50 protein-coding genes, 1 pseudogene and 1 riboswitch (2 of these 52 running past the window's edge) are annotated in these 57671 nt (G+C 62.9%); of the genes and pseudogenes, 15 read left to right on the forward strand and 36 right to left on the reverse strand.

Translation table 11 applies throughout. The features are described 5' to 3' along the window. Together AC5JCN_RS04430 and AC5JCN_RS04435 are read left to right on the forward strand one after the other, a co-directional pair. Positions 1–813: the 3' portion of an aldehyde dehydrogenase family protein gene (locus AC5JCN_RS04430; RefSeq protein ID WP_495753816.1), read on the forward strand. It extends 729 nt beyond the left edge of the window; 813 of the gene's 1542 nt are visible here — the last part of the coding sequence; its start codon lies off the left edge, out of view; it ends in the stop codon at positions 811–813. A 318-nt stretch (positions 814–1131) separates the two neighbouring features. Continuing rightward, a complete protein-coding gene (locus AC5JCN_RS04435) occupies positions 1132–2859 on the forward strand; it encodes an FAD-dependent oxidoreductase (protein WP_495753817.1) in 1728 nt (575 codons plus the stop codon). Positions 2860–2978: 119 nt separating this feature from the next. Here AC5JCN_RS04435 and AC5JCN_RS04440 read toward each other — a convergent pair whose 3' ends face one another. After that, complete coding sequence (locus AC5JCN_RS04440; RefSeq protein WP_495753818.1) at positions 2979–3422, reverse strand: DUF1931 family protein; 444 nt, start codon at positions 3420–3422, stop codon at positions 2979–2981. A 220-nt stretch (positions 3423–3642) separates the two neighbouring features. Further along, positions 3643–4122: a thioredoxin TrxC gene (gene trxC / locus AC5JCN_RS04445; RefSeq protein WP_495753819.1), complete on the reverse strand. Its 480-nt coding sequence runs from the start codon at positions 4120–4122 to the stop codon at positions 3643–3645. Positions 4123–4736: 614 nt separating this feature from the next. Here trxC and AC5JCN_RS04450 point away from each other — a divergent pair. Together AC5JCN_RS04450 and AC5JCN_RS04455 are read left to right on the forward strand one after the other, a co-directional pair. After that, positions 4737–8498, forward strand: a complete 3762-nt coding sequence (locus tag AC5JCN_RS04450; protein ID WP_495753820.1) for a response regulator — start codon at positions 4737–4739, stop codon at positions 8496–8498. Between the two features lie 241 nt (positions 8499–8739). Further along, complete coding sequence (locus tag AC5JCN_RS04455) at positions 8740–9462, forward strand: TMEM175 family protein (RefSeq protein ID WP_495753821.1); 723 nt, start codon at positions 8740–8742, stop codon at positions 9460–9462. A 191-nt stretch (positions 9463–9653) separates the two neighbouring features. Here the strand turns inward: AC5JCN_RS04455 and AC5JCN_RS04460 are convergent, their stop codons facing one another. The 18 genes from AC5JCN_RS04460 to AC5JCN_RS04545 all read right to left on the reverse strand — a co-directional run bounded on the left by AC5JCN_RS04460 (position 9654) and on the right by AC5JCN_RS04545 (position 28545). Further along, a complete protein-coding gene (locus AC5JCN_RS04460) occupies positions 9654–10337 on the reverse strand; it encodes a DUF5335 family protein (protein WP_495753822.1) in 684 nt (227 codons plus the stop codon). Positions 10338–10340: 3 nt separating this feature from the next. Continuing rightward, on the reverse strand, positions 10341–11240 hold the full coding sequence (locus tag AC5JCN_RS04465; RefSeq protein WP_495753823.1) for a DnaJ C-terminal domain-containing protein: 900 nt from the start codon (positions 11238–11240) through the stop codon (positions 10341–10343). Positions 11241–11318: 78 nt separating this feature from the next. Further along, positions 11319–11846 (reverse strand): nucleotide exchange factor GrpE, encoded by a 528-nt coding sequence (locus AC5JCN_RS04470; protein WP_495753824.1) that lies wholly within the window; start codon positions 11844–11846, stop codon positions 11319–11321. 26 nt (positions 11847–11872) lie between these two features. Beyond that, entirely contained in the window at positions 11873–14461 is a 2589-nt protein-coding gene (gene clpB, locus AC5JCN_RS04475; RefSeq protein WP_495753825.1) for an ATP-dependent chaperone ClpB, read from the reverse strand. 42 nt (positions 14462–14503) lie between these two features. Next, complete coding sequence (dnaK, locus tag AC5JCN_RS04480) at positions 14504–16411, reverse strand: molecular chaperone DnaK (protein ID WP_495753826.1); 1908 nt, start codon at positions 16409–16411, stop codon at positions 14504–14506. Positions 16412–16519: 108 nt separating this feature from the next. Continuing rightward, entirely contained in the window at positions 16520–17173 is a 654-nt protein-coding gene (locus tag AC5JCN_RS04485) for a BON domain-containing protein (protein ID WP_495753827.1), read from the reverse strand. Positions 17174–17185: 12 nt separating this feature from the next. Continuing rightward, entirely contained in the window at positions 17186–17596 is a 411-nt protein-coding gene (locus tag AC5JCN_RS04490; RefSeq protein ID WP_495753828.1) for a PRC-barrel domain-containing protein, read from the reverse strand. 104 nt (positions 17597–17700) lie between these two features. Beyond that, the gene (locus tag AC5JCN_RS04495; protein WP_495753829.1) at positions 17701–18177 is read right to left on the reverse strand and encodes a DsbA family protein; all 477 of its coding nucleotides are present in this window, start codon (positions 18175–18177) and stop codon (positions 17701–17703) included. 28 nt (positions 18178–18205) lie between these two features. After that, positions 18206–18733 carry a redoxin domain-containing protein gene (locus AC5JCN_RS04500; RefSeq protein WP_495753830.1) on the reverse strand — a complete coding sequence of 176 codons (528 nt, stop codon included), beginning with the start codon at positions 18731–18733 and terminating at the stop codon, positions 18206–18208. 321 nt (positions 18734–19054) lie between these two features. Then, complete coding sequence (locus AC5JCN_RS04505; RefSeq protein WP_495753831.1) at positions 19055–19663, reverse strand: HdeD family acid-resistance protein; 609 nt, start codon at positions 19661–19663, stop codon at positions 19055–19057. Positions 19664–19906: 243 nt separating this feature from the next. Further along, positions 19907–20575 carry a hypothetical protein gene (locus AC5JCN_RS04510; RefSeq protein ID WP_495753832.1) on the reverse strand — a complete coding sequence of 223 codons (669 nt, stop codon included), beginning with the start codon at positions 20573–20575 and terminating at the stop codon, positions 19907–19909. Positions 20576–20579: 4 nt separating this feature from the next. Then, the gene (locus tag AC5JCN_RS04515; protein WP_495753833.1) at positions 20580–21296 is read right to left on the reverse strand and encodes a Crp/Fnr family transcriptional regulator; all 717 of its coding nucleotides are present in this window, start codon (positions 21294–21296) and stop codon (positions 20580–20582) included. Between the two features lie 200 nt (positions 21297–21496). After that, positions 21497–22651: an EAL domain-containing protein gene (locus AC5JCN_RS04520; RefSeq protein WP_495753834.1), complete on the reverse strand. Its 1155-nt coding sequence runs from the start codon at positions 22649–22651 to the stop codon at positions 21497–21499. Positions 22652–22749: 98 nt separating this feature from the next. After that, positions 22750–22971 carry a hypothetical protein gene (locus AC5JCN_RS04525; protein WP_495753835.1) on the reverse strand — a complete coding sequence of 74 codons (222 nt, stop codon included), beginning with the start codon at positions 22969–22971 and terminating at the stop codon, positions 22750–22752. Between the two features lie 99 nt (positions 22972–23070). Next, on the reverse strand, positions 23071–23259 hold the full coding sequence (locus AC5JCN_RS04530; RefSeq protein WP_495753836.1) for a Flp family type IVb pilin: 189 nt from the start codon (positions 23257–23259) through the stop codon (positions 23071–23073). A 280-nt stretch (positions 23260–23539) separates the two neighbouring features. Next, positions 23540–25417 (reverse strand): PAS domain-containing protein, encoded by a 1878-nt coding sequence (locus AC5JCN_RS04535; protein ID WP_495753837.1) that lies wholly within the window; start codon positions 25415–25417, stop codon positions 23540–23542. Positions 25418–25708: 291 nt separating this feature from the next. Beyond that, complete coding sequence (locus AC5JCN_RS04540; RefSeq protein WP_495753838.1) at positions 25709–27493, reverse strand: putative bifunctional diguanylate cyclase/phosphodiesterase; 1785 nt, start codon at positions 27491–27493, stop codon at positions 25709–25711. A 65-nt stretch (positions 27494–27558) separates the two neighbouring features. Beyond that, complete coding sequence (locus tag AC5JCN_RS04545) at positions 27559–28545, reverse strand: GlxA family transcriptional regulator (RefSeq protein WP_495753839.1); 987 nt, start codon at positions 28543–28545, stop codon at positions 27559–27561. A 990-nt stretch (positions 28546–29535) separates the two neighbouring features. Between AC5JCN_RS04545 and AC5JCN_RS04550 the strand changes: the two genes are divergently transcribed. Beyond that, positions 29536–31905, forward strand: a complete 2370-nt coding sequence (locus tag AC5JCN_RS04550; protein WP_495753840.1) for an MHYT domain-containing protein — start codon at positions 29536–29538, stop codon at positions 31903–31905. A gap of 456 nt (positions 31906–32361) precedes the next feature. On the opposite strand, the gene AC5JCN_RS04555 is transcribed toward AC5JCN_RS04550, so the two are convergent. Next, positions 32362–32931 carry a recombinase family protein gene (locus tag AC5JCN_RS04555; RefSeq protein WP_495753841.1) on the reverse strand — a complete coding sequence of 190 codons (570 nt, stop codon included), beginning with the start codon at positions 32929–32931 and terminating at the stop codon, positions 32362–32364. Between the two features lie 273 nt (positions 32932–33204). Here AC5JCN_RS04555 and AC5JCN_RS04560 point away from each other — a divergent pair, with 273 nt between their 5' ends. Then, positions 33205–33675, forward strand: coding sequence for a Ros/MucR family transcriptional regulator (locus tag AC5JCN_RS04560; protein WP_495753842.1), 471 nt, complete (start codon positions 33205–33207; stop codon positions 33673–33675). 275 nt (positions 33676–33950) lie between these two features. Here the strand turns inward: AC5JCN_RS04560 and AC5JCN_RS04565 are convergent, their stop codons facing one another. The 10 genes from AC5JCN_RS04565 to AC5JCN_RS04610 all read right to left on the reverse strand — a co-directional run bounded on the left by AC5JCN_RS04565 (position 33951) and on the right by AC5JCN_RS04610 (position 40384). Then, positions 33951–34169 (reverse strand): hypothetical protein, encoded by a 219-nt coding sequence (locus tag AC5JCN_RS04565; protein WP_495753843.1) that lies wholly within the window; start codon positions 34167–34169, stop codon positions 33951–33953. A 41-nt stretch (positions 34170–34210) separates the two neighbouring features. Then, positions 34211–34313: riboswitch (SAM-I-IV-variant riboswitch) on the reverse strand. 37 nt (positions 34314–34350) lie between these two features. Next, on the reverse strand, positions 34351–34710 hold the full coding sequence (locus tag AC5JCN_RS04570; protein WP_495753844.1) for a hypothetical protein: 360 nt from the start codon (positions 34708–34710) through the stop codon (positions 34351–34353). Beyond that, positions 34710–34985 (reverse strand): HGGxSTG domain-containing protein, encoded by a 276-nt coding sequence (locus AC5JCN_RS04575; RefSeq protein ID WP_495753845.1) that lies wholly within the window; start codon positions 34983–34985, stop codon positions 34710–34712. The genes AC5JCN_RS04570 and AC5JCN_RS04575 overlap by 1 nt, the downstream gene beginning before the upstream one ends. 50 nt (positions 34986–35035) lie before the next feature. Beyond that, positions 35036–35230: a hypothetical protein gene (locus AC5JCN_RS04580; protein ID WP_495753846.1), complete on the reverse strand. Its 195-nt coding sequence runs from the start codon at positions 35228–35230 to the stop codon at positions 35036–35038. A 38-nt stretch (positions 35231–35268) separates the two neighbouring features. Then, entirely contained in the window at positions 35269–35937 is a 669-nt protein-coding gene (locus AC5JCN_RS04585; protein ID WP_495753847.1) for a hypothetical protein, read from the reverse strand. Next, entirely contained in the window at positions 35924–36265 is a 342-nt protein-coding gene (locus AC5JCN_RS04590; RefSeq protein ID WP_495753848.1) for a hypothetical protein, read from the reverse strand. The genes AC5JCN_RS04585 and AC5JCN_RS04590 overlap by 14 nt, the downstream gene beginning before the upstream one ends. A 33-nt stretch (positions 36266–36298) precedes the next feature. Further along, the gene (locus AC5JCN_RS04595) at positions 36299–37402 is read right to left on the reverse strand and encodes a hypothetical protein (RefSeq protein WP_495753849.1); all 1104 of its coding nucleotides are present in this window, start codon (positions 37400–37402) and stop codon (positions 36299–36301) included. A 63-nt stretch (positions 37403–37465) separates the two neighbouring features. After that, positions 37466–38578: an AAA family ATPase gene (locus tag AC5JCN_RS04600; protein ID WP_495753850.1), complete on the reverse strand. Its 1113-nt coding sequence runs from the start codon at positions 38576–38578 to the stop codon at positions 37466–37468. Further along, entirely contained in the window at positions 38575–39423 is an 849-nt protein-coding gene (locus AC5JCN_RS04605; RefSeq protein ID WP_495753851.1) for a hypothetical protein, read from the reverse strand. The genes AC5JCN_RS04600 and AC5JCN_RS04605 overlap by 4 nt, the downstream gene beginning before the upstream one ends. Before the next feature lie 262 nt (positions 39424–39685). Beyond that, positions 39686–40384, reverse strand: a complete 699-nt coding sequence (locus AC5JCN_RS04610; RefSeq protein WP_495753852.1) for a hypothetical protein — start codon at positions 40382–40384, stop codon at positions 39686–39688. 308 nt (positions 40385–40692) lie between these two features. Here AC5JCN_RS04610 and AC5JCN_RS04615 point away from each other — a divergent pair, with 308 nt between their 5' ends. Continuing rightward, the gene (locus tag AC5JCN_RS04615; protein WP_495753853.1) at positions 40693–42663 is read left to right on the forward strand and encodes a hypothetical protein; all 1971 of its coding nucleotides are present in this window, start codon (positions 40693–40695) and stop codon (positions 42661–42663) included. Positions 42664–42962: 299 nt separating this feature from the next. Here AC5JCN_RS04615 and AC5JCN_RS04620 read toward each other — a convergent pair whose 3' ends face one another. Together AC5JCN_RS04620 and AC5JCN_RS04625 are read right to left on the reverse strand one after the other, a co-directional pair. Further along, positions 42963–43868: an ion channel gene (locus tag AC5JCN_RS04620; protein ID WP_495753854.1), complete on the reverse strand. Its 906-nt coding sequence runs from the start codon at positions 43866–43868 to the stop codon at positions 42963–42965. A gap of 372 nt (positions 43869–44240) precedes the next feature. Then, positions 44241–45128, reverse strand: a complete 888-nt coding sequence (locus tag AC5JCN_RS04625) for an SDR family oxidoreductase (protein WP_495753855.1) — start codon at positions 45126–45128, stop codon at positions 44241–44243. A gap of 98 nt (positions 45129–45226) precedes the next feature. Between AC5JCN_RS04625 and AC5JCN_RS04630 the strand changes: the two genes are divergently transcribed. After that, complete coding sequence (locus AC5JCN_RS04630; RefSeq protein ID WP_495753856.1) at positions 45227–46066, forward strand: helix-turn-helix transcriptional regulator; 840 nt, start codon at positions 45227–45229, stop codon at positions 46064–46066. Positions 46067–46206: 140 nt separating this feature from the next. Here the strand turns inward: AC5JCN_RS04630 and AC5JCN_RS04635 are convergent. Further along, a pseudogene (locus AC5JCN_RS04635) lies at positions 46207–46628 on the reverse strand (winged helix-turn-helix transcriptional regulator). 97 nt (positions 46629–46725) lie between these two features. On the opposite strand from AC5JCN_RS04635, the gene AC5JCN_RS04640 reads away from it, so the two are divergent. The 6 genes from AC5JCN_RS04640 to AC5JCN_RS04665 all read left to right on the forward strand — a co-directional run bounded on the left by AC5JCN_RS04640 (position 46726) and on the right by AC5JCN_RS04665 (position 53688). Continuing rightward, positions 46726–47445 carry an SDR family NAD(P)-dependent oxidoreductase gene (locus tag AC5JCN_RS04640; protein ID WP_495753857.1) on the forward strand — a complete coding sequence of 240 codons (720 nt, stop codon included), beginning with the start codon at positions 46726–46728 and terminating at the stop codon, positions 47443–47445. Between the two features lie 726 nt (positions 47446–48171). After that, complete coding sequence (locus tag AC5JCN_RS04645; RefSeq protein WP_495753858.1) at positions 48172–49773, forward strand: choline dehydrogenase; 1602 nt, start codon at positions 48172–48174, stop codon at positions 49771–49773. Between the two features lie 11 nt (positions 49774–49784). Further along, positions 49785–50984, forward strand: a complete 1200-nt coding sequence (locus tag AC5JCN_RS04650; protein ID WP_495753859.1) for a glycoside hydrolase family protein — start codon at positions 49785–49787, stop codon at positions 50982–50984. Between the two features lie 56 nt (positions 50985–51040). Next, positions 51041–52231 carry a CaiB/BaiF CoA transferase family protein gene (locus AC5JCN_RS04655; protein WP_495753860.1) on the forward strand — a complete coding sequence of 397 codons (1191 nt, stop codon included), beginning with the start codon at positions 51041–51043 and terminating at the stop codon, positions 52229–52231. A gap of 30 nt (positions 52232–52261) precedes the next feature. Continuing rightward, complete coding sequence (locus tag AC5JCN_RS04660; RefSeq protein WP_495753861.1) at positions 52262–52720, forward strand: MaoC/PaaZ C-terminal domain-containing protein; 459 nt, start codon at positions 52262–52264, stop codon at positions 52718–52720. 26 nt (positions 52721–52746) lie between these two features. Beyond that, positions 52747–53688, forward strand: coding sequence for a dihydrodipicolinate synthase family protein (locus AC5JCN_RS04665; protein ID WP_495753862.1), 942 nt, complete (start codon positions 52747–52749; stop codon positions 53686–53688). 11 nt (positions 53689–53699) lie between these two features. On the opposite strand, the gene AC5JCN_RS04670 is transcribed toward AC5JCN_RS04665, so the two are convergent. Both AC5JCN_RS04670 and AC5JCN_RS04675 read right to left on the reverse strand, forming a co-directional pair. Then, positions 53700–54800: a LacI family DNA-binding transcriptional regulator gene (locus AC5JCN_RS04670; RefSeq protein WP_495753863.1), complete on the reverse strand. Its 1101-nt coding sequence runs from the start codon at positions 54798–54800 to the stop codon at positions 53700–53702. 149 nt (positions 54801–54949) lie between these two features. After that, positions 54950–56695 carry an FAD-binding protein gene (locus tag AC5JCN_RS04675; protein ID WP_495753864.1) on the reverse strand — a complete coding sequence of 582 codons (1746 nt, stop codon included), beginning with the start codon at positions 56693–56695 and terminating at the stop codon, positions 54950–54952. Positions 56696–57130: 435 nt separating this feature from the next. Between AC5JCN_RS04675 and AC5JCN_RS04680 the strand changes: the two genes are divergently transcribed. Continuing rightward, positions 57131–57671, forward strand: the 5' end (the start) of a protein-coding gene (locus tag AC5JCN_RS04680) for a recombinase family protein (RefSeq protein ID WP_495753865.1). The gene runs 1157 nt beyond the window's last position; the window shows 541 of its 1698 coding nt (coding positions 1–541); its start codon is at positions 57131–57133; the stop codon falls past the right edge of the window.

A 57671-nucleotide genomic window follows, 5' to 3' on the forward strand; every position in this document is an offset into this window, starting at 1 on the left:
TCGTTCACGGGATCGACAGCCGTCGGGCGCCGGATCGCGGAACTCGCGGCCAAGGCGTCAATCCTCAAGAAGGTCGACCTCGAGCTCGGGGGAAACGGACCGTTCGTCGTTCTCGACGACGCTGACATCCCGAACGCCGTGGAGGCCGCCACATTCGGCAAATTCCTGCACCAGGGCCAGATCTGCATCGCGATCAACCGGATCATCGTCGATCAATCCGTCCACGACGCCTTCCTCGACAGATTCGTAGAGCGGGTCAGGTCGCTAAAGGTCGGCGACCCCGGCGAGCCCGACACGATGATCGGGCCGATCATCAACCAGTCCCAGCTCGATCATCTCGTCGCACGCATTCGCAAAGCGCTCGAGACCGGCGCACGCCTGCTTGCCGGGGGCGACCCGCAGGGGCTGGTTCTGCCGCCACATGTCTTCGCCGACGTGACCAACGACATGGACCTGGCACGGCATGAGATATTCGGTCCGGTGGCCCCGGTGATCCGCGCAGCAAACGCCGACGACGCGCTGCGCATCGCCAACGACACCGGGTACGGGCTCGCCGGCGCCGTGTTCACCGGCGACCTCGACCGCGGGGCGCAATTTGCACAGCAGATGCAGGTTGGAATGGCGCATGTGAACGACCAATCGATCGTCGATCTGCCTAATTCTCCGTTCGGAGGCGAAAAAAACTCGGGCATCGGCCGGTTCAATGGCACCTGGGTGATCGAAGCGTTCACGACAGACCAGTGGGTCACCGTGCAGCACACGCCGCGCCGCTATCCTTGGCATGCCCACGACGTGCAGGGGCCCTGGTCATGAAAGTCCCGGCAGTCTCCTTCGCGGCGACATGGGATCTGCGTCACTGCTGACGGTTGTCAGTGACGCGCTTCTGCCGGGCGCGTATTCGTGTGTCCTCGGGCTTCGACAAGGCGCCGGTCTGGGGATCCACGCGAGCGCATCATCTGGGGCGAGACCGCATTAACGCCTCGCTGCGGGCCGCGTGTTGGGAAACATCGTTCAGGGCGGGCATCGCAGGTCGGACTGTGCGGTTCCACCATCTGCGCCCGCCAGCCGCTCCCGAAGCCATGAAATCCGGGTGACTGAACTCCTGTGCGAAGAACAGGTGAGGATTCGCGAATGCCGAACGTCGATCCGCGCGATGAGAACATGTTTCCGAAATTCTTGCAGTCGGAGATGGACCGGCTTCGTCGCTATGGCCACCAACAGCATTTCACCGACGGGCAGCCGCTTTTCGTCACGGGAGAAATCGCGCCCGGCCTGTTCGTGATCGAGACCGGGCGAGTCCAGGTGACCCGGCGCGACCCGCTGGGACATCTCGCCCCGATCGTGGAAGAGACTGCCGGCGATTTCGTCGCCGAGGTGGAACAGCTGTCCGGTCGACCGGCGCTGGTCGACGTTCACGCCGTCGAAGACGTCGAGGCCATTCTTATTCCGGGTCAGAACCTACGCAGCGTCATGATCGCGGAGCCCGAGCTTGGGGACCGCATCATGCGCGCGTTGATCTTGCGCCGCACCGCCCTGATCGAAGTGGGCGCGGGCGGACCGGTCCTTATCGGGCCCGAGGATGCTCCCGACCTCGTCCGCCTGCAGGGCTTCCTGACCCGGAACGCCTATCCGTATCAGGTGCAAGATCCTGCGAAAGACCGCGACGCTGCGGATCTGCTCGCCGGATACGCGGCGAAGCCGAGCGACCTTCCCCTTGTGGTGTGCCCCAAGGGAAACATCTTGAAGAACCCAACCGAGGCAGAGCTTGCCCGTGCGCTCGGAATGGTGAGGACAGACGTTCAGGATAGGATCTACGATGTCGCGATCGTGGGCGCCGGCCCGGCGGGTCTGGCCACTGCGGTCTATGCAGCGTCCGAGGGTCTTTCGGTCGCGGTGTTCGACTCACACGCTTTTGGCGGGCAGGCCGGCGCAAGTGCGCGGATCGAGAACTACCTCGGGTTCCCGATCGGCATATCCGGTCAGGACCTCACGGGGCGGGCCTATGTGCAGGCGCAGAAGTTCGGCGCCGAGATGGCTATCCCTACCGAGATCTCACGCCTGGACTGCCGCCAGAAACCATTCGTCGTGGAATTCGGCCCGACGGGACGCACCAGGGCTTCGGCCGTGGTAATCGCATCCGGCGCGCGTTACCGGCGGCTCGACGTCCCCAATCTGGGCAAGTTTGAAGGCCGGGGCGTGTGGTATTGGGCGTCCCCGATCGAGGCGCGGCTCTGCCGTCAGGAGGAAATCGCCCTCGTGGGAGGAGGCAACTCCGCGGGCCAGGCCGCCGTGTTCCTGCACGATTACGCGGCCAAGATCTGGTTGCTCGTGCGCGGGCCAAGCCTTTCCGAAAATATGTCGCAGTACCTCGTCGATCGCATTAATGCGACCAGCAACATCGAGGTCCTGACCAACACGAATGTCATTGCACTCTCGGGCTCGCCGCAAGGACAGTTGCAGCGTATCCGGTGGCGCAATCAGCTTTCACAGGAGGAAACCGAAAAACCGATCCGGCATTTGTTTCTTTTTATCGGCGCCGATCCGGCGACGGGGTGGCTGCACGATTGCGTGTCTCTCGACGCAAAAGGCTTTGTTCAGACCGGTGCCTGCGTGCCGCAAGAGGCCCCCTCCGAGGACAACCGGGCCCAGCCGCTGCCTCTGCAATCGAACATCCCCGGCATCTTCGCTGTAGGCGACGTACGGTCCTGTTCTGTCAAGCGCGTCGGAGCTGCCATCGGCGAAGGAGCCGCAGCCGTAGCCCAGTTGCATACCTACCTTTCGGGCCTCCGGAAGGCCGCAGCCGTTGACGCCTTATCTGCGCCGGAGCGTCTCCCGCAGTCGAAGCCCGCGGCGATGTAGGTGAGGAGGGCGGGAATCGGCCCTCGCCAGCAGCCACAGACATGGCACCCATTTCCGGTATGCCGCGCGAGCCGAGGTCAGTTTCGCGAAGCGTGAACGGCAAAGTGACTCCCAGGCCGCTAGAGGAGCAGGTCGAAAAGTCGATAAGCCCGATCCCAATCCCTGGTCGTCGGGTTCTTGAGATCCTGATCAATGATCTTGAAGGCGTCCGCGAGAGCGAGGCATAGTCCTCCGGCTATTTCCGGGAAACGTGCCTGCGTTTCGTCGCCGATCGCCAGATCGATTGGTGGTAACCCAGTCATCCCGACAAGGTAGTCCGTGAGCTGCAGATCCGCGTTGATGAGCCGGAACCGGTGGATCGTCTCTTGAAGCCCCTTCGTGACCGGAAGATCCCAGGGCTCGACCACGTCACGGTTGTTGGCTTTGGCGTTCGCCTCGCCGCGAAGAACAAGGTCCTTGATCTTCCGGTGGACGAAATCCTCGAGCCGTCCAAGATCGCTCTTGTCGAGATCGAGATGTCCCGCCTGGCGAAACAACTTTTCCAGCCTATGAACGGTCGCCATGGCGCACCTCACCTGGTGGACAGGTCAACATAGACGCTCCCTGCCCGGGCCTGCCTTGACGCTCGTCAGGACAGCCCGCCGGCAGTCGGCTGATAACCGCGCCACCAGCGATTTCTGGCAAAGCGCATCGGCTTTCAGTCAATCGACAGGCGAAGTGGAATAGTTTTCTTCGACCTTTACCAAGGCATCTCCGGCAAGCGAGGGGACGGCGGCGTTTGCCTCAGGCCTTCTTCAGCGCCTGCTCGACCCAGTCGACGATTGCCGACGTCGGCATCGCGCCTGAGGTTCGAGCGATCTCTCGCCCTCTGCGGATCATGATCATGCTCGGAATGCTGCGAATGCCGTAGCGCTCGGCAATGGCGGGTTCCGCCTCGGTGTCGAGTTTTCCAAGCCGCACCCGCGGTTCGAGCCGCGGCGCCGCCTTCTCGAAACTGGGAGTCATCAGCTGGCACGGACCGCACCATGCCGCCCAGAAGTCGATCACGACCGGCAGGCCGCTCTTGACCGCGTGCGACTCGAAGGTCGCGCCATTGAGATCGACGGCTCTGCCACCGAAGAGAGGATTATGACACCTGCCGCATTTCGGGTTGCTTTCGAGTTTTGCGCGAGGCACGCGGTTCACCGATGCATCGATCGGGCAAGCGACGAGCAGGATCTCGGCAGACGCTTCCTGCCGGCTCTCGGTGGTCGATTCGGACATCGGTGTCTCCTTGACGCGGCGCGGCGGGCGGGGTGCGGCCGGAGCGGCGCGCCAGCATCGGCGTAACTGAACGGCGCACTTCGCGCTTCGATGACATCGGTCAGGAGATGCTCAAGCAGCGACACGCCGGAATGGGCGCTCGAGTTCTCCGATCGCTATGCCGATCACTGTGAACTCAACCGCTCATCCTCTCGGGGCCGGACGGATACCGCGGTTGCGACCAGCCGACGGTCCCCCTCGGCCAAAGACCTGCGATACTTATAATACGCCAGCGCCGGTCCGGCATTGACGGGCGTCAGCAACGAGCGCAACAGCCCGGGTCGAGAATTGCATGCGCAGGGTGCTTGTTCTTGTTGAACGGCCGATCCATACGAACAATGCGCCGTTCCGGATCGATTTTGGTCATCCGCGCGGATTAGATGCGGTATTTTTTCGAGCGTGTTTGGCCCACACGGAGCGTTTTCGGACGGTTTCTCGTCAACCCTCAGAAGGTTATACAATTGGTTCGAATTAGGATCTGTGCACGGCTAGAAAAATTGCTCACCCACTGATGTGAATGCGTCTGCAAATCTTAAACGTAGGTTCGTTGGACGTGACTGCCGAGGCTTGAGCACATGTCTGACAGTGAAGGATCAATTGTTTCGCAGACGGGGAAGCCAGCAGGGTTCCTCGATGGCGGTGGTGAAATGGGCGCGCTGATGCGAGCCAAAGACTGGGCCGCCACTCCGCTGGGCCGGCCAGAGCAGTGGTCACCCAGTATTAAGACAGCCATCAGCATCTGCTTGAACTCGTATTTCCCGATACTTCTCTGGCTTGGGCCGGAACTCCGGCTTGTCTACAACGACGCCTACATCCCTTTTCTCGGCAACGCCAAGCATCCGGGAATGCTGGGCGAACCCGGCCGGGCAGCCTGGGGCGAGATCTGGGAGACGATCGGGCCCATGCACCAGCGGGTCCAAGCCGGGAGCGCCACTTGGGTAGAGCACCGGCAGATGTTCTTCTCCCGTCAATTGCCTCGCGAGGAGGTCTACGTCACGTTCGGATACAGCCCGATCTTGGGGCCGGATCTCCACTCGATCGATGGCGTGTTCTGCGCCTGCTACGAGACAACGAAGGAAGTCATTCGGGAAAGACGGCTCACCACTCTTGGCGAATTCGGCGCACGCAGTTTGGCCAAGCAGAGTGTGGATGAAGCCGCCAGGAATGCTCTCGATATCCTCGCGAGAAACCCTCTCGATATTGCCTTTGCTGCGATTTACCTGGTCGATGGCGACCAGACAGCCCGGTTGTCCGGGGTTATCAACCCGTCAAGAGATGCTCAAATTTTCCCCGCTCTGCACGATCTGAACGACTCCGGTCCATGGCCCTTTGGCCGGGTGATCGAAACCAACGACGTCGTGGAGCTTGCCGATCTCCAGAACCAGGTCGGGCGACTTCATTCCTCGATCTGGCAGGAGCCCCTGCAGACCGGCCTTTTGTTTCCGCTGAACGTGGTGGCCGAACCGCACTTTGTCGGTGTCCTGATCGTCGGAGTCAGCCCGCGTCTTGTACTCGATGCGGACTACCGGACCTTTTTCAGCCTCGTCGCGGGGCATATCTCGACGACCATCAGCGATGCCCGGGCCTTCGTCGTTGAGCGCCGGAGGGCCGACGAACTGGCCGAGATCGATCGCGCCAAGACGGTCTTCTTCTCGAACATAAGCCATGAGTTTCGGACACCCCTCACCCTCATGCTCGGGCCCCTCGAGGTGATGCTGGCCAAGGCGCCGGGTAAGCTGGATGAGCAAACCAGGTCGCTCGCAACCACCGCGCACCACAACTGCCTTCGTCTGCTCAGGCTCGTGAACACGCTGCTTTCGTTTTCGCGGACCGAGGCAGGCCGGACCCGCGCCAAGTATGGCCCAGCGGACTTGGCCGGCCTGACGGCGCAACTCGCATCCAGCTTCGCATTTGCGTGTGAACAGGCCGGACTCCAGCTCGACATCGACTGCACACCGCTGCCGGAGCCCGTATTCGTAGATCCCAACATGTGGGAGATGATTGTCTTTAACCTGATCTCGAATGCGCTCAAGTACACGTTCACGGGCGGGATCGGCGTGGAGATCAGGACGGCAGGCGGCAAAGCGGAACTTCGCATCGTCGACAGCGGGGTCGGGATCCCCGAGAAGGATCTGCCCCTGATCCTGGAGCGGTTCCACCGAGTGGAAGGTCAGAGGAGCCCGTTCATCGAGGGCAGCGGCATTGGCCTTGCGGTCGTCGCCGAACTCACGAAGCTGCACGGCGGAAGCATCGCCGTCGAGAGCACCGAAGGGCAGGGCACGACATTCACCATCGCCGTACCGTTCGGCACCTCGCATCTTCCCGCGGAGCGCGTCTCCAACACAGAGCTTAACTCGTCCAGACCGGATTGGGCAGCCACGGCATTCGTTGCGGAGGCGGAAAGGTGGCTGAACCCCAATCGCGGCACGGGTACATCCTCAACCGGAGACAGGCCGGAGGCAGCGCAGAATGCGAGAAGCGCACGGATCATCGTGGCAGACGACAACGAGGACATGCGGAGCTACCTCACAACACTGCTGTCAACGCAGTGGGAGGTCGAAGCAGTAGCCGATGGGCTGGAAGCGCTGGCCGCGGCTAGGCGCGTGAGACCGGATCTCGTCCTGGCGGATGTCATGATGCCCCTGATGAACGGGCACGAGCTAGTTTCGGCGTTGCGGGCCGATGCGGACCTACGAAGCGTACCGATCATCGTCCTTTCGGCGCGTGCAGGCGAAGGAGCCGTCATCGAAGGCCTGGAATCGGGGGCCGATGACTATCTCGTCAAACCATTCGCGGCCGTCGAACTGATCGCGCGGGTCAAGACGCACCTAATACTGTCTCGCCAGCGCAACGAAGAAATTATGGTTTTGAACACTCTGCGCAGGCTGAGTGACCGCCTCATCGCCAGTTCGGATCTCTCTGTAACGCTGCATGAATTACTCGATGCTGTCATGGAGATACTTAGCGCCGACTTCGGTGACATCCAGCTCCTTGATCAGAATTCCGGGACGCTGTCAATCGAGGCCCATCGAAATCTGCCGCCGGAATTCTTATCGTACTTTCGAACAGTTGACGCGAGTGATACCTCGGCCTGCGGTATCGCTTTGCGCGAGAAGCGTCAGGTCATCATTGAGGACATTGAGAGCTGCGCCGATTACGCTCCTCACCGTCAGATCGCGGCAAGGACAGGATTTCGCGCGGTCATCTCCATACCTTTGTGCGAGCGCGGCAGCGGCAACCCAGTTGGAATGCTGTCGGCCATGTTCAGGCAGCCCTTTCGGCGGGCGTCGAGTCGTGCCCTGCAGATCGTGGGTCTTTATGCCGACCAGGCCAGTGACGTGATTGGCATCCGACTTTCGGAGCAGCGCCTGCGGGAGAGCGAGGAACGTTTCCGTGAATTCGGCAATCACTCGCGCGACGTGCTCTGGATCCTCGAGGAAGCAACGTCCAGGCTGGTGTACCTGAGCCCTGCCTTCAGCCGCGTCTGGGGTAGGGTCCTCACCCGCTCGCCCATGCTGGTCGATCTGCTCGCCGGCATCTTTTCGGAGGACCGGAAGCAGGTGGACGATACGCTGAGGGGCGTACGGGCGGGCGAAAACATCGTGGAGGAGCATCGCATCGAGCGACCTGACGGGTCCGTCCGGTGGATCCATCACACGATCTTCCCGATCCGCAGCGCCGACGGTCAGATTCGCCGGTTGGGAGGTATCGCGCAAGACGTCACTAGGGATGACAGCTCGTTCGTCTACCTGGTCAATGATGCGGACACGACGGCTCCGGCGAGCCAATTGCGAGACGCCGGCTACAGCGTGAAGACGTTTGCATCCCCGCGGGCCTTCCAGAAGGTGGCTCCCGCCCTCATCCCGGGCTGCGTCGTGATCGACATCAGCCGATCAGGCGCCAATCAGCTGGGCGTGCTCCATGACCTCAAGGCTCGGCGATCGATTCACCCCATCATCGTTGCCGGGAACTGTCACGGCGACGTCGGCCTAGCGGTCGCAGCCATGAAGGCAGGAGCCGTCGACTGGCTGGAAGTGCCCTATCGGCCGGAGGCGCTCCGTGCTTCGGTGGCCGCCGCACTGGCCGACCTTGCGGCCAACAACGAGCATGACTGGAAGGCCGGCACCGCGAGAAGGCGCATATCGGCGTTGCCGTCCCGCGAAAAGGAAGTCCTGGACGGATTGGTGGCCGGTCGAACCAACAAGGAGATCGCGAGGGAGATGGGTATCAGCCCCCGGACCGTGGAAATCCATCGCTCTCACCTCATGCATCGTCTCGGGGTAGAGACGTTGCCGGAAGCGATCATGCTGGCAGCCGCCGCGGGACTGCGCCCTTAGCACCGAATGTAAGCAAACCCGGGGGCCGGGAGATCGAACTGCCGCATCCGCTGGCAGACATCGTTGCCAAAACCGTGACAGGAAGTTTTTGGAATGCGCTTGGATCGAGCCTGCGCTGCAATCCCACTTTACGATGCAGCACTCGGCCTGCATCTCCCTCTCGCCTGACGGCCATCAGAGACCGCCGGAATGCCTTAGGTTACCAATGGTGCCTTCGTTCGATTTGCGGGGTTAGGACCTCATGACCACGCCCGTGCTCGTTTCCGAAAGGACCAAATGGAGCGGGGTTGCGTCACCCTCCGAAGAACCCTCACCCGCACGCATCGAAGCGTTCAGCGACGGCGTGTTTTCAATTATCGCGACTCTGCTTGTCCTGGACCTGCGAGTTCCGCGCGAGGCGATGTTGCATGGGCAGCCCCTCCTCACCGCGCTTGCCGAACAGTGGCCCATTTACCTTGCATACCTGGCGAGTTTTCTACAGGTCGGCGTGGTATGGGCAAATCATCACACGATGTTCCATCACATCCGCAGGAGCGATCATGTTCTTCTTGTCTTGAACCTGCTCCTTCTGATGTGCATCGCGGTGCTGCCGTTTACGACGGCAATTCTGTCGGAGTATGCGAGATCGAGTCTTTCTGACCTGCGCGTAGCGGCGTTCACTTATAGTGCTGTGCTGGGCATCGCAGGGGTCTTCTTCGTTCTCATCTGGAGGCACGCAGACAAGCATGGCCTCATCCAGCCGCACACCGACAAGCATCAGATCGCTGCCCTCGGCCTGCACTGGTTGTTCGTGCCCTTGTTCTATGGGGCAGCATTCCTGCTTGTCTTCGTCAGCCCCTATCTGGGAATGTCGGTCTATTTCCTGCTCCTGTTCTACTATGCGCTTCCAGGTCCTGTCTTCATTCGCTGGATGACGCGGCGCCGCACCCGTTTGGCCGCACAGGCCTCGACAGCAGGGCGATAGACCGGGGCGCTGGCCGTTAAGCAGAGATAGAGGTCGCCGGAAATCGGCGCTCGACATGTTCGGGCACCGTCGCGCCGCCTTCTCCGAGCCGAGTTTGGCCCGAGTGCCTGGACGAGACGGAGTTGCCCGGAGGCACGAGGCCTTGGCCGAGCGCACAGACTTCGGAAGAGTTTCCGAAGCGAGGGCAGCTCCTAATGTGGCGCCGGCAGCATCAACGGATCGCGGAACCTGATGATCTCTCGCGTATCGTCAGCCGATGTCACCTCGATCGTCAGCACACCGACAGGCCCGACATCAACGTAGATATCCCTCGGCGTTCGGATCATGTGGTCCACGTCCTGGAGCGCCACCTCAACGAGGTCGTTGTGAGGGTCATAAGTAATGCCCAGGAGCGGAAGCCATTCCGCTTCGATCTCGTCTCCGAGTTTGAGGGAGAGGACCTCGATTTCCGCCTGCTTGCCCTGCAGCGTGCGCGAGAGATTCTCGAAGAAGCCGGACCATTCGGACTTGGACAGCGTGCTGGCACTCATCGGAGATCTCCCTTGCCGCATGACGAAGACTAGCTCACCCAACCCCGGCTGGCCCTGAGGCCCGTCAGTCGATCGCATCGCCGCGCCGGTTTCTCTCAGGAACGGCTGCAGCAGAGTTCTCAAGGCGCAGACCTGGTCGACGAGACTGAGGATGATCGGCACGGCCTCGTCGTTGACCCCCAGATCGCAACGAAGGTCCAGGATCAGCTGCGCCCTTGCGAGATCGATTTCCTCGAACGTCTCCCGCCCCGCCGAAAACGTCGGAAGCAGCCAACCCTCGCCGATCCAGACGTCGAGTTCTTCCGCCGGAACCACGGCGAGCCTTCCAAGGTTGAACCGGTTCATGGCCTACCTCCTCCGTGAGGTCTCATGGGCTTGGCTCGACGGCTCCCAGCCCTTGACGAAGTCCTCCAGCGCCGGGTCGGGGTCGGACGGCAGCATGATCATGAAGGTCACGTATTCGTCGCCGCGTCTTCCATCGGGCCGGCGAACTCCCTTGCCCTTGAGCCGCATCACCTTGCCGCCGTTCGTCCATCGGGGAACCTTCATGGTGACCGGCCCGGTCGGTGTCGGCACGACCACGCTGCCGCCGAGCACTGCTGTCTTCACAGGCAGTGGCTGCTCCAGCCGAATGTCGTCGCCGTCACGCCGGAAGAGCGGATGTGGCCGAACCTCCACTTCGATGAGCACATCGCCCGGCGGAGCCCCACCGCGACCGGGCTCGCCTTTTCCCCGGAGGCGCAGCACCTGGCCGTCCTCGATACCGGGCGGAATCGAAACGTCGAGAGTGCGCCCATCGGACAACCTGACCTGGCGCGTGGCTCCGTTGACGGCGTCCAGGAAGTCGATGGGCAAACGGTAGCGCACATCCCCGCCGCGCATCCGTCCCCCGGCGCCACGGCCCATGCCGAACATGCTGAACAGGTCGTCGTCGGCGAAATCCGCGAAAGCATCTTCGCCGCCATAAGGGTTCCGCTCGCCGGATTGCGCATAGTCGCTATAGTATCGCTGCCGTGCCCGCGGCTGCCCCGACGCGTCGATTTCGCCGCGGTCGTAGCTCGCCCGCTTCTCGGGGTCGTTCAGAAGGTCATAGGCCGCCGACAGCTCCTTGAAGTCGTTCTCGGCGCGCTTGTTGCCGGGATTGAGGTCGGGATGCTTGCTCTTGGCCAGCCGCCTGTAGGCCTTGCGGATCTCGGCTTCCGACGCGTCCTTCTTCAGGCCCAGGATCTCGTACGGGTCACGGCTCAAGGGCCTCTCCCCATCGGTTTCGAAAGGTTGGGGGACAGTCTGGTCGAGATCCGGGCCCTTGCCCGCCAACGGCGGCCGTCAGCCGCCAGCAACCGAGACGCGCGCGGGCCGCAGGAGCCGATCGTGGATCGTGTATCCCTCCTCGAGAACATCCACAATCTGCCCGGGTTGCAGGTCCGGGCGGTCAAGATGCGCGATGGCCTCGTGCCGCTCAGGGTCGAAGGAGACGCCCTTCGTCTCGAGCCGGTGGATTCCGAACCGTCCCAGAACGCCTTCCATGTGCCGGAAGGTCGCGCGCACGCCGTCCAGCAAGGAGCCACCCTCGAGACCGGTGGCAACCCCGGCTTCCTCGGCAGCGCGGATTGCGCGGGTGAGATTGTCGACCACCGTGAGCAATTCGCGCGAGAACTCCGACACTGCGAATTTGCGCGCGTCCTCGCCGGCGCGTTCTGCCCTGCGACGCGCGTTTTCCGACTCCGCGAGCGCGCGCAAAAGCTGGTCGTTCCGTGCAGCAGCCTCGTCCAACAGCCCCGCGGGCCCCGGGCCCTCGGCTTCGTTCGGATCGGCTGTCTTCTGGTCGTCTCGATGAGCCGGACCAGCCGCCATGGCTTCCTCCTTCACGATGTTCGCTGTCATGCCGCGTGCGCGAGCAGTGCCGTGCGAAGCCCAAGACGTCCGTCCTTGACGAAGACCTCGACGACGTCGCCGTCCTTCACCGAACCGGACAGCAGCATCGAGGCCAACGGGTTTTGCAGCTCCCGCTGGATGACGCGGCGAAGCGGCCTTGCGCCGTAGATCGGGTCGTATCCTGTATTCGCCAGCCAGGTCCGTGCCGTGCCGTCGACCTGGAGCGTGATCTTCCGTTCGGAAAGCCGACGCTGCAGGTCTGCGAGCTGGATGTCGATGATGCGCCGCATGTCCTGCCGTCCGAGACGATTGAACAGCACGATCTCGTCGAGCCGGTTCAGGAACTCGGGCCGGAAAGTCAGGCGGACCACGTCCATGACCTTGCCGCGCACGTTCTCGACCGGCTGGCCTTCCGGCAAAGCGGCCAGGAACTCGGCGCCGAGATTGGAGGTCATGACGATGATCGTGTTGCGGAAGTCCACGGTGCGACCCTGGCCATCGGTGAGCCGCCCGTCGTCGAGCACCTGCAGCATGACGTTGAACACGTCGGCGTGGGCCTTCTCGACCTCGTCCAACAGGATCACCTGGTAGGGCCGCCGCCGCACCGCTTCCGTCAGGCTTCCGCCTTCCTCATAGCCGACATAGCCGGGAGGGGCGCCGATGAGGCGCGCGACCGAATGCTTCTCCATGAATTCGGACATGTCGATGCGGGTCATGGCCTGCTCGTCGTCGAACAGGAACTCGGCGACGGCCTTGCAGAGCTCGGTCTTCCCGACGCCCGTCGGCCCCAGGAAGAGAAAGGACCCGATCGGCCGCCTCGGATCCTGCAGGCCCGCACGGGCCCGGCGGATGGCATCCGCGACCACTTGCAAGGCCTGGTCCTGGCCGACGACGCGTTCTCGCAGCTTCTCCTCCATGTGGACCAGCTTCTCGCGCTCGCCTTCCAGCATCCGCTCCACTGGAATGCCGGTCCACTTGGAGACGACGGCTGCGATCTCGTCCGCCGTGACCTCCTGCTTCAGCATCTGGTTCGCGGCATCGGACGATGCCTCGGCAATCTGACGCTCCAGTTTCGGGATGACCGAATAGAGAAGTTCGCCTGCCCGGGCGAGATCGCCGCGCCGCTGCACCGCCTCGAGCTCCATCCGCGCCTGGTCGAGTTGCTCCTGAAGGCGCTGGATAGCGCCCAGGCGCTCCTTCTCGGCGCGCCAGCGCGCCGTGAGTTCCGCCGATTCCTGTTCGAGCTGCGCGAGCTCGTGCTCGACCACGCGCAGGCGCTCCTTCGCGCCGGGATCCGACTCCCGGTTGAGGGCTTCGCGCTCGATCTTGAGCTGAATGATGCGCCGGTCGATATGGTCGATGGCTTCCGGCTTCGAGTCCACCTGCATGCGGAGCCGGCTTGCGGCCTCGTCGATCAGATCGATCGCCTTGTCGGGAAGAAAGCGGTCCGTGATGTAGCGGTGGGACATGGTGGCCGCCGCCGTGATCGCGCTGTCCGTGATGCGGACGCCGTGGTGCACCTCGTATTTCTCCTTCAATCCTCGGAGGATCGAAATCGTCTCCTCGACCGAAGGCTCACCCACGAAGACAGGCTGGAAGCGGCGGGCCAGGGCGGCATCCTTCTCGATATGCTTGCGGTATTCGTCGAGTGTGGTCGCGCCGACGCAGTGCAGTTCGCCACGCGCGAGGGCCGGCTTCAGCATGTTGGAGGCATCCATGGCCCCCTCGGCCTTGCCGGCCCCGACGAGGGTATGGAGCTCGTCGATGAAAAGGACCACGTCGCCGGCTGCCTGCAGGTCCTGAAGCACCGCCTTGAGGCGTTCCTCGAACTCGCCGCGATACTTCGCGCCGGCGAGCAGCGCTCCGAGATCAAGCGCCAGCAGGCGCCGGTCCTTCAGTGCCTCGGGGACGTCGCCATTGATGATGCGCTGAGCCAGGCCTTCCGCAATGGCAGTCTTGCCCACGCCCGGCTCCCCGATCAGGACTGGATTGTTCTTGGTCCGTCGCGACAGCACCTGGATGGTGCGGCGGATCTCCTCGTCGCGACCGATCACAGGATCGAGCTTGCCTGCCTGGGCCTCCCGGGTGAAGTCGCGCGTGTATTTCTCCAGCGCCTGGTAGTTCTCCTCGGCGGATGGGCTGTCGGCCTTCCGACCCTTCCGGAGATCCTCGATGGAGCGGCGCAGGTCTTCCGGCATCACTCCCGCCTGCCGAAGCGCGTTTCCGGCCTCACCCGGCGAAGAGGCCAACGCCAGCAGCAGCGTCTCGACGGTGACGAAGGCATCGCCCTGCCGCTTGGCCATCTGCTCGGCGTCGTCGAAGACGCGGCTCGCGTCGGCCGTGAGGTGGATCTGCCCTGCGGCATCCCCCTGGATGCTGGGCAATCTGGCCAAGGCCCGCTCCACTGCCGCAGCGACAGCGTCCACGCGCCCGCCGCTCGACTCGATCAGGTGGGTGGCGAGGCCCTGGCCGTCGTCCAGCAGGGCTTTCAGCAGGTGCAGCGGTGTGAACTGCTGGTGCCCGCTGCGCAGGGCCAGATCCTGTGCGGCCTGGACCAGTTGCTTGAGGCGGTCGGTATACATGTCGATCTGCATGGATCCGCCCTCGTCTTCTCGCCCCGTGCCCCAGGTTCCGCGTCAGCTCCTTCCGGCGTTGCGGCTCGCGCCGTCGACCTCTTCGAATTCCGCGTCGACCACGTCTTCGCCTGAGGACGAGGCCGACGCCGCCGCGGACGAGCCGGACCCGCCGCCGGCGGCAGCGACCGAGATCTGCAATGCGGCCTGTATCAGGCGCTGTGCGGCGCTGCGGATGGCCTCGACATTGTCTCCCGCGATCGCTTGCCTCACCTCGGATATGGCGCGCTCGACATCGGCCCGGACCTGGCCGGGGATCCGGTCCGCCCCTTCGCTCAGCTCCTTCTCGGCCGAATAGACGGCGGCATCGGCCTGGTTTCGTGCATCCGCGAGTTCCCTGCGCCGGTGGTCGTCCGCGGCATGGGCGGCCGCGTCCTGGACGAGACGCTGGATGTCTGCTTCCGTGAGCCCCCCCGACGCCTGGATGCGAACGGTCTGCTCCTTGCCGCTCGCCTTGTCCTTTGCCGACACGTTGACGATGCCGTTGGCGTCGATGTCGAAAGCGACCTCGATCTGGGGCTGCCCCCGCGGTGCGGGCGGGATGCCGACGAGGTCGAACTGGCCGAGCAGCTTGTTGTCGGCGGCCATTTCGCGCTCGCCCTGGAACACGCGAACCGTGACTGCGGTCTGGTTGTCCTCCGCGGTCGAGAAGGTCTGGCTCTTCTTCGTCGGGATCGTGGTGTTGCGCTCAATGAGCTTGGTCATGACGCCACCGAGAGTCTCGATGCCGAGCGAGAGCGGAGTCACGTCGAGCAGCAGGACATCCTTGACGTCTCCCTGGAGCACTCCCGCCTGGATCGCGGCGCCGATGGCGACCACCTCGTCGGGGTTAACGCCCTTGTGGGGCTCCCGGCCGAACAGCGACTGGACGGTATCCTGCACCTTCGGCATGCGGGTCTGTCCGCCGACGAGCACGACCTCCCTGATGTCTGAGGCCTTCAGGCCCGCGTCCTTGAGGGCTGCATTGCAGGGGTCGATCGTCCTCTGGATCAGGTCGTCCACGAGCGCCTCGAGCTTCGCACGGCTCAGCGTTACGGTGAGGTGCTTCGGGCCGTCCTGGTCGGCCGTGATGAAGGGCAGGTTCACCTCGGTCTGGGTCGCGCTGGACAGCTCGATCTTCGCCCTTTCCGCGGCGTCCTTCAGGCGCTGCAGGGCGAGCCGATCCTTGCGCAGGTCGATGCCGTTCTCCTTGCGGAACTCGTCTGCGAGGTAGTCGACGATCCGCTTGTCGAAATCCTCCCCGCCCAGGAACGTGTCGCCATTGGTCGAACGGACCTCGAACACTCCCTCGCCCACCTCGAGCACCGATACGTCGAACGTGCCGCCGCCCAGGTCGTACACCGTGATCGTTCCCTGGCCCTGCTTCTCGAGTCCATAAGCAAGCGCGGCCGCCGTCGGTTCGTTGATGATGCGAAGCACATTGAGGCCGGCGATGCGCCCGGCGTCTTTCGTGGCCTGCCGTTGAGCGTCATTGAAATAGGCCGGGACGGTTACGACGGCGTCTGTCACGGGTGAGCCGAGATAGGCTTCGGCGGTCTCCTTCATTTTCTGCAGAATGTACGCGCTGATTTGGCTCGGGCTATACTTCTTACCCCTGACCTCCACCCAAGCATCGCCGTTGTCGCCTGGAACGATCTTGTAGGGGACCATCCCCTTGTCCTTCTGGGTGGTCGGATCGTCATAGCGTCTGCCGATCAGGCGCTTGATGGCGAAGATCGTGTTCTCGGGATTGGTGATGCTCTGCCGCTTGGCTGGCTGGCCGACCAGGACCTCTCCCCTCTCGGTGAATGCGACCATGGAGGGCGTGGTCCTGTTGCCTTCGGCATTCTCGATGACTTTGGGAGCTCCGCTTTCCATGACGGCGACGCATGAATTCGTGGTGCCCAGATCAATTCCGATCGCCTTTGCCATGGGACGTCTCCATCAGCGGCCGGGAGCCGCAGAGAAAGGTGCCCCGGGTCATGGGAGGGCTGACCCGGGGCGAAACGATAGCGCCAATCCGGCAGCGCTATCGGCTACTCAAGGGCTGACCACGATCCGGTCATCGACCTTACTGACGCCCGGTGCCGACCACGCCACGCGCTCGGCCTCCTCACGCTCGATCCACGACCTGACGGTGCCCTTGAGCACGACCTCGTTCCCATGCGTCTCGACAGTGATGCGGTTGGCATCGACTTCCGCGTTTCGCTTGAACGCATCCATGATCTTCTGCTTGATCTCGGACGGCGCGGCTGACGGCTTCACGGAAATGGAGTTGGTGATCCCCTTCACGCCCTTCACGCGCCTCGCCGCCGATTCCGCAGCCGTGCGGCGATAGTTCCAGTCGACCTCGCCTTCCAGGGTCACCCACCCGGACTTCACCGTCACCTTGATCTTGTCCCAGGTGAGCGGAAGCTCGGTCTTCAGGGCCGCGACAATGTCGCTGGCGATATCCGGGTCGGGGCGCTGATCGATGTTCGGCAGCCTGACCTCGAGGTCGTTGGCGACCGCCACAACCCCGGCCACCCGCTTTGCGGCCTTCTCGGCCTCATACTTGTCGAGATAGCTCTTGACGAACCCGGCCAGGGTCACAACCCCGTTGTGGGCCGTCACGGCGATGTCCGTCGCGTCGAGATCCGGATTCCACCTGAGCTCGTCCTTCACGTCCCGTTCGATGTCGGCATCCGTCCTCATGACCGTTCTCCGTCAGCTGCTGTAGTGGAATTCCGCGAGCGCCGTGAGTGCGTCGCGCGTGGCGCCCGGAAGCTCGATCGTCTTGCCGTCGTCGCTGATCTTCAGCGACTCGTAGGGCACGGCAACCAAGTGCCCCCCGAGACCCAGGAACCCGCCGACCTCCAGAACGGCGAAGATCTTCCTGTTTTCGTCGATGATGAGGTCGTCGAGAGCGCCGATGCTTTCCCTTTTTTCGCTCATGACTTTGGTGCCGAGCATCTTCTTCGCCCGGAACCCTTTCGCGACTGCAGAGACATCGACTTTCACAAGCTGGACGACCTGCGACACTGCTGGTATCGGCTTAATCAGGGACACCATGACGACGAACGCCGCGCCAAGCGCCAATCCTGGTCCGATACAGCGTCGTCGAGTGAAATTGACCATGGTTCTTCTCCTCGGTTCAGGGCAGAAAATATCAGACCCGGTAACTTGCAAAATATACTTTGAACAAGAAATATCGACGCTGACGCTCGTCGGTATTTAGAGTTTTAATACTTGTTCACCATTGGCGTTACACTTTGTATCGACGACATTAGATCTTCGTACACGTAAGATCCATTGTGGCGCGCCCCATTGATAAAAAAGCTCGGCGTGCCATTCACGCCACTCCTGACCCCGCCAATAAAGTCGGACTGTATTTTCGTTCGATACTTCCCAATGGCGAGTGCCTCCTGGAGTTCGGTGACGGGGAGGCGGAGCGACTTGGCCAAGGCCAGCATCAGCGGGAGACCCAGCCGGATCTGGTTCTGGAAAAGCCCGTCGTGCATTTCCCAGAAGTGTCCGTGGTCGCCCGCGAACTCGGCGCTTTCGGCGGCCGGCTCCGCCAGCGGATGGACCTCCGTCAAGGGGAAATGCCGGAAGGCAAAGCAGAGGGAGCTTCCCATCTGCTGCCGGATACTGGCGACCACTGGATGGGCCATCGCGCAATGCGGACACTGGTAGTCGCCGTATTCGACCACCGTCACAGGGGCTCCGGGCTTACCGCTGACGTGGTCAGTGGGCCCGACTGGCTGTCGCAGGTGTGTCATTGTGTAGATTCCGCTGTGAGTGGCCCGGCTGTGGCAGCCCTTCGAGGGCGTCCAGAATGCCGTCCGCGCCGGGGTTGACGGCAATCGGCGAGCAGTAGCTCCACGCAACCAAGCCTTGGGAATCGATGACGAACAGAGCCCGTTCGCAGACCCCGTCATGGTCACGATACGCGCCGTAAAGCCGGGCGACCGAGCCCTTGGGATGAAAGTCGGCGAGAAGCGGGAAGTGCAGGTTGCGTTCGTGTGCGAAGGCCTGGTGGCACCAGACGCCATCGACGGAAATTCCAAGCAGTTCGGCTTCAAACTTTCGGAATTCGGGCAGGATCTGATTGTAGAGGGCCATTTGATCGCCGCAGACAGGACTCCAGTCAGCCGGGTAGAACGCCAGGACGATCGGTTTTCCTTGAAGATCGCTGAGCGTGAGGTCCTGGTCGGGAGTGACCTTGAGCGTGAAGTCAGGCGCCTTGGTCCCGGGAGAAAGGATTCCGCTCATTGCTGGCTCCTTGCGCCGCGTCGGACAGCGCGGTCTGCATTTGTTTTTCAACGGTCCCAGCATGGGATGCGAAAAGCCGTCTCGCCCTGACGGCTGTCAGTGAAAAGCCCTGGAGGCGGTCTGGACCCCGGGAGACCACCGAAGGCCTTTCGCAGTAGAGGCATGCGTTCCGAACAGACCGGATCGGGATGTTTGACGCTTGGGCGTCGATCTCCGACCCGGCTTGCGCGTCTGACAACCACCCGCGGTGCGGCTTGAGCCGTGCTTTCTGTACTTGCGAACCTTTCGCAATCAGGCAACGAGCCTGCTTGCGTCGGCCTGTCAGGCGTTTGTGCTGGCCGCGTCAGTCGCATGGCTCCTGCGGAGCTTGAGGGCGGCAATGATCAGGAGGATGCCGAAGACGAACGCATAGGCGCCAAACCACCAGGTCAGGACCAGCGCTCCAACGAGCGGTGCAACGATCAGGAGCGCACCGTAGAGGATCGAGACCATCCCCCCGAGCAGGAGCCACCAACGCCCAGACCCCGCCCGCAGGCTGGCCGCAGAGGCGATCTGAAGGGCCCCCGAGACAAGCGCCCATCCCGCCACGAGAAAGACGAAGGCGACGACCGTCAGTGCCGGCACAAGCGCGGCGGTTAGGCCGACCACAATCCCGAACAGGCCCTGCACTGCGAGCCAACCCCAGCGCCTGTGGCGGCGGGCAGACCTGACCGACGATATGACCGCTGAGACACCGTCAACGATCATGTAGGCAGCGAACACGAGGACGAGCGACAGCATCGTGGCGCCGGGCAGGAAGAACGCGATCATGCCAACGACGACGCCGAACACCCCACGCAGGGCGACGACCCACCAGTTTCGCGCAAGGTCGGCAGTCCAGCCATTGGAAAGGGCAAAACCGCTCGGATGGTCAAGATTGATGCTGCTCACCTTATCCTCCGTCGGTTGAATAAAGAGTAGCGGATTGGGACGGTCATTTCCGTCGTGCTGCGAGAGCCGCTTTTGGAAGAACATTCAAGATCTGACTGCGTGAGATAGCCTCGCGTCGCCAGACCGCGCAGCAGCTCGTCAAGAGCTTCCTTGCTTCTTACGCAGACGTTATCGACGTTAAGCTGTGTCTTCATCATAGTGCCTCCATCTTAGTCATGAAATTCCAAGACAGCAAAAATAGCATCAGCCTCCAATTTTTTCGTCGCTCAGCCATGGATCCAGCCGAATACCTGCAAACGGAACGTCCTGAGGACTACGTGATACTTCGACTTCATGAACATGCACGTGATCCGCGCCCCCGTCTGTCAGTGCAGTCATCGCGACGGCTTCCCGGTCAAGGCGGCGGATACGCACCATGATCACCAGGCCGCCCTGGCGCATCTCGTCTTCCAGATCGACCGCGCTCCGCGGCAGGATCCGACGGCGGATGACTTCGGCCAGCCCCGCCGCGACGGCACCTCCGCCCGCCGCGGCGGCCAAAGCGGCAGCTATGGCCCCGCCGGTAGCGATGATCGGCATGGCCGCTCCAATGGTTCCGATGGCCAGCAAGGTGCCGAACACGAGAACGGATACGGCTTCATCATCATCGCTCGTCAAGACGGGCCGCCGCGGAACCTCCGGCATCTCGGCGGCACTTAGCGGGTCCATCAAGACTCCTCGCGTGTGGCGGCGGACAGTGTCGGGAGATCCCATCAGGTCGATATCGGCCCGGTCAAAGCCTGCTGCCTCCAGACGCCTGACGACCGTGTCGAGTATCTCGCGGCTTCGGACGACGCCGACGGCTTCCCTGATGCGCACGCGCTCATCTTCAGTCGGGCTTGGCACCGCGATTTGGGGAAGTTCCTCTGCCATCGGCTTACCCTTGCTCTTGAAGAGTGAGGCAAGAGGTTGCCAACTGCTGCAGTTCCGGCATTTTCACGATGTGTATAGTGTGACCGTCAATATGGATTGTTCCGCGAAGACGGAGGAGGGTGAAAGCTCGACTGACCGTCTCGCTCGAAATCCCCAGGTAATCTCCGATGTCATAGCGTGACATCTGAAGTTCCACGCGCGTCTTTGCTGACATGCGATCAGCCATATCGAGTATGAAGTACGACAGCTTTTGAACCGACTTGGCACGCGCCAGCTGCCGGAGTTGCTCGACCCGATCGCTGTTTCTGAATAACCAAACCCATAGTTGGCTGGCGAACGCTCTGTCGTCTTCAAGCCATGACTCGAGCTGAACGGGATCGATCTTCGTCAAGTGCAGGTCCGACACCGCCTCGCTCGTCGACATGTAGGAGCGTGTGCAGCTCATCCCGAAGATGTCCCCCGGCACACAGAACGACTGCACGAGCCGGCGGCCTTCGCTTGTCTGCTTCACTGTTCGCGCAAGACCATGTGCGACTTGGAAGATTGCACGGCAGGGATCCCCTTCACGGTAGATCGTGGTCCCGGCAGGAACGAAGATGATCGGTCGTGCTGCAGCAGCCGGCAGGCCACTTTCGTACGAGCTTTTTCCAAGTCTGCTCGGCATCCACTTGGAGTTGGCACTCGACCAATTACAACCTTGCTCGATGCGGCGCCCGTCCATGTCGCGACTCCCAGGACAGAGTAGGACTTGCGACAGTGAGCCTAGATCGCCGCACCGAAACTCCGGACTATCCCTAAGGACAATTGCGTGCTGCTCGAACGGTTTAGCCCAAGCCGCCTTGACGGGAAGCGCGCTGTGACCTTCAGCACCGGTCAGGACAAACTGGGTAGCTTGCGCGACACTCGCGAAGCCTGAGCGGCTCAGCTGGGTACCGGTTGACCAAGGCGGGCCATCAGTTCGGCCACAGCGAAGGAATCGGACAGCGCCGGTCCCTGACCAATCTCGGCGCCAAGGATACGAACGACACTGATGTCTTCGGCGTGCACGAGGCCCTTGGCTATCACCCGAGCGCCACACGCACGAGCACGATCCAGCGCCGTCTTGCAGAGCCCGGCGCGAACACCTTCACTCGCCGCGCCGTTCACAATTGTCGTGGCGAGCACGGCCTCCGAGCAGATCAGAGTGTCTGGTATCGCAAGCGAGCTCGGCCTGAGTCCGAACTCATCAATCCCGATGTCAACGCCATAGAGTTGCAGCCTCAGCGTAGATTCACGGCTGGCCAGTACTGTTTCGAGCAACTCATCTCCAGGGATCAAAAACGTCATTCCCGGCCATGTGTTGGCAGCCGGCAAGCGGCCGCGCACAAAGTCCACCATTTCTGGACCGGAAAGGAGGCAGGCCGGCATAGTGAGTGCGAAAGGAACGTTGCACACGTTCGAAATCGTGAGCCAGTCCTCAAGAACGCTCGTAACGGAGAACGTGGCGATTGCCCAGAGGTCGTCCCTGGACACCTTCGTCAAAAGCTTTTGAGCGTCGATCAATCCGATCCGGGGATGCCTTACCTTAGGAATAGCTTCAAACGAAACGATCGCTCGGGAAGCGAGATCAATGCGCGGTTGGTACGAAAGCTCAAGTTGCCCGTTTCTCAGCGCGTCACGTACGGTCAGTCGATTGCGTGAACCTATCGCCGCCTCTTCGCCCAGCAAGGCGTGCCTGAGTTGTTCCAAACCGAATGGTTTAGGCAGGGGCGACCTCAGTTGCAGCCCCATTTTCTTTCCGACGCGAGCCACCTGGTCCAGAACGTCGTGACCTCGCCCGCTGATGAGAACGATCCCCCCCGCGAACCGCATGTCAGTCAGATCAGACATCACCTCGATCGCATCAGTCGAACCAAGGCCGAGATCGAGGAGGACGAGGTCAGGCCTGATATCCACTACAGCACCGCGTGCAGTTAAGCGGGACGAGGCGCAGTGCGTAATCCACCCCATTTTTTGGATGGCCGCCGACAGGAATTCACACACGCTTGGATCATCGTCCACAACCAGGCAATTCAAGCTCTCGGCAGACGGCGACATAGCTTCTCCTAGGTGAGCAGAAGGCATGGCGGTCACTGCTGGTCACGAAGCCGGGCAACCTTCACTTCTGGAAAGCGCCCTCTATCACGCCAGTGAGATTAGCGGCCCAGACCGGATCGCTCGGCGGACATCTTGGTTCGAGCGGCAGCACCGATGCTCGCGACCATGTCCATGATCAGGCATTCGCAGTCCTTGGGATCGTAGCCGGCCGCAACCAGAGAACGGAAAGCATCTTCGATTTTCCTCTCGATCCCTAGGCGTTCGACCTCATCGAGAACGTCCTCGCCACAGGCACCGCACCATGAGAATAGGCGCTTCATTGACATTGCCTCGTCCTCGCTCGGTCTTGCGCCCGAATGATGGGGGTATGGTGCCGGACGTCCGCAGGAGCTCGTATCAAGGCTCTGTGGTTCATAGTGCTATTCTGCTGCTGCAGCTGATGTGTTGCCGAGCTCTACTCCTACACTGTCGAAGATATTAGAGAGAGCACCTTTGAAATTTTGGGCGGCACCGATAAGGCCGATCGCCATCAGAGCAGCAATAAGTCCGTACTCTATCGCCGTCGCACCCGTGTCATCTGCCAAGAACATTCCGAACGCTTTGATCATCTGCACTCACTCCCGCCAAATGCGATGGGCATATACTGTGAGCACGCTAGTTTCTACAGTATTAAACCATCGCCATAACACCTAAGTGGCACAGTATCGCTCATGCTTGGTGCGCATTTTTTGTATGGAGCGAGTAGCGGCCATCGAGGCGGTGGAGAAAATTTGCTCACGTGCAACGACGGGACAGATCGCCCTATGGGCCCCGCAAGGATGAAGAGGCTGCTCCGCCCGCGTCCGAAAGCGGCGCTTTTTTGGCCAGGTGTCGTCGCGGAAAGTCGGATCAAACCGGAGCGAGCTTTACCCCGCCGCGTCCATCTGCCGAGCAGAGGAAAACGACCCCGGCACCCTCCAGCGCGCTGCGAAGCATGCACAGCTTGCCGTGGTCGCGGTTCTCGGGATAGCCAACCTCCAACTCGATCCGCCGGATCGTAGACGCCGACACGCCGGATGCGTCCGACAATTCACGCACCGACCAGTTCACGAGACCTCGTGCTGCACGGATCTGCGCCCCTCCGACGACCTGCCTGTCCAGCTCTCCGGTCGATCGGCTATCATCGCATCGGCCAGGCCGCTTCACGTCATCCTCGCACGACACCGGACCGAGGGACCGACGCTCGACCACTCCGATCCATTCAACAATTCTGCCGTCGCTGGAGGCAACTGCAACGCCGCGGGAGTGGACCCACACATATTCGCCGGTCCGCGTCCGCAGGCGATAATCTCCCTCGGTCCGCTTGGCGCCGGGTTGGGTGAGCACTGCCTCGCGAATCCGCTCACGGTCAGCAGGATGTAGAGCTTTCAGCCAGCCCCACCCCTTCATCTCCAGTGGTGACTGGCCTGTGAACTCGTGCCAGCCGCAACTCTCTTCGAGCATCCCTTCCGGGCTTGCAATCCAGACAAGTTCCCCGGCCAACGTCGAAAGTGCAGCAAGCCTTGCTGCGACGATGACGAGCTGATCCCGGGCGCGAGCGTGGTCTGCTTCGGCTTCCTTCTGGGTCGTGATGTCGAAAGTAATTCCCACAATGCGGCGAGTTCCATTCTGCGGATCGTGCAGAAGCTTGCCACGGGCGCGGACCCAGCGTGTCCGGAGAGCCTGACTCTTCAGACGATAGGCTACGTCAAACGGCTCTCCTGTATCTTCGGTCCAACCCAAGGCGTACATGACCCGTTGCCGGTCATCTGGGTGTATATAGTTCTCAGTTTCGGACAGATCTCCCGAGCCTATCCCAATAATCTGCATACTGTTATCAGATCTGATGACTTTCCGTGTTTGTAAATCATAATCCCATGTGACCATCCGCGCAGCCTCGAGCGCAAGCCTGCTGCGTACTCCCTCAGTTCGAGCCTGTTCCTCGGCTTCCCGGCGTTCGTGAATGTCTTCAATCGTTCCAATCCACTCACGAATATTGCTCTGCTCATCCTTAAGGGGCAACATCTTTGATTGGCACCGCCTAAAATGCCCAGAGTGGTGGCGGACCCGAAAGCTCCAGACGGCGCTCGTCCCAAGTTCAAGGGCATCGAAATAGATCCCCTTGATCCACTCCACGTCGTCAGGATGAACGGCTGAGAGCCAGCCATGGTCTCGAAGTTGTTCCTGGTCTTGCCCAGTGAATGCTGACCAGAACCGGCACTCGATCTGCTCGCCGCCCGGGGTGGCACGCCATTCCCCGACGGTGTTCAGCGTCGCAAGCGCTCGGTAGCGCTCCTCACGCGCCTCAAGTTCCCGCTGAGCCTCCCGGATCCCCGTGACATCGAACAGAGTTCCTGCGGCCCAGGCCGGCTTGCCAGCGCCATCGCGGAAGATCTCGCCCTTACTAGCGATCCACCGGATCATCTTGTCGGCGCGTATGACTCTAAACTCGAAGTCGAGAGACTCGCCGCACGATGCAGCTTCGTCCGTCCTGGCTCGAACCCGCATCACGTCTTCCGGATGAACCCAACGCATAAAGGAGTCGAGATTGGCTGGCATTTCGCGGGGTTCGAGGCCCAGCAGCCTGAAAACCCCATCCGACCAGGTCACATCGCCCGATGCGAAATCCCACTCCCAGTTCCCCACCAACGCGATGAAGGAACCGCCTTCCGAGCAATTCGCTGAACCTACTAGCGCCTGCATTCCCTCGGGAGAAGCGTTCCCTTTGATTGGATCGTAGCTTTCCATGATATGGCCCGCTCCGATCAGCGGCTCCTTTCATTGATAATCTGTTGTTTGTCTGCTTGAGTGCTTCTGCCGATGAACATGAAAGCGGGCCGCGATCAATAAAAAACACGGCTGAGTAACGCTTAAGCTTGTCTTTGCTGGACGAAATTTGTCATCTCGATCCATCAGGCATCCAGCGTGACCCAATTTCCACCATTGCTCGGATGCCGGCCCACCTACTCTCCGACCGGGTGAGCCCTGTGCGCGGCGTTGCTTTGACGCAAGCGTATGGTGCCCGGTCATGGTCGTGGTTCACGGATCTCCGCATTCGGTCTTTCGCTCAACCCGCACAGTGCCCCGCCGCGTTTCACGGCACACAGCCGCAAAGGTCTCGCCGTCCGTAGGCCGACCGAACAGATAGCCTTGGCCGATCGGACAGCCCATGTCGGCCAGCAACTTCCGCTGGCCTTCCGTTTCCACTCCTTCTGCGACGACGGCGAGGCCAAGGGCGCGCCCCAGATCGATAACGGCCCGAACGATGACCATCTTTGAGGGACTTACCGCGAGTTCACTGACGAAACTCCGATCAATCTTGATCTCGGTCACAGGAAATCGCTCCAGTGAACTGAGACTTGAATAACCTGTCCCGAAGTCATCGACAGACAGACCCACGCCGATGTCCCTCAGCCGGCGAAACGCCTCAACCACACCGGGCGTGTCATTCAAGAACATGCTTTCGGTTATTTCCAGAGTAAGCCAGACGGGATCGGCGCTGGCCTGTCGAAGGACTCGATCGACCATCTCGGACATGTCGCGGTGCAGGAACTCCGAAGCGGAGACGTTGACCGAGAACCGAAGGGGCGTCTCACCCCGGACGTTCATGCGCCGGGCAAAGCTGGCAATTGCAGCAAGTCCACGCTCACCCAGATCGAGCAACAGCCCTGTCCGCTCCGCCGCCTCTATAAAACGACCTGGAGGCTGGATCCCGAACAAAGGGTGGTTCCAGCGTATCAGCGCCTCGGCGCCCACGCACTCGCCAGTCACGAGATCAATCTGCGGCTGGAAGTAATGGACAAACTCGTCGTTTGTGATCGCTACCCTAAGCTCTCGCGTCATTCGCACACGATGGCGGGCCTCCTCGTCATCCACGCGTTGAAACCGTCGGGGTCCACTGAGCGGGTCGGATTTCGCGGCGCGCAACGCTGCGCCGGCATTCCGGATCGGCGAGATCGCACCGGAGCCGGCATCGCTCGCTGCATAGCCGATGGCAAAGCGCATCGAAACGTTGGCGCCGGGAACGACAAAATCCGGGGAGAGTGCTGCTGAAACGCGTGTGACGATCGGTTGTACGCTCGCTTCGTCCGGAAGGTCGAATGCAAGAGCGAACTCGTTTGCTCCGATACGCGCGACAAGAGCTGCCCCGGCGGCCCGCAACCGGCGCCCGGTTTCCAGCAGGAGAGCGTCGCCCACCTCATACCCGTAACCGGTATTGATGTCGTGAAAACCGATCACATCCAGTTTGAGAACCAGGACCCGCTTGGCGTGAGAGGCGAGAAAAGCCTCAGCGGCAATCATGAACGACTGCCGATTGAGACACCCCGTCGCGATGTCGAGGTTTGCAGCACGATCCAACTCGATCTCGGTTTGTCGGATCGCCGATACGTCGCGAAGGATCCCGAGATAAAAGGTTTCCGTGCCGATTTTGAAGGGCCGCAGCCTGAGGCTGTTCCAAAACGCAGAGCCGTCCTTTCGATAATTGCGCAAGGTGACGTCTGCCGGCTCGCTCGCCTTGATGGCCCAGGCAATGTGGGCAACCTCCGGCTGGTCGCGCTCATTGCCCTGCAGATATCGACAGTCCTTCCCAAGTGCCTCTTCTCGGGAGTAACCCGTCATCTTCTCGAAAGCGTTATTGACGAAAAGGAGTGGCCCATTTCCCGCAGTGATGCGGGCAATGGCGATGCCATCGGTCAGTTCCTGCACCAGCTTCGGTAGTATTCGTTGGAAAGCCGCTGTTGACTGTACCTCGGCGCTTTCTCCTGCTGGAGCCGGCATGGCGCCGATCTCCTCTGGCGCGACGAGGTCCGAGAACTTGCTCATGGTCATGTATCGGCGCAATCGCGAACTCGGAGCAATCCACCGCAACCGCGGTTCTGGGACAAACTTCAGCCGATTTCGGCCAAATTTGACCTCGTCCCGTCTCCGGACGTCTGAAAACGATTCCTGTAGTCCAAAGGAGTCGTTCCCAGGTGAACGAGAAAGGCCCGGCGCATCGCGCGCGCTGATCCGAATCCGCACTTCGCCGCGACCGTCTCAATTGGCAATCGGCTTCCTTCCAGGAGATTGCGTCCGACATCGATGCGCGTGCGGTCGACGTATTCGGAGGGAGAAATGCCCACTTCCTGCTTGAAAACCCGCGCGAAGTTGCGTGGGCTCATGGCTGCGATCTTTGCCAAGGCTTTGACTGACAAATCCGCACCCGGATGATTCAAGATATAGCGTTGAACATCGTAGAGGCGGCTACGTTCCGCGGCTTGCGCCGCCAGATGTACACTGAATTGGGATTGATCGCCCGGCCTTTTCAGGAACACGACCAAGCGTCGGGCGACATAGAGAGACACCTCCCGGCCGAGGTCCTCTTCGACGAGCGACAGGCCAAGGTCGATAGCAGCGCTTGAGCCCGCAGACGTGACCATGGGACCGTCGCGAGTGAAAATGCGGTCGCCGTCCACCCGAGCGTCGGGGAAACGTTCGGCAAGCAGCGGCGCGAATTGCCAGTGGGTGGCCACGCGACGCCCGGCGAGTAAACCAGCGTCCCCAAGCAGGAAAGCTCCCGTGCAGACTGAGCCGTAGCGCCGGGTTTGCGGCGCTAGTCGGGCCAGCCAATTGACAACTTCAGCCCCGGGTGGGGTGGGAACTCCGACACTACCAGCCACGAGAAGTGTATCCGGACCACTCTCGACCGCGGAGTACGCCGAGTTCGGCATGACCCTGAGGCCAGACGCGCAGATGATCGGTTGGCTATCGACGGCAACAATTCTCATCTCATAGAACTCACGCGTTACATGTGAATTCGCTTCAGCGAACACATCCATCAGCCCCGCCAGTTCGAGTGAGTGGACATTAGATGGCGCAAATATAACCACTCGCATGGCCGTCTCCGTTGTTGCACGTCGGAGCGCAATCGATGATGGAGCTAGAGGCTGTAAAGTATCCTCCGCCTTTGCTCCGATCACTAGCTTCTCGTGATCATTTCTGATGAATTTTTGACTAGGCGTGAAACCGCACTCATGATCGCAGCTGTCCCGGATCAGTCGAGGAAGCAGTGCGTCCCGTGCGATAGCGACATCGTGGAGCTCCCTGCTCGGATTTATTCATAAGAGAGGAGTATAGAGAGCAATATAGCAACTTAATACGGGCGACTCAAACATAACGCTGCACTTGCAAATACTGCACCACTCCAAATAGTAGGTGACAAGTTTGAGTTATGATGGAAAGGGATTCCCAGCCCTGATTTTCCCAAGATCGACCTTTTACCTTCCAGCCAACAGTAGCGCGTGGCAGCGTTGTAGCTCCACTTCGGTGGCGGCTCAGGCGGAAGCCCTGTGGGACACGGAGTCTGCGTCCGCTTCGGCGATTTGGATTCATCGCGGTCCTTGTCCAAACGCCGTATGTTCGCGCGGCACCGACGGCAAGTTCGCGTGCATGGATCACTGCACCAGAGCGTATGGACGATCAGCGACGTTGGGTCAGAGGCCGTTGCGGCATTTGATTCCCAAGCGTGATCGGATCCGTTTCCGCCGGTCGCCTCACCCGGTGTGAGCGATTTACCGTCGTCAGCTGCTTCCAGTGGCACCGGTATCGCAACGGCCCTCCGTTCAAAGTCCGGAAGGCAGCCCGAACAGCTTCGGCTGATCGCAGCGCAGTTCGTCTTCGATGATCGACCAGGCAGCTCAAAGCAAATCAGAGGACGAAGTTTGATTTCTTTCGACCTTATCGATGTACGGGATGCCGGATGCAGTAGATTATTTTTGACGAATGCTTGTCTGAATCGGATACTTGGGACGTATTTTCGCCTGCACTTGATTTTCTAGAATGTTCGCGCCAGGAATGTGACACAGTCAACTCCCATTCGAGCCGCGATGCACCATCCAGGCGTTCACGACAGTACCCTCGTTCTCCTCTCAATCCTGATCGCGGTCGTAGCGTCCTACACCGCACTGGATCTGGCTGCGCGCATGCGCGCCGGATCGGGCCTGGCAAAGAGCGCCTGGCTTGGAGCCGCGGCTTTGGCCATGGGCGGCGGCATCTGGTCCATGCATTTCGTGGCGATGCTGGCCTTCAGCCTTCCCGGCATGGAGGTCACGTACGATCTCGCGCTCACGCTCGTCTCGCTGGTGCTTCCCATTGCCGTGACCGCAATGGGCTTCTGGCTGGTCAGCAAAGCCAACGGGGGTGGACGGATCACTCTGGCGCTCAGCGGCTTGTTGATGGGTCTCGGAATCGCCGGAATGCACTACACCGGCATGGCCGCTATGCGGATGCAGGCCGATCTCGGCTATAGCCACTTTTGGGTTGCAGTCTCTCTCCTGATCGCCGTTGGTGCTGCAACCGCAGCCCTTTCGCTTGCCATTCGGCAGGCGAGCTTCAGGCAGCGCCTCCTAGCCGCTCCGGTGATGGGTATCGCTATTGCCGGCATGCATTACGCCGCGATGCAGGGCGCCAGTTTCACTGCCTATTCCGATGAACATGTTGCCACGACAGCCAGCGTGGGCCAGACCCACCTCGCCGTCTGGGTCGCCACTACGACGCTGCTCATTCTTCTGCTCGGGATTGTCGCAGCAAGCATCGACAGAAGCTTCGCACAGCAGCTTCAGACTGAGGCCCTCGCCCGCAGCGCGAGCGAGCAGCGATTTCGACTCCTCGTCCAGGGCGTGGCGGACTACGCGATTTTCATGCTCGACCCGCAAGGCCATGTCACAAACTGGAACACGGGAGCGCAGCGCATCCACGGCTACTCCGAAGGCGAAATCGTCGGGCAGCATTTCTCCCGTTTCTACACTGAAGAAGACCAGGAACGTGGGCTGGCACGGCAGGCGCTCGAGACTGCCGCACGAGAGGAGCGGTTCGAGCATGAAGGGTGGCGGATCCGCAAGGACGCCACGTGCTTCATGGCGCATGTGGTGATCGACGCCATCCGCGACGAAAACGGGCAGCTTCTCGGGTTTGCCAAAGTGACACGTGACGTCACAGAGCTGCGGAGGAGCCAACAGGAGCTGGAAGAAGCACGCGTCGCGCTCACACAGGCTCAGAAGATTGAAACGATTGGCCAGCTGACCGGCGGAGTGGCGCACGACTTCAACAATCTGCTGGCCGTCATTATGGGCAACCTCGACCTGATGCGTCGGCGGGTGAAGGACCCTCAGCTGCTGAAGTTCATCGACAACTCGCTCGAAGCTGCCAAGCGCGGCGCCTCGCTCACTGGGCGCATGCTGGCCTTTGCCCGCCGTCAGGCACTCAAGACCGAACCGATCGATGTCCTGAGCCTTGTGCACAGCCTGTCAAACCTGTTGGAACGGTCTATCGGTCCGACCATCCAGATCCGCACGGAGTTCCCGTTACGCCTGCCCCGGGCCCTGGCCGACGCGAACCAGCTGGAACTCGCAATTCTCAACCTCGTCGTGAACGCACGCGATGCCATGCCTCAAGGTGGAACGATCACGATGTCGGCTGAGCTGAAGTCAGAAGCAGGTGCCAGTTTTGTAGCGCTGACCGTTGAGGACGCAGGCACTGGAATGGATGCCGAAACCCTGGCCAAGGCCATCGAGCCGTTCTTCACGACGAAGGGCGTCGGGAAGGGCACCGGGCTCGGCCTCTCGATGGTCCATGGCATGGCGGAACAGCTGGGCGGACGCTTCGAACTCAGCAGCGAGGCCGGCATAGGAACCAAGGCGACCATTCTTCTGCCGATAGCGTCCGGCGATCAGGCGGACGAGCCGCCCGCAACGCCGACGTCCGAAATTCGAGGGGTGTCACCCCTCACGGTTCTCGTCGTCGATGATGACGATTTGGTCCTGGCCAACACCACGGCCATGCTCGAGGACCTTGGCCATACGGTGTTCGAAGCAGCGTCGGGCGAGCAAGGGCTTCGACTGCTGGGCGGTGAGAGCGGCATTCAGCTCGTCATCACGGACCAGCTGATGCCCGGAATGCTTGGCACGCAGCTGGCAAGCGCGATCCGCAAGAGGTGGCCAGAGATGCCAGTTCTGCTCACTACGGGTTACTCAGAGCTCCCGCCTGGTTCGGATCCGACCCTGCCCAAGCTCAGCAAGCCTTTCACCCAGGCAGATCTTGCACGTGAGCTCGCTCGCATTGAACGGCCGCAGGGACCAAGTCATCCCGTTCCCGCGCAACTGGCTGGCCGAACGTCTACACAGTTTCGGGGCGCTCATCGTTCGGTGCCCTACGTTGACGAGCGGGCTACGAAGGCCGAAGGTCGACACGGTGTATGAAATGAATGCTTCGCCGGCTTTTGACCGCGAAACAGGGCTCTCGGTAGCAGATCGCAGCCGCGCCAAGTCTCTGTCGTGACCGGCAGTGGCTACCTCTCGATTGCCTTAGCACGCGTGAGACCAGCTGGTCCCCGCGTGCGCATTGTCTGCCCAACCGCATCCTGGCTTAGCGCCCAGCGCTTGGATCGGTTCCTGAGCCAGGATCGGGATGCTCGAACCGGACAGGCGTTGGAGATCGGTGGCCGTGTTCGCCTGGAGTGCTGGCGATGGCCTTCCGTGTCCTGGGCTGCCGACCACCTAAGTTCGACGGCCGCGAAAGTGAGGGGTTGGGTTGAAAGGCTTCCGACCTGAAGGCGGTCGGCTGTCGATCAATAGCGCGCGTTGCGGAATAACTTTGCGCACCGACTAAACTCGCAAGGTAGGCGGCCGCCAGGGCATGACCCTGCACTTCATGCCTCAGCGAAGCGCCCCGCGGCGTTGCTCATCCGAGAGAACGCGGAAAACGCTGCGCTGTGAAATGCCGAGCTGCGCAGCGATTTTCGCTTTGCTAAGCCCCTGCGCGGTAAGTTCAAGAATGTCCGACGCCCTCGCCCTCGCTGTCGGCTTCCGTCCCTTGTACTTGCCGTCAGCTTTCGCCTTTGCAATTCCCTCTCGCTGCCTGTCCAGCATCAGGTCGCGCTCGAACTCGGCGATCGACCCGAGCAGGTTGAGCATCAGCTTTCCCGTGGGTGTCGAGGTGTCGAGCCCGATTTGCATCACCCGAAGAGTCACGCCCTTCTCGCCGAGACGTCCCAAGATCCGCACCAAATCCGCGACGGAGCGCGCGAGCCGATCCAGCTTCGTGACGACGAGAGTGTCGCCATCGCGGAGGAAATCGAAAGCAGCCTCGAGTTCAGGTCGCCTGACTATCGACGAAACGCGCTCGGAGTAGATCTTCTCTGAGCCTGCAGCCTTCAAGTCTCGTTCCTGCGCTTCCAGTCCTGCGATCTGCTCCACGCTGCTGGTTCTCGCGTAGCCGACAATCATGCCACCCCTCCTGACGCATGAACCTTAAACTATGCGTCAGATGGTATGTCAAAACCCGAGTTCAAGGTGTGTGTCATGGTCGCTGTTCGTCTCGTCCGCCTGACGCTGGAGCCTGCCCTAGTGGCAGAAGGTACGGCGCTCAGAGCGGGCAGAGCGCACCCACCAATGATCTGTGCCTAACTAGCTGGGCTCCTTACTTCGCAGCTGAGATCATTTGTGCGCTGACCAGTGGTGTCCCATCTTCCGGGGCGCAACATCCAAACGGAGCATCAGATGTCTGACGAAGCAGGTCGCGAGATCCTCGATCTCGTCGCCGACGTCGTGGCCGCCTACGTCACGAACAACACCATCCAGGTGCGAGAATTGCCTGAACTGATCGCGTCGGTGCATGCTTCGCTGACGAGCGCTGCTTCCGGAAAGTCGCCCGAACCGGAAAGCGAGCCCCTGGTACCCGCCGTGCCCGTCAAAAAGTCGATCACACCGGATTACCTGATCAGCCTCGAGGATGGCCGGAAGTACAAGACGCTGAAGCGTCACTTAGGGGGCCTGGGTCTCACGCCCGACGAATACAGGACGAAGTGGGGACTGAAGTCCGACTACCCGATGGTCGCGCCATCGTATGCGGCTCGGCGATCTGAGCTGGCAAAGGCCAGCGGCCTTGGGCTATTGCGCAGCAAGGCGGCTGCCACACCGAGTCCTGCGCCTGCACCCAGGAAGAAGCGGACGACGAAGGTCTCTTCATGACTGGGCCCGTGCGGCGGGCCGGGTCGCGCCTGCCGCACGCTTTTACCCGGGATTGATCAGGAGCCCTTAAGCCCCTCGTCGCGGTGTGCTTCTACCCATTCTTCGAGCGTTAGCTTGATCAGCCATAGGCCATGCGCACGGGCCCACCATTACCACCGGGACGCGCGCTCGGTGAATCGGGATCTTCGACCTTGCTCTTGTACATCCGCTCAAGGTGCTCGACGCGCGTCAGCATTGTTCAAGAGCCTCGAGCGCAGTCTCAAACCGTCCGGCGCTCATCCGCGGCTCCTGCCGATGCTGCTGGCCGGGCCAGCGAAGTAGTGCTCGGCGAAGGTCTGACGACGCTCTCTCAGATCCCGCTCCCATCGCGCGATCTCGGCGCGAAGCATTCTAGTCGGCAGTGCTTCCGGCCCGTACGCCACTTCGGCTTCGGCCAAGTGCTTCTTCATGAGTTCCAGGTTCGAGGTGGGTCGGGGCCGATCCTGCTGCGCCATGTCTTCCTCCGGTCGGGGGAGCACGCACGAGGGGAGCTGGCTGAGGGCGCCGTGGTTGCCGGGCTCGGCCGCATCCCCTTGCGGGTCGCCACCGTGCCACGGGCCGGTTGGCGGAGGCCGATGGCCTCACTCCTGATGCTGAAGACATTGTAGCAGATTTTCCTCGGGCTCGCTTCTTACATCAAGCAGCCTTGTCGTCCTCCCGCGGCGGCAGGCTTTCGAGACGCCATTCCTCGCCGTCCCATACCACCCAGGCGAGCTTCACCGGGCTTGATGGCGCGGCCTTGGTCAAAGTCAGGATGTCGGGAAGGAGCTGCAGGACTTTCCCGATTTCAGCGAGGCTGTGATCGTCAACTGCGTTCTGCCCCAACGCGCAATATGCGACCTCCTCCAGAATCGCGCTGCATTCGACAAGGAGCGCGAAGACGGGGCCGATCACGTCGGTGCCATATTCGAACATTTCGTGGCGCTCGAAGATCGCCTCGATATCCGGGTGCTTGCGAAAGAAGGCGCGCTCCTCGTCGTCGAAGTAGTCGTCCATCACCCCTCCTCCTTCAGACTGCGCAGCTGCGCCCTGCCGTCCCGCAGGACGGCGCTGACCGCGCGCTTCTCGGCGATCTCACCCTTCGTCCAGGCGCCGCCCTTCCAATTGCCGTTGCGCTTGCCGGCGGGAGCCCCGCTGCCCTTCCCGCCCCCGTGCAGGCGGCAGCGGGTCTTGCCCTTGTTGGCCGCGCGCTGGCAGGGCGTACCCGCGCGGGTCTTGGCCCCACACCGGGGCGACTGCCAGAGGCGATAGGCCGGGCTGTCAGGCGTCATCGTCGGCTTGCTCCCTTCTTTTTGGATCGACCCCGGGCGTTGCGACGCGATCAGAACGGGATGTCGTCGTCTTCGTCGTCGAAGAGCTTCACCGGTCTGCGTGGCCGGGGGGCGACGGCCGGCTGCTCCACGAGCTTGTCGAGCTTCATCTCAATCTGCTCCAACCGGGTGAGCGCTTGGGCCAGCGTCGCCCTGAGATCACCAAGCTGGAGAGCCGTATCGGGATCACTCTGCTTCCTGCTCATCGTCGTATGTCCTTCGAACGTGTTGGGCTGATCCGGTCCTACTCACGCTCATCCTGGCGACGCCCCGCAACGTCGTTCGCGATAATGGCCTGGGCACCCGACTCAAGGTGCAGATGCTCCACCCGAATGTGCTGGTCGCCCTTCTTGCGCAGCTTGTGGAGGGCGAGCAGCATTTCCGAATACATGCGCATGGCACGTGTGGCTGTCCGCATGTGCGCGCCAGACTGCTCGGGGTCGAACTCCGTCTTGGCTGCCCTGGCGATGGCCGCCATTCCGACCTGATGTACGGCGGCCATCTGCACGGCGAGAGCGGCTTCCATTTCGTTCTGCGGCTCGGCCGCGGCAACGACGGCCAGCGCCGTGTTGATGTCGTCCTCGTCAGGCGCACGGTGCTGAGACAACCGGCAGGCCGCCAGGCGCTTCAGCTCAGTGCGCTGGAACGCCGGCGATGTGCTCCCCAGGGCAACTGCCATCGCGGTCGAGTGCCCTTCGGCATCCGCGTGAGGAGGGCCCAGGTGGGCCCTCCCCTGCTCGTCGCGCACCAGCTGCAGCTGCGGACGTGGCTTCGGGCGCTTGCTCCTGGCTTCGGCGATCACCGACTGCTCGAAGGCAGTCGGCTCACGCGTTGCGGGTAGCTGGACGGGCGCCGGCGCGAAGGGCAATGAGGCGTCCGAGAAGGCCAGGTCGGGGCGCTTACGCAGCGTCATCGGAAGCGCTCGCGTTGTCCGCGTCCAGGGTACGACCAACGGCGACAGTGCCGCCGGGCCGGCGGCTCAGAAGAGGCGACTCGTCAAGAGCCAACAGCCGCTTCGCGTCCTGGAGCAGCGTGACAGCGCGCTCCACCGTGCCCGAGAGGAACTCGTCAGCATACTCTGCATTCTGCAGAGCCGTCTCGAGCACCTCCAGCTCAGTCAGTGCATCCATGGTCAGGCACACGGCCGCGTTGTACTCGCAGTCCGAGCGCCTCCAGAGGTCATGTTTGTTGAGCAACGCCTCGACTTCGGGGTTAATGACGGTCTTGAGGTCCGCATTCATGATGCTGTCCTTTCTCGGGGTGTTCCTTCCAGATCACGCCGCCTGATCGGCAGCGGCGGTGATGAGCTTGGCCTTGAAGCGCTCGGTCGCAGCGCGGGGGCCGAGAGCCTTCGCAGCCTCCAGCAGGGCGTCGCGCAGCGCATGCTCGAGCAGGGAGTCGAACCGCTGCTTCGCCTCTTCGTTCTCACGCGGGACTGTGTTCACGACCGTGTTCGCGCCATAAGCACTCTTCACGTTCTCCAGGATCTCCCTGAATTCCTTCAGGGGCGGGCAGTCGTCGCCGAGCAAGAGGTTCAGCAACTCGACGCGACCCGGGCCATCAAGCTTTGCGCGAGCGAGCAGAGTGAGCGCCTCCCACGGCAATTTCTCAGAGTCTGAGATTTTTCTGTCGCCGATCAGCTCCGCTACGCGCATGCAGTTGCCGACATACGTCCGGCTCATGCGCGTTTCGCTCTCCACGAACTTTCCAAACTGACCGTGCGGGAGGTTGGCCTTGGCAACCAGGGAGAGCCTCCCAACTTCGAGATTGTTGCGGCCCGCGACAGAGCCAAGCTCGCGAATCCTGATCGCGGCCTCGACGCGGTCGAACGCGTCCTCCTCGTGCACCACGGGATCGGCGGCCGGCCGGGTTGCATTCTTGGAGCGCGGGGACTGGCTGTCAGCCTTCGCGGTCTTATTCTTCCTGTTCGCCCGTCCCTGCTTCGTGGCCTGCGCGGCCGGCCCGGCCGCCGCAGTCGAGTGAGCCGCCTCGCCTTCCTGAGGCAGGTCATCCTCCGTGGGCACCGGCGGCGGCGTGTGCACACGGTCGGCGACGAGGTCGCCGGTGCCCGGCGTTGCGCCTTCGGGCGCCGTCTCCTCGGGCGAGCCATCCTGATTGGGCGGCGTCGAGACGGGCGGCTCTCCATCGAAAAAGCTGGGCTCCAGCTCGGACGGCTTGGCCTGCGACTTCTTCTCCGCCTCCCAGGCCGTCCGAAAGTTCTCGAAATCGATCGTTTCGTTCCCGTCCAGGAAGGAGGCAATGTTCATCAGGATACCGATCTTGATTCCGCTCCCTTCGGAGATTCTGTCGAGAGAACAGTCCGCCATTTTCGCCCAGGCGTGGATCTCGGAGATCGTGATATTCTTCATCGCGCACACCCCTTGGTTTACCCATGTTGATAGGACGTTTTGGATTCGCAACTGGAACGACGATCACGGCTCCTATTCGTCGCGAATTTGATCACCGCGCTGGAACTTGCTCATCTCCGAACCATGCTCATCTTCCTTGTTCTTGAGCATGTTCCGCTCCTCCGGCAGCTCCCACTGCCAGCCCTCCTCAAACCCGAGCTTCGTCTTGACGAGGCCGAGCGCTTTGATCGCGCGCCGCAAGGTGGCGGGGCTGATGAAGCACTCCGAAGCGCTGCGCTTCAGGTCGACGCTCAGCACCGGCCCATCCGCCAGCTCGCTGCGCAGGAACTCGCAGGCTTCTTCAAGCGCACTGCGGCCGGCCGTGTCCGGGCGCTTCGCCGCCAGGATGGCATCGAGAGGGACGACGGGAGCGGTCTCCTCCCAGACGACGCGCGACGTCTCGATGCCGTCCTCGACGGTGCACTCCTGGATGCGGAACGCGAGCGGCCGGGCGGAACCGAGATTGTCTTTCGCCTGGATCATCAGACGCCGGCCGGCATCATCCGGATCACGCCCGACCAGGAACACGGCCCGCGAGACCGCGCCGACAGCGACCGAGCCGAGGACCCTCTCCACGGCGCGGGTACTGGCACCCTTCGCCAAGTGGCTGATTCCCAGCCCGGAGAAGCCGTAGCTCTTCGCCATGTCGGCCAGCGCGGTCATGCGTCCGCGAGTGCCCAGGTGACCCGCTCCCAGGACCGTTGCCAGGGGGTCCAAGATCACCAGGCGCACGTCGCCGATCCGCTCCACAGCGGCGGCGATGCGGGCGAGGTCTACGGCGGGATCGTGCGTGACCGTAAGGACGTGCGCCCGGCCGAGGACATTGCCCGCGACCAAGAAGCGAGGGCGGATCGTGTGCCCCAGCGCATCTTCGGTCCCCAAGATCAACACTGATCCGCGAACCGTCGCCTCCGTGCCGTCGGGCCAAAGTGCGCCAGCCGTGACGGAGGCGCTCAGGGCTGCCGCGACCTGGGACTTTCCCGTGCCCGCCTCGCCGGCCAGCAAGGTGATCATCCCCAGGCCGAGATAGCGGCGCCACAACCATGGCATCGGCTCCGACCGGATCGCGCCGAGGCTGGTGACGCCAAGGTCGTCGAACGGGCCATCATCGCCCGGCTGCGGGGGAAGGTAGTGGAAGCGAGTCACTCGCGGTCTCCCCTCGTCTGGCCAGCGCCCAGCACGCCGGCGCCGCGAAACAGCGAGCGTCGGGCGAACGCCTGGACGAGTTCACGGTAGGCCTGGGCGCAAACGGGGTCGCCCCGGAGACCGAGGGCGGCCAGGCCAAGACCGTCCAGGGAGCCGTCGTGGTTCGGTTCGCGGGACCAAGGTCGGGCGAGGTAGGCGATCAGGTCCCTGGGCGTGGGCGCCAGGCCAACGTCGACGGTTTCCGACGTGACGCGCCTTCCGGCCCTGCGCAGGCGGTCGCAGTAGACGTGCGCGAGCGCTTCGCCGGCCACCACAGCATCGCCCTGTGCTGCGAGCACGAGGTGTGTGTGCGGGTGCCAACGCCGCACCCAGGTCAGAGTCACATGGGCCGCGGAGATCCGCCCGACGAGGCCCTGGCTGGAGTGCGCAGCCTTCACGCTGCGCGCCTCGATCGCCCTGCTCAGCGTGGCGCTGACCAGGGCGCGCGCGTCTTGCAGCTGGCCCAGCGGGACGTCAGTGATGGTCAGGGTGACCTGGGCGTAGGAGAGGCCCGTCGGGAGAAGGGCGAGGCGGTCCTGGTGGACCCGGCGATGGCGGCGCATCACCTCGCCCGGGCAGTACGGGCAGGCGATGAACCCGCACCGCTGCAAGCCCATGTGGGGCTTCTGCAAGGGCACGCCATGGACGAGGTACTCGACGACATTGGACTGCGCCCCTGCCTTGCAGGAGAGCACCCAGGAAGGGGGATGGTCACCGAAGAGGGCGCGGATGGGGTTGCCGGGGTGCGCGGCCGGGGAGGTCGGGGGAAAGTCGCTCCCTCTTGAACCAAGAATGTGCTTGCTCACGGCGCGTCCTTCTCATGGCGGAGAAGGTCCTTGGCGGCAGCGCGCGCGATAATGCGGACCAGGGCGAGCAACTGTCCGCGCGGTGCAACGTGCGGCAACGACGAAGGCCGCGGGCGGGGCGTCTTAGATCTGGAGTTGGGCTGACGAAGTGTCATGCCCCATTCCGGCAGCTCACCGCGTGATTGAATAGATCTCGAACTGAAAACAATGCATGATCGTAACAACCCGTTGCGGATACTTAGAAATCAGTCGAGCAATCGAATCACCTTGGCGATCGCGTTTTTTTTGGAGGCGCACCGCTTTTGCGCCAACTTGAGGGGACCTCTTCCTTCCAGACCTTGTCGAATGCAGGCCGGGAAATGCGGATTTTACTCAGAACATCCGAATAAATTTGCCCTTTCGGTTTAGGCTTATCGCCTCGCTTTACAAGGCGTCGAAGATAGTTTCGGACGTCAGCCTCGGTGAATCTCCTCGATTGTATAAACCTGGGCGGATCAACATTGTAGATTCTGCAGTAATCAGCAATATCATCTAATGATACTATCATCGACAAAATCAAATCCAGCACCCGCTGCGAGTAGTGTTCTACACTTCCTTGAGCCAGAAGATGGAAACAGTGGCTCAGATCTTCAGCTGATAGGCACTCGAAGTAGCTGATTAAATTTATGTGAGGCTTATCCGTTGGCTGAACATTTCTACCGATGATGATATTGTAAGTTGTACCGTGAGAGAAGCCATAGAAGAATATTCCGGGATGATCGTCTTTCTTACTCAGAGCAATAAGAATGCTGATCCGACTTTGCTCTGAGGTTTGCCCGGATATATGCGCGTTCAAACTTCCTACCCAAAATGAACCTATGAAGTGGGACGCAAGTTCTGCAGGAGTAAGCAAAATCGGATAAGTGGGCGCCCATCGCCCCACTACTTCAAGTATCGAATAAAAATTTTCCACAGGCGCCATTGTGAAAGAATAACCTCTCAAGCGTTAACATCCTGGCCATGTCGGCGACATCGCAGCAGGAGTCCTAGACAAGATCTCGTACCGAAGCGTTCTCACGTCCATAGCGTCGGCCCGGTCGAAAAAGATAGGGTTGCTAGCCGAAGACGATGTAGAAAGCGCGGTCTGGGTCACCTTGTCGCGTATGACAAGATCCGCCGCCCGCCAGTCACGTAGGTCTAGACGGAACTCGGGATTCCCCAGCTGCGCGCCCGATTCACGTCAGGGTAGCTTCGCCCTGTCATTCTCGTTCTGCGAGCGGAGAATGGCATTTGCGCTGGATCTGGAGTGACTGGGCGCTTGCCGCCTTCGGAGGGTTGGCCCTCGTCGCAGTAAGCCCTCTCGGCCAGGTCGTCATCATCGTCGCGCTGATCTCGATCGTCGGCATTCCAATCGCCATCCTGGTGATGGCGCTACCCTCCTTGTTTCTGCTCGCTTCCTCGTTGCGCCTGGCCTGGGGATCTTGGAGCAGCTTTCGCAAGGGTCGCACGCGCGCCGGGCTCGCGTTTGCACTGGCGCTGCTCGCGATGGCCGACTTCTTCGTGTTCCGCGCATGGCGGGTGAACGCATGGCTGGACGGCGGTGCCGCCGCCTTGGCGGCGCAGGACACGGACGCAATCTCGCCCGTGGGACATCAGGGCACGCTGGCCGTTCTGCGGGCCAGCCGCGGTACCTGGGATGGAGACGGACAGTGCGACGACCTGTGCCGCCGCCTGCTTCTTACTGGTGCAGTTGGGCAGGTGATTGCCGTGCCCGTTGCGTCGCCGCAGAAAAGAGAGAATGGTTCTGCGGCTCGCTCGCCGAAACTCGAGCCTTCTGCGGACATGACAGGTTGGTCATGGCGCCTCGAAAAGCGGGACCATTGTGACGACCCAGGCCCGCTTACGGCCAATCGCCCGGTGAGTCTGCCCGAGCCGGCCGGAGAACGGCGGGGCATCGCCCAGCCGATTTCCTCCGAGCAGCTCCTCCGGCTGGCGATCGCGGGCGGGACATGCCTGGTGGGAGAGAAGGCCTCCCTTGCGCAGGCTGACGCCGTGCTGGCCTATGGCGAGGTCAAGTCTGCAGAATCGACCTTCTCCGCCGGCTACAACGCGTGGACGGACACGGTGGCTGCATGGCGGATCGCGTACTGGGACCGGAGTGCTGACGGCTTCTCATTGCGGTACCAGCGCACCGGCATCGTGTGGCAGCGCCTGCCGGGCGCGTTCATTCCCTGGATCGAGAACGGCGCCGAGTTGAGGACGGCCCATGGATGGGCGCGGGTCACGGAATATCTGAACCGGACTCCGGCCGAGTACGAGGTCCCCCTCGGCCGGTTCGTAACGGAAAGGCTGGGCCTCGACCTTCGGCCCTCCCCGCCTGCCGCCGTCGGCGAAGGTCAGTCACCCCAAGCCGCGCTGCGAATGGAGCAGGCCCGGGTCGTGGACCGCATCCTCGCATCCACGAGCGCTCCCACAGACCTCGAGGCCAAGGTTATCGACGACTACATCGACAGCATTGGTTCTCCGTTCACCCGGCGGAGCAATGGTACTGACCGGACCGACGCCGGGCGCGTCTTGCGGATCGTCGACAATGTCCGCATTCCTCTTCCAACCCGCACGAGCGGTGCCGTCGGTTTTGCGGCCGAGATCGATCCGTCGCTGACCGCCGCTCTTGCCACCGGGCTTGCCGCCCGCCTCAAGCGCCTCCCGTCGCCCCCAACCGAGAACCGCGCGCGTAAAGCATGGAACGGCGAGGTCAGGGCTATCACTGGCTCCCTTGCGACCCTTCCCCCCACGGCGCTTCAGCCATACACGGATCTCGCCACAGACCTGATGCGCAACCGCGAGCAGCGTGCCGTATCGGCGACGTTCCTGGCGCGCCTCGATGTGTTCGGTCCGGCGATCGCGCCAGACATCTTCGCCATGATGGATGACGCCTTTGCCTTGCGGGCTCCCGCTGATCGCGAGCACGATTCTCTTCGTTACAGCTGGGACGACGTGTGGCGGGCAGGGGCGCTCTCGCTTTGCAAGCTCGCGCCGCAAATCCCGGGCGAGGTAGGGGCCATGCGGCAGCGGGTCCAAGTTCTCGCCGCCGCAAAGATCACGATGGCTGACCTCGTCTCCGCTGCCGCCTTGCTCGGGATGGGCGCATCGGTGGAGGACGTCCGTGAGGCCATGAACGTCGATCCAAACAATCCTGCGGCAGCCAAGTCGTTTGCGGCGTTGATACGACGGGCCAAGCGCGACGACACATGCCGGTGATCTGGCGTGCGCAATCGACAGCGTCTAGGGCCAGCGGATGGAAGACCGCTTTCCCCCAACTCGGACCGTGAGTTTGGACGGCTCGCTCGGCTGGAGTTGACCCAAGTCGGACACTAGTTCGCGGCGGAGGTGAGGTCTGCATCGGGTGGATGCCCGACCTTAATCGACGGATAAGCTCGGTTCCCCTTGGCGCAATCGTCTGCCGTTCGTGTGCGACATTCTGACCGACCGGTTCGGACGGCCGGGGCAACAATCCGGTAGTCTGAACGACATTCGAATTCGGCTTGCCGCCAACGCCTTCAGGCGAGACCTGGATCAACAAGGATGTCGAACTGCTTTCCAAGCGCTCGCAGGTCTGCTTCGTATGGAGCTCGCAACGTTTCAAGCCGTGCTCGGCCGTCGTTGGCATTGATCAGACGATAGCGAGCCTCCGTCAGCATCGACCTCAAGACCGCCACATCGGCACTGCGGACCGGCGCCAAGTCTGATCTCTCATTTTCCGCTCCAGCCTCCAGGCGAAAGATGGCGGCCAACTGCGTGACGGTGTGCGACCCGACAGCGTGAAACTCGCGTGCAAGCATCCAGCCTGGAGAGACGCTGTCGCTTTCTACCAGGGCGAGTAGGATGCTCGCCGCGTCGAGCATGGCACCGAGGGCGGCGAGCCACTCGCAGTTCTCATCCGCTGATCTAAAGTTCATTAGAACCGGATTTGCGCGATGGTCGTGCAGGACGGCAGCTGACCACTTGCTCCAGGTCCGAAACATCTCGGCGACGCGATCTCCGCGTCCTTCCTGCCCGATGTTGACGAGAATACCCAGCCCGGTCGGCGGACACTTCGTGGTGGCGGCCATCTGGATGACCGGGACTTCGCGCACCTGAAGAGCCGACTGCACTGAAAGGATGAAGGTCGCGAGGATCGTGACGCCCGCCAGACCTGTCATTCCGGCCAGCACGACAGTGAGCCGGCTCGGACCGTGGATCGTGAGGTCGGTGAAGCCGATTGTCATGAACGCCGACCCTGCGTGGAAGATTGCGTCGGCGAAGCTGGGCATCGGCTGCATGTCCTCGGCCCGGGCATGGAACATTAGCCCGTACCCCAGCACGATCGATGCGACCCAGATCCCGATGGAGAGCACGAGAAGCAGCGGTCCAAGGCTTGCGCGCAATGTTTGACGCGAAGTCGGCGAGCTAAGTCTGCCAGCCATGTGTCTCCAGAGGGGGGCAAGGGTCATGCCCAGGAGGGGGCCAAGCCGGAGCGCCCGATGCGTGGGCCGAGGTAGAAGGACGGTCCTGAAGATGTCGGACAGGACCATCAAAACGATAGTTACTCCGGCAGTGTATTCCGCCCACTTCATTTTTCGAGCTCATCCGCCTGAAGCTCTGAACGCGTACGGCTAAGCCGAGGTTTCGAGGAACCTCGCCAGTGATTCTGGTTCATCCGCGCCCCCACAGCTCAGGGCTTTCCTGGCCTTTGTGGATGGGCTCGTTCGCGCCGAATGCGAGCATTGCTAGACTGCCCCATAACTGACTCTCGGGAATTCCGCTCGCCGATTGTTCTTCTTTCGACCCTTGGAAAATTACCCGAAAGCCATGGCCTTAAGATCCGGGATCAACCCGGGACCCGTGGGCGTCCAACCGAGCCTCGACCGCGTCCAGGCGCTGGAGGCCGGCATGTCCATGGCAGCGAACATCGCCATCCAGCCGAAGTGCTCGACCGCGTGGTTCTGGGACACCGAGACTGCAGGAATGCCGAGCCCGCGCGCGAGCGTGTCCACGATGTCGCGCACGGGGACACCTTCTTCGCCGACGGCATGATAGCGCGCCCCGCGCTCCCCCGCCTCAATCGCCAACCGGTACAACAAGGCGACGTCGTTCCGGTGCGCCGCCGACCAGCGGTTGCTGCCGTCGCCGACATACGCCGCGACGCTCTTCTCCCGGAAGATGGCAATCAGCGGCGTGATGAGGCCCTGTTTCACCGTGTTGTGTACCTGGGGGAGGCGCATGACGGAGACATTCACGCCGGCATCCAGCAACTCGTTCCCGGCTCGCTCCGAGGCAATGCGCGGGTTGTGATACGCGTCGTTGAACAGGTCCTCCCGCGCCAGCTCGCCGGGACCTGCGCTGCCCATCCCGATCGCGGATGTGATCAGCAGCGGACGGTTCGACCCTTTCAGCACGGAGCCGAGCGCGCCGATGACGCGGCGGTCCTTCTCGCAATTCTCGAGGAAATGCGCGAAGTCGTGGTCGAAGGCGGTGTGAATGACGGCCTCCGCCTTCTCGGCTCCGGCTTGGATGCTGGCGAGGTCATCCAGCGTGCCGGTATGCGGCTCGGCTCCGGCCTGCGCCAGGGCTCGGGCGCCCTCCGCGGAGCGGGTCATGCCAATGACGTGATGGCCGGCCTGGATCAGCTCGGGCAGCACGGCCGAACCGATGAAGCCGGTCGCGCCGGTGAGGAAGATGCGCATCGGAAGAACTCCTTTCGTCCATCTCCCAAAGCCTGAGCCGGTGAGGTATCCTGTAAAAGACGTGACGTTATCCTAGTATAACTTATAATAGGGTCAGCATGCCCCAGCCTCAGGCCAACACGCTGGCCGCCTTTCTGCGGGATCGCCGGACACGGCTCGACGCCGCAGCGCTCGGCTTCAGCGGGCGGTGGCGCACGCCCGGCCTGCGACGTGAAGAGGTGGCGCAGCGCGCCAATATCAGCCCCACATGGTACACGTGGCTGGAGCAGGGGCGCGGCGGCGCCCCGTCGGCGGACGTGCTCGACCGGATTGCCAAGGGCCTGATGCTCACCGATCTCGAACGCGAACATCTGTTCGTCCTGGGACTGGGACGACCGCCGGAGATGCGCTACGCGCCGGCGCAAGGGGTGAGCCCGCGGCTGCAGCGCCTGCTCGACTCCTTCGACGCCTGCCCGGCTTTGATCAAGACGCCGACCTGGGACGTGGTCGCCTGGAACCGGGCGGCTGCCATCGTCCTCACCGACTACGGCACGCTCCCGCCGGACCAGCGCAACATCCTGCGCATGGTCTTCTGCAACCCCGCGAACCGCCACAAGCAGAAGGACTGGGAGAGCGTCGCTCGCTTCCTCGTGGGAGCATTCCGTGTCGACGCCGCACGCGCCGGCGCCGTCAAGGCCATCACGGATCTCGTCGAGGAGCTGTGCCTGGCCAGCGCGGAATTCGCCGCGTTCTGGCAGCAGAACGACGTCTACGCACCCGGCGAAGGGGTGAAGCACTTGCACCATCCGGTGCTGGGCACTTTCGAGATGGAGTACTCGGCGTTCGCCGTCGACGGTCGGCCTGACCTCGGGCTGGTGGTCTACACCCCCCTGGACGAGACGGTGAAGGCCCGCATCCGCAAGCTGGCCAAAGAGGCGGGCGTCCGGACAGCCGACTGACTTTGGTGGCCGGAACGGCACCCCAAGCTTTGTCCAAGACGTCGGCCAGAGGTACTCGAATTAAAATTCATGGTTCTACGCCGAAAACGCCAGATCGAACCCCATTGAAGGTGATCACTGCCGAAACGCGGCGGACAGCTTCAATTGTGCTTCCCGTCAAACGCGCTCTGCGCGGCTTCGAGCTCGGACCCGTGCGTGAGCGCCCAATCGTAGAGCGCGGTGAAGGGTTCGCGTAGCGACGAGCCCAGCGGCGTTATCGTGTACTCGACCCCGACCGGCGCCGTAGGCAGCACGGTGCGCTTGACCAGGCCGTTTCGCTCCAGGCGTTTTAGTGCATCTGCCAGCGCCTTGTGCGTGATGCCGTCGAGCGTCGCATGATTTCGTTGAAGCGGGACGGCCGCGTGCACAGCACGGTCAGAATTAACACCGACCACTTGTTGGCGATGTGCTCCAGAATGGGCCGGGTGCGGCGCGCGTCAATCAGCGCCTCGTCGGTCTTATTCCGCACGACGGAGTTCGGTCCCGGATGTCGATCCGCACGGTTATGCGCCGGTTTCGGCATCGGTATACTCCGCGATATCTACGCAATATGTGGTGCGTAATTGACCGTAGGTCTACACTTTATATCTGTGTGCCTACAAGTCCCAGAGGAGATGGACATGAGCACACTCCACGACAAAGTCGCCGTCGTGATCGGCGGCGCGGGCGGCATCGGCAGCGCCATCACGGCACGACTTGCGGAGGAAGGCGCGCTTGTCTTCGCCACCAGCCGTACGGAATCGCCGCAGGCTACGCGCAAGGGGAAGGTCCGCTCGGTGCGCGCCGATGCATCGAGCCTCAATGGCCTCGATACGGTGTTCCGAACTGTCGGAGCGGAGACAGGTCGGATCGACATCCTGGTCGTCAATGCCGGCCTGTCGGAGTTCGCGACCCTCAGTGAGGTGAGCGAGGACCACTTCGACAGGACCTTCGGCCTGAACGTGAGGGGACCGCTCTTCGCGGTTCAGAAAGCGGCCGAGCTCATGCCGCCGGGCGGCGCGATCGTGTTGATCGGCTCAATCGCGGGTGAAATCGGTACGAAGGGCTACGGGGTCTATGGCGCCAGCAAGGCAGCAGTGCGCGCCTTCACCCGCACTTGGGCCAACGAACTGGCGCCGCGCGGCATTCGGGTCAACGTGGTCAGCCCCGGTCCTATCGATACGCCCATGATGGCCGCCGCATCGGACGAAGTGCGCAAGACCCTGAGCGGGCTGATCCCTCTCGGGCGCATGGGGCGGTCGGAAGAAGTTGCCGCAGCCGTCAACTTCCTCGCTGGCTCTGACAGCAGCTTCATCACCGGCGCGGAACTCTGCGTCGACGGCGGCATGGCCCAAGTCTGATCCCATTTGTAGCGCCATCCTGTCACAGGTTACGTCATTACGGCCGGAGCAGCGCCTGCACCTCCGCCGCCCTCGCGGTTTTACATCCTGGAGGTCTCTGCGGCGTCGCGCGCAGCCCCGTCCGACGTCGTGGCAGTCCCTATCGACCGAGCCGTGGCATGGTCGCCCGTGAGTCCGGCCGCCCCGGAAAGAGCGGCAGGCAGGGCGCTCACACCAAGGCCATGATCTTCCGGCGTTGGGTCCGCGATGGCTTTGATCGTGCGCTTACGCACTGTAGGCCACGTACGCCAGGGCCGCACACGAAGAGGCCCGCTTCGCCCCAGGGGCGAGAGTCAGATCCGAGTCGAGAGCGGTCTTAACTCGATGCCAAGGCGAATGTCGCCTGCTGGCGCGAGGCGGACTCTGGCCTTCATGCGGCCTTCGGCCGCCGAGCTGGCGTCCAAGATCCTCGCTGCGCTCTCCCCCTGGTCCCAACTGTCGGTTAGCCCCTTTTCCACATTGGGGCGAGTAAAGCAGCATGCCGCGTCGTCCAATATGATTGGATGACGGGGACGGATACCACGCGGTAGCGGCCGGGCGCCGCAGTAGCGCCTGCGACGGGTAAGCATAGCCTGACCTGGGGTGGAGCGCCGTCGATCAGCTTGCGCGGGAAGCAATCCCAGTGCTAGTCTGAAAGCGCTTTCATAAAGGCAGCAGGCCCGGGTCAGGCGTCAGGGAGGACGTTTCATGTATGACTTCGTCATCGTCGGCGGGGGCTCGGCCGGCTGTGTGCTCGCCAACCGTTTGAGTTCAGATCCAACGATCAAGGTGTTGCTGCTCGAAGCCGGCGTGAGGGACAGGAGCCCCTTCATCCACATGCCCGCTGGCTACCTCCGGCTCATGATCACCGGCCAGGTCGATTGGGGTTATCACACCATTCCGCAGCAGCACGCGGGTGGCCGCAGCTTCTACTGGCCTCGCGGCAAGGTCCTGGGCGGCTCCAGCTCGATCAACGGCATGGTCTACATGCGTGGCCACGCGACCGACTTCGATCACTGGGCGCAGCTGGGCAATACGGGATGGTCATATGCCGACGTCCTGCCTTACTTCAAGCGTGCAGAGCACTGGGAGGGCGGTGAAAGCGATTTCCGGGGTGGCAGCGGTCCGCTCGGGACAATCGGCGTCACGGAGTTTCACCCGCTGGCCAAGGCATGGATCGAGGCCGGCGTCGAGGCGGGCTACCCCCGCAATCCCGACGTCAACGGCGCCGAGCAAGAGGGCTTCGGCGCCCTGCAGAGCACGATCGTCAACGGCCGGCGCGCCAGCGCGGCCGTCTGTTACCTGCGCCCGGCAGAAGGCAGGTCCAACCTGACCATCATCACCGAGGCGCATGCCTCCCGCATCGTGGTCGAAGGCCGGAGAGCGACTGGCATCGAGTATGTGCGCCGGGGGAAGCGGGAAACCGTGCGCGCCGCGCGCGAGGTCATCCTCTCCGGAGGGGCGATCAACTCGCCGCAGCTGCTGCAGCTCTCCGGGATCGGCGATCCCGACCACCTGCGCCCGCTCGGCATCACGGTGACGCACGCGCTGAAGGGTGTCGGGCAGAACCTGTCGGACCATGTCGCGGTCACCATGCGCCAGCTCTGCACGCAGCCGATTTCGCTGTTGCGCAATATGCATCCGGTCGCGGCAGCTCGTTCGCTCGCCCAGTACGCGATGTTCAAGACGGGCCCCGCCGCCCATCCCGGCATCCAGGCGGTCGCCTTTGTGAAGTCGCGCTCGGAACTGGTCGCCCCCGATCTCCAGTTCCACTTCATCATGATCCTCTACGCGGACCATGGCCGGGAGATCTACAAACAGCACGGCTTCCAGCCGCTCATCAATGTCTCGCGGCCTGAAAGCGTGGGTAGCGTGATGATCCGCTCGTCCGACTTGCGCGAGGCACCGGCCATCGATCCGAACTACCTTGCATCGCAAGGAGACGTCACGACGCTGCGCGACGGCATCAAGATCGGACGCGATATCATCGCCCAGCACGCCTTCGATCCCTACCGGGGCGCCGAACTCGATCCCGGCCCGGCCGTGCGGACGGATGCGGAAATTGACGAGTACGTCCGGCGGACCTGCCACACGCAGTACCATCCCGTTGGCAGCTGTAAGATGGGGATCGACCCCTTGGCTGTGGTGGATCCCGAGTTGCGCGTGCGCGGGCTCGACGGGCTGCGCGTGGTCGATGCTTCGGTGATGCCGGTCATGGTGAGCGCCAACACCAACGCGGCGACCATCATGATCGCCGAGAAGGCGTCCGACCTCATCCTCGGCCGGGCGGCCGCGGCGCGGGCGGCCTGAGGAGCGCTGCAATGCCGGAATTCGACGTCTCTCCCGCCGAACGCGAGCCTCTCCGGGACGCGCTCGACCTTCTGTGCCGCAAGGTCCTGGAGGACGAGGCCGCGATCGGGGTGGACTTCCCCTATGTCACCGCGCCCGACGGCAACTGGCAGACCATGCCGGCGTCCCGCTCTGCGGGCTATGAGGGCGACGCCTGGAGTCACGGAAACTGGTTCTGCGGCTTCTGGGTCGGCCTGCTTGCGGCCGCCCATCTTCACACCGGCGATCCGCGTTTCCTGGATCTCGCCCGGTCGCGCATGGACCTCGTCGCCCGCCGCGCCGAGGACCCGAACACGCACGACATCGGCTTCATCTTCTGGAGTTCTGCGGTGCCGCTGTATCGCATCACGGGGGATCGAAGTTTCAAGGAGCTGGGCCTCGAGGCAGCGGGCAGGCTCAGGGCGCGCATCGTCTGCACGCAGGCCGGTGCCTATGTGTCGTCGTGGGGCCCGCTCAGCGATCCCCGCGGACGGGCGAGCTCGGCCATTGATACCATGGCCAACATCCCCTTGCTCTACTGGGCGACCGACATCTCCGGTGACGACAGCTTTCGCCTTGCCGCTCAGGCCCACGCCGCGCACACCGCGCGGGCCTTCATCAGGGCGGACGACACGCTCTATCATGCCGTCGAGTACGACACGCTCACGGGCGAGCGGCGGCGCGGCTACACCTTCCAGGGGCATGGCGACGAGTCCAACTGGTCGCGCGGGACGGGCTGGGCACTCATCGGATACGCCGCGACGGCCGCCCGGACGCGGCGCGTCGCCGATCTCGACATCGCTGTCCGGCTCGGCGAGCGCTGGCTGCAAATGCTGGGCGACCGGGTTTGCCCGCCCTGGGACTTCGACGACCCATCGCCCAACTCCGAGGAGGACTCGTCGGCTGGGGCCATCGCTGCAGCCGGGATGCTTGACATTGGTGCGCTGCATCCCGACGAGGCTGCGCGCGAGTTCTGGACGCGCCGAGGCGTCGCGCTTCTGGCAGGGCTCGCCCGCTCCTACCTGGCCCGCGAGCCCGCCCATCGCGGGCTCCTGAAGCACGGCTGCTATTCGAAGCCGCATGGCATCGGCGCGGACGCTGCCGTGATGTTCGGGGACTACTACTTCGTCGAGGCGATCGCGCGCCTGCTCATGCCGGGCCGCTTCCTGCCCGGCCTCCAACCCCTGGCCTGACCGCCGTTTTCCACTCTCCCGGTCCCCGCGGGACCGGCAACGACGAAGGACTCGCCGTGGACCATCTTCAAGGCTTCAGGGTTGTCAGCTTCAACCACTTCCTGATGGGCCCCGTCGGCATCCAGTTCCTCGCCGACCTCGGCGCCGACGTCATCGCAGTCGAGCCGCTCGACGGCGCTTTCCAGCGCAAATGGGGCGGCGCCGAACGACGGGTCGACGGGCACACGATGCTGCAGCTCACAGGCAACCGGAACAAGCGCAGCATCGCGCTCGACCTCAAGACGGCGGAAGGCCTTGGTATCGCGCGAAAGCTCATCGCCTCGGCCGACGTGGTGGCGGAGAACTATCGACCCGGCGTCATGGACAAGCTGGGCCTCGGCTACGAGGCGGCGAAAGAATTGAAACCCGACATCATCTACGCGGCGGCGTCCGGCTTCGGCCAGAGCGGCCCCTATGTGAACCGCCCGGGGCAGGATCTCATCGTGCAGGCGCTCACGGGGCTCGCCACCATCACGGGGACCAGGGAAGACGGACCCCGCGCCGTCGGCGTGTCGGCGGTCGATCACCATGGCGCGGCGCTCTTCGCCGGCGGCATCCTGGCCGCCTTGTTGAAGCGCGAGCGCACCGGCAAGGGCGGGCGCGTGGACGTCAGTCTTCTGACCGCCGCCCTCGACCTGCAGATGGAGTCGCTCGTCTGCTTCCTGAACGGAGACGGACAGGACGACGTCCGCCAGTCGTCGCGGCTGTCCGGCTGGTACTATGGTGCCCCCTACGGCATCTACCCGACGGTGGACGGTTTCATTGCCATTTCTCTTGGCTCCCTTGGCGCTCTCTACGACGCGTTGGAGGTTGCGCCGGAGGAACGCGTGCCCGACGCCGAGGCCTATGCTCGCCGGGACGAGGCGGCGCGGCCCGTCGCGGCTGCGCTCGCGTCGCGAACGACCGGCGACTGGCTGCCAGTTCTCGCGCGCCACGGTATCTGGCATTCCCCGGTCAACGACTACAAGGACGTGGTGGCCGATCCGCAGGTGCGCCATTCCGGCAGCTTCGTCACCGTCGAGGGCTGCACAGGCGAGCCCGTCACCCTTGTTCGCCACCCCGTCCGCTACGACGGCGAGGCCCCGGAGGTCCGGCTGCCGCCCCAGAAGCTCGGCGCGCAGACCGCCGACATTCTCGGCGAACTCGGCTACGGCCCGGCCGAGGTCGAGGCGCTCCTGGCCCAGGGCGCGGCGGCGCGCAGCGACTGATCCTTACTCAACCCAGCAGGACCAACGGTCATGGCGATCATGCATGCTGAGATTGGCGACACCGTTCGCTTCTCCAAGACGGTGTCGGAAACGGACGTTTATCTCTATGCGGGGGTGACCGGTGACTTCTCCGGAAACCACGTCAATCACGAGTTCATGCGCACATCAAAATACGGGCAGCGCATCGCGCATGGCGCCCTGATCGTCGGCTTCTTTTCGACGGCCTCGACAATGATGATCGAGAAGAGCCTCGCCAAGGGTGTGGACTGCACCCCGGTCTCGCTGGGATACGATCGGATCCGCTTCCTGAAGCCTGTGTTCTTCGGCGATACGGTGACCGTGACCTACACGATCAGCGAGGTTGAGCCGGAGCGCCGGCGGTCCCGCGCCACTGTCGAGGCCCGCAACCAGAGGGAAGAACTCGTCGCCGTTGGTGAGCACCTCACGAAGTGGGTGGAGAACGAAGCCGAGACGGCGGCCGCCGAGTAGCGCCTGCTTCGGCGCGGAGGACTGCCATGCCACCCTTTCCATCCTTCGTGCCCCACGGGGTGATTCCGGCGACGCTGCTGGTGTTCCACGACGACCTGTCGATCGACATCGCGGCCACCCGCCGTCACAACCGCGACGTCGCCAGCATCGATGGGATCGCGGCGATCACCGTGAACGGGCATGCCTCGGAAGTGCATGCCTGCGGCGGTGACGAGCAGCGTCTGATCCTTGATGAAACGCTCGCCGAGATCGGCAACCGCGTACCGGTCGTCGCCGGCGTCTACGCAGACGGGAGCCTCGAGGCGGCGCGGATCGCCCGCATGTCAGCGGCGGCTGGGGCGAGCGCGCTGCTGGTCTTTCCGCCAAATACGCTGGGGATGGGCGGCCATCTGCGGCCGGAGATGGCGCTTGCTCACGTCCGCGCTGTCGCCGACGCGTCGGATCTTCCGCTAATCGTGTTCCAGTATCCCGAGCGCACCAACCTCCATTATCCTTACGAGACGCTGCTCAGGCTGGTCGAGGAGATCCCCTCCATTCGCGCCATCAAGGATTGGTGCAACGACCCCGCTCTGCATGAGCGCCACGTCCGCGTGCTGCAGTCTCGGAAGCCACCGGTAAATGTGCTCACCACCCACAGCGCTTGGCTGATGGGGTCCCTCGTGCTGGGATGTAACGGGCTTCTGTCGGGGGCGGGCAGCGTCATCGCCGACCTCCAGGTCGCGCTGTGGCGGGCCATCCAGGCCGAGGATCTGAACGCGGCACGCGCGATCAACGACCGGATCTACCCGCTGGCGCAGGCCTTCTACGCTCCGCCGTTCCTGGACATGCATAACCGCATGAAGGAGCTGCTGGTGATGATGGGACGCATTCCCCGAGCCGTCGTCCGGCCGCCCCTCCTCAAGCTGCCGCCCCATGAGCTGACGAGGCTGCGGACCGCCGCCATGGCTTCGGCAGTCCTCCCTGGCTGAAGCATGCCGTCTCAGGCAGGCTTTGTGCCGGCCGTGGCCTGGGGCCGCCGCTTCGTGACCGTGCGTCCAGCGCCCGCCAGGGCGGCGGAGACCGCCGTGCTGTCGCGCAGGATGAGCGGCGCCGGCAAGCGCGTGGACAGCGGAATGGCATTGCCCGAGATGGCGGAAAGGAGGTGACCGGCGGCGATGCGGCTGATTTCGATGGCGGGCACGTTCACCGTCGTCAGCGGAGGATCCACCTCGCTCGCCAACTCGACGTCGTCGAACCCTACTACGGAGAGGTCGGCGGGCACGCAAACACTAAGGCGCTGGGCTTCGGCGATCGCACCAACGGCGAGAGCGTCGGTCGTGCACAGCAGCGCGGTGATGTTCGGATTGGCCGTGCGGATCGCGTCGAACGCCCGCCTGCCATTGGCGATCGTCGGTCGGGCGACCTCGACATGCGCGCCCCGGCGCAGCCTGACGCCGGCTTCGGTCATGGCGGCGAGCATCCCGCTGAGCCGCGCCTGCGAGCGGTCGTTCGGGAGCGCGGTGTTCGACACCACGCCAAACTCGCGATGGCCCAATTCGAGAAGATAGCGCGTCATCTTTGCCGCAGCCTCGGCGTTGTCGATGCCAATGGCCGGCAAGCCGTGCCGGGAGGCGCAGACATAAGTGACGACGGTCGGGACGTCGTACTGGCGGACGAGCGAGACGACCTCGGGGAGGAAGCCGTCACCGACGAGAACTAGCCCATCTACCCCATGCTCGAGAAGAGCCTGGACCTGCCGCAACTCCTTGTGCCGGTCGTACTGCGAGTTTGACAGCAGGAGGGTGTAGCCCTGGGTCTCCAGCTGATCCTGCAGCGCCTCGACGCCATCGGCGAAAATGGCGTTGCCGAGCGTGGGAACGACGGCGCCAACGATGTGACTGCGGCCGGAGCTCAGGGCCTTGGCCGTCCTGTCCGGCGTGTAACCAAGCGACTGCACGGCCTTCAGCACCCGCTCGCGGATCTCGGGCCTGACGATCTTCGGCTGGTTCAAGGCTCGGGACGCCGTCGCGAGCGAGACGCCGGCCTCCTTGGCCACGTCGGTCAGCTTGGCGCGGGCGCCCTCCGGTAATCGATCCTTCATGTCTGCGCAGCGCCGTTGTGGCCGGGCCCGAGTCACCCCGTGTCTTCCGGTCACCATGGCACAGGCTCCGCCGTCGGACCAACGTCCCTGCATTGACAGCGACAAGGTGCGCCGGCGGCGCTTCAAGGATCTTTGGTGAGAGACGGCGGCTAGCGGGCCGCTGGTGCGTCAGCTCTGGCGGCTTCTTCCCGGCCCAGCCGCGTCCGGAACAGGCCCGCCGCAACGAACCGGTCGAAGACGATTGACGTGTCCTGCGCGGGATCCTTGTCCGGAAAATCCTCGCGATAGTGACCGCCCCGGCTCTCCCGCCGCAGCTTCGCCGCCGTGGCGATGAGAGAGCCGACCTCGCAGAGGTTTTCCAGCTCGTGAGCTGCTACGAGACCCGTCGGGTCAGCCACGACACCGTCCGACAGAAGCGCCGCGCGGACACCGGCGCACAGGGCGTCGAAGCGGTCCAGGCTCTCTTCCGACCGCACGACGAGCAGGTTGCGGTTGGCCCCCCGCTGCAGCGCTGCCCTAAGCGCCGCGAGGTCGGCCTTGCCCCGCGATGGAAAGCGACGAAGGGAGGCCTGGTGGGCCTCGGCCGCGTCACGCGCCGGGAGATGATCCATGTCCGCCGCCCGCCGCGCGGCGGCTCGCCCGGCACGCCGACCGAAGATCTGGCATGTCACGGCCATGTTGCCGCCGAGCCTGTCGGCCCCGTGCGGCCCTCCCGCGACTTCGCCGGCCGCGAAGAGGCCCTTGAGGTTGGACTCGCCGTTCTCGTCGATCAGGATCCCGCCATTAATGGCGTGGGCGGAGCAAGCGATCTGGATGGGGTCACGGTAGAGGTCAATACCCTTATCCTTGTACCAGGCGTAGGTCACCGGCCACATGCGGGCCATGCTGCTGTTGGGATCCCCGAGAATCTTCCCGAAATCGCGGCCGATGAGGTCCATCCAGACCCCTCCCTCGGGGGTGCCGCGGCCCTCGTTGATGGCCTTCTGGATCGAGATCTCGATATAACGGGACACGTCGCTAGCGCTGAAGGGAAAGTGCCGCTCCTTGGTCGCGATGACGTCCTCCAGCGCGAGGCCATGGGGCAGGTAGTCCCGCACGAATTCCTGCCCGTCCCGGTCCGTCAGCCGCGGCGCGGCGGCCCACAGGTAGTTCCCAAAGAGGTTGATGAAGGGGGCAACGACGGAGACGCCCGCCTGCATGAATTCCATGTTGACGAGCCGTGCACCGGCACGATGGGCCATGGCGTAGCCGTCGCCGGTGATGTCGGAGGGATAGAGGTTGGTCGCGAAGAGTTGGCTGGCGCCACCCGTCGTCAGGATCGTCGCCTTAGCCCGGATGATGACGGGCGTCCCGTCCAGCCCGACGGCGCGCACGCCGGCGCACTGGCCGTCCTCAACGATGAGGTCCGTCACCATCAGCCGGTCCCGGACAGCGATGCCGCGCCGGGAGGCCTCCTGGCCAAGCGCCCTAACGATCGGCTTGAAATGGTCCTTGATGACATGCGACCGCGGCCGTGACGAAAAGCACGCGCGAAAAACTAGATAGTCTTCCCCATTGCGCTCGAAGTGGACACCGTATCGCTCCAGGAAAGTAAGGGCCTCTTCCGCCTCGTTGGCCACGATGCTGCTAAGGCGCGGGTCTGACATCTCCTGGGCAGCTGTAAGAATATCTTCCAGGAACGTGTCGGGGGAGTCTCCTTGCTGCCCCGCATCGTCTGGAACGTTGAAGGCGCCCACCTCTGCGACGCTATGAAACGTTGCGCCGCTGCGCCGGAACTCACCCTTGATGACGACCAGCACCTGTGCACCGCCTGCCTCGGCTTCCAGCGCAGCGCGCAGCGCGGCAGCGCCGCTGCCGACCACGAGCACGTCTGTGATGATCTCCTCGCTCCGCATCGGCTTCGTTCCTGCTATCAATTCGCTGTGGTGGGTCCAGGCACCGGCTCAGCAGGCAATCCGCCGACAATGTCTGCAGCCGCTTTGTCACCGGAGAAGCAGATTTTGGGTCCAGCCTCTATGAACTCTTGGTGGTTCGCCGTGATGCGGGCCATCGGCTTGTTATCCATGCACCCGGAACGATGCACTTTTTCGCTGAAAGCGCTTTCATAAAAACTAGCATCGCGAGTTGTTGGACGCAACCTGGTGAACCAGTGTCGCCGATAGCCGGCGATCGTTACGCCCGGATCTGGCGCAAGACGGCGTCTACATGGCTTCGCAGTTAAGTCTGCAATCCACCCAAGGCAGACGTTCGGCCGCCGGGTTCCCATTAGGTCAACAACGGCCTGTGGATGACCTCTTGGGGTCGGTCACAACCAGCATCATACTGTGCTGATGAGCCAGCCCCATGTCCCGCCTCGCGCCGCCATCTATGCGCGATACTCGAGCGACCTTCAGAAGCAGGCCTCGATCGATGACCAGGTCGAGGTCTGCCGTCGCTATGCCGAGACGAATGGCTGGCGGGTAGTTGAAGTGTACTCCGACGCAGCATTGAGCGGAGCGAGCCGGTTCCGGCCGGGGTACCAGCGGCTGATCACGGACGCAGGACACGGGGCGTTTGAGGTCATGATCTGCGAGGCGGTTGACCGGCTCGGCCGCAGGCTTGCAGATACGGCCGATCTGCATGACCAACTCGCCTTCCACAACGTGCGGCTGTTTACGCCGAGTCTCGGCGAGATCACGACGATCCACGTCACCGTGATGGGCATGGTGGCGCAGATGGCGCTCAAGGATCTGGGCGAGAAAACGCGCCGCGGCCAGCTAGGGCGCGTGCTAAAGGGCAATGTGGCCGGCGGTCTTGCCTACGGCTATCGCGTCGTCGCCACATCCGATGGCGGAGGCGGGGCGCGTCAGATCGAACCCGAGGAGGCCTTGG

The organism is Alsobacter sp. (assembly GCF_059501845.1).

Bases quoted from the DNA above. Each gene is read 5' to 3' on its own strand.
- AC5JCN_RS04435 (WP_495753817.1), top strand. From the start codon at position 1,132: ATGCCGAACGTCGATCCGCGCGATGAGAACATGTTTCCGAAATTCTTG.
- AC5JCN_RS04440 (WP_495753818.1), bottom strand. From the start codon at position 3,422: ATGGCGACCGTTCATAGGCTGGAAAAGTTGTTTCGCCAGGCGGGACAT.
- trxC (WP_495753819.1), bottom strand. From the start codon at position 4,122: ATGTCCGAATCGACCACCGAGAGCCGGCAGGAAGCGTCTGCCGAGATC.
- AC5JCN_RS04450 (WP_495753820.1), top strand. From the start codon at position 4,737: ATGTCTGACAGTGAAGGATCAATTGTTTCGCAGACGGGGAAGCCAGCA.
- AC5JCN_RS04455 (WP_495753821.1), top strand. From the start codon at position 8,740: ATGACCACGCCCGTGCTCGTTTCCGAAAGGACCAAATGGAGCGGGGTT.
- AC5JCN_RS04460 (WP_495753822.1), bottom strand. From the start codon at position 10,337: ATGAACCGGTTCAACCTTGGAAGGCTCGCCGTGGTTCCGGCGGAAGAA.
- AC5JCN_RS04470 (WP_495753824.1), bottom strand. From the start codon at position 11,846: ATGGCGGCTGGTCCGGCTCATCGAGACGACCAGAAGACAGCCGATCCG.
- clpB (WP_495753825.1), bottom strand. From the start codon at position 14,461: ATGCAGATCGACATGTATACCGACCGCCTCAAGCAACTGGTCCAGGCC.
- dnaK (WP_495753826.1), bottom strand. From the start codon at position 16,411: ATGGCAAAGGCGATCGGAATTGATCTGGGCACCACGAATTCATGCGTC.
- AC5JCN_RS04485 (WP_495753827.1), bottom strand. From the start codon at position 17,173: ATGAGGACGGATGCCGACATCGAACGGGACGTGAAGGACGAGCTCAGG.
- AC5JCN_RS04490 (WP_495753828.1), bottom strand. From the start codon at position 17,596: ATGGTCAATTTCACTCGACGACGCTGTATCGGACCAGGATTGGCGCTT.
- AC5JCN_RS04500 (WP_495753830.1), bottom strand. From the start codon at position 18,733: ATGAGCGGAATCCTTTCTCCCGGGACCAAGGCGCCTGACTTCACGCTC.
- AC5JCN_RS04510 (WP_495753832.1), bottom strand. From the start codon at position 20,575: ATGGCAGAGGAACTTCCCCAAATCGCGGTGCCAAGCCCGACTGAAGAT.
- AC5JCN_RS04515 (WP_495753833.1), bottom strand. From the start codon at position 21,296: ATGGACGGGCGCCGCATCGAGCAAGGTTGTAATTGGTCGAGTGCCAAC.
- AC5JCN_RS04520 (WP_495753834.1), bottom strand. From the start codon at position 22,651: ATGTCGCCGTCTGCCGAGAGCTTGAATTGCCTGGTTGTGGACGATGAT.
- AC5JCN_RS04525 (WP_495753835.1), bottom strand. From the start codon at position 22,971: ATGAAGCGCCTATTCTCATGGTGCGGTGCCTGTGGCGAGGACGTTCTC.
- AC5JCN_RS04530 (WP_495753836.1), bottom strand. From the start codon at position 23,259: ATGATCAAAGCGTTCGGAATGTTCTTGGCAGATGACACGGGTGCGACG.
- AC5JCN_RS04535 (WP_495753837.1), bottom strand. From the start codon at position 25,417: ATGGAAAGCTACGATCCAATCAAAGGGAACGCTTCTCCCGAGGGAATG.
- AC5JCN_RS04540 (WP_495753838.1), bottom strand. From the start codon at position 27,493: ATGAGCAAGTTCTCGGACCTCGTCGCGCCAGAGGAGATCGGCGCCATG.
- AC5JCN_RS04545 (WP_495753839.1), bottom strand. From the start codon at position 28,545: ATGCGAGTGGTTATATTTGCGCCATCTAATGTCCACTCACTCGAACTG.
- AC5JCN_RS04550 (WP_495753840.1), top strand. From the start codon at position 29,536: ATGCACCATCCAGGCGTTCACGACAGTACCCTCGTTCTCCTCTCAATC.
- AC5JCN_RS04555 (WP_495753841.1), bottom strand. From the start codon at position 32,931: ATGATTGTCGGCTACGCGAGAACCAGCAGCGTGGAGCAGATCGCAGGA.
- AC5JCN_RS04560 (WP_495753842.1), top strand. From the start codon at position 33,205: ATGTCTGACGAAGCAGGTCGCGAGATCCTCGATCTCGTCGCCGACGTC.
- AC5JCN_RS04565 (WP_495753843.1), bottom strand. From the start codon at position 34,169: ATGGCGCAGCAGGATCGGCCCCGACCCACCTCGAACCTGGAACTCATG.
- AC5JCN_RS04570 (WP_495753844.1), bottom strand. From the start codon at position 34,710: ATGGACGACTACTTCGACGACGAGGAGCGCGCCTTCTTTCGCAAGCAC.
- AC5JCN_RS04575 (WP_495753845.1), bottom strand. From the start codon at position 34,985: ATGACGCCTGACAGCCCGGCCTATCGCCTCTGGCAGTCGCCCCGGTGT.
- AC5JCN_RS04580 (WP_495753846.1), bottom strand. From the start codon at position 35,230: ATGAGCAGGAAGCAGAGTGATCCCGATACGGCTCTCCAGCTTGGTGAT.
- AC5JCN_RS04585 (WP_495753847.1), bottom strand. From the start codon at position 35,937: ATGACGCTGCGTAAGCGCCCCGACCTGGCCTTCTCGGACGCCTCATTG.
- AC5JCN_RS04590 (WP_495753848.1), bottom strand. From the start codon at position 36,265: ATGAATGCGGACCTCAAGACCGTCATTAACCCCGAAGTCGAGGCGTTG.
- AC5JCN_RS04610 (WP_495753852.1), bottom strand. From the start codon at position 40,384: ATGGCGCCTGTGGAAAATTTTTATTCGATACTTGAAGTAGTGGGGCGA.
- AC5JCN_RS04620 (WP_495753854.1), bottom strand. From the start codon at position 43,868: ATGGCTGGCAGACTTAGCTCGCCGACTTCGCGTCAAACATTGCGCGCA.
- AC5JCN_RS04625 (WP_495753855.1), bottom strand. From the start codon at position 45,128: ATGCGCATCTTCCTCACCGGCGCGACCGGCTTCATCGGTTCGGCCGTG.
- AC5JCN_RS04630 (WP_495753856.1), top strand. From the start codon at position 45,227: ATGCCCCAGCCTCAGGCCAACACGCTGGCCGCCTTTCTGCGGGATCGC.
- AC5JCN_RS04640 (WP_495753857.1), top strand. From the start codon at position 46,726: ATGAGCACACTCCACGACAAAGTCGCCGTCGTGATCGGCGGCGCGGGC.
- AC5JCN_RS04645 (WP_495753858.1), top strand. From the start codon at position 48,172: ATGTATGACTTCGTCATCGTCGGCGGGGGCTCGGCCGGCTGTGTGCTC.
- AC5JCN_RS04650 (WP_495753859.1), top strand. From the start codon at position 49,785: ATGCCGGAATTCGACGTCTCTCCCGCCGAACGCGAGCCTCTCCGGGAC.
- AC5JCN_RS04660 (WP_495753861.1), top strand. From the start codon at position 52,262: ATGGCGATCATGCATGCTGAGATTGGCGACACCGTTCGCTTCTCCAAG.
- AC5JCN_RS04665 (WP_495753862.1), top strand. From the start codon at position 52,747: ATGCCACCCTTTCCATCCTTCGTGCCCCACGGGGTGATTCCGGCGACG.
- AC5JCN_RS04670 (WP_495753863.1), bottom strand. From the start codon at position 54,800: ATGAAGGATCGATTACCGGAGGGCGCCCGCGCCAAGCTGACCGACGTG.
- AC5JCN_RS04675 (WP_495753864.1), bottom strand. From the start codon at position 56,695: ATGCGGAGCGAGGAGATCATCACAGACGTGCTCGTGGTCGGCAGCGGC.